Genomic DNA, 56817 nt, shown 5'->3' with positions numbered 1-56817 from the left:
CGAGCAGCAGCGCGCCCTCGTGGCGCTCCGGAGCACGATCGAGCCATCGCACGATGATGTCGGTCAGCGCCGCATGGTCCATGCCGCGCAGGCTGCGACCGGCGTCATGTTCCTTGTGGCAGGCCACGCAGTTGTTCGTCTCGGCGATGTCGGCATGGAACGCCGTCGGCTGCCGCTGCAGGAGGGCGGTTTCGTTGGCATGGCAGGCAACGCAGGTCGCATCCTGCACCCCCTTGACCGGCGTGTGGCACGCCGCGCAATCCTCCTGCAGGAACGCATGCGCGCTGGACAGTGGGCCAGGCGAGGCCATGCTCTGCCACGTCGCGACGTGCAGCGTCTGCGGCACCGCCTTCCACAGCGCGAGTGCTGCCACCGACGCCAGCACCGCGAGCAGCGCGACGATGATCGTTCCCTTTCGACTCATCTGAACCAGCGCAGCCCGAAGTAGATGCCGGCCCAAATGTGCAGCGCCAGCAGGAGATAGAAGACGATCGAGAACGCGATGTGCGCCGACAGCCAGCCGGTGAACAGCTTGCGCACCCGCTCCTGAAACTGGATTGAGTACTGCAGGTCGCCGGCGCCGGACGCCAGCGGCAGCAGTTCGGCGCCGGCCTTGGCCGTGCCGGCGCCGCCTGCCGGCGCCTGCGCGTAGGCCCAGTACGCCCCATCCAGGAGGCGCCACAGGCCGTCGAGCTGTGTCTTCTTCTCGCGGATGTTCTCGGCGACGTAGCGCAGGTAATGCTGGCCGATGAACCCGGTGAGCACGCTCAGCAGCATCGACGCCGTCAGCGCGATCCCGAGCACGCTCTGGAACTTGTGCCCGCTATGGATGATGGCCAGCAGCGCGCCGATCAGGCCGAAATACACGTGCGCCTGCAGCAATGCGGCGAAGCTGTGCTCGCGGGTGAATGCGCGGCGTAGCGTGGCGCTGCGCTTGACCACGGTGTAGACGAGCGGCACCAGCAAGAACGCGGCGCCCACGACGCCGAACACGCCACCCCACAGGCTACCGGCGAAGAACGGAGCGCGGTGTACCAGGAAGCCCAGCCACAGCACCGCCAGCATCGACACGATGATCGTCGCGGCGATGCGATCGTGCCTGCCCATCTAGGCATCCACCGAGATGTCGGCCGACGCTTTCGCCTGGCAGGCCAGGATCATCCCCGACGAGCGGTCGAGCGGGGTCAGGCTGTCGTCCACCGCCATGGTGACCTCGCCCGAGAGCAGTTTCACCTTGCAGATGCCGCAGTAGCCCTGCCGGCACGCGTACTCGATCGGGACGCCGACTTCTTCGGCGGCCTCGAGGACGGTCTGGCCGGCGATCAGCGGCGCCTTTTTCCCGGATCGCTCGAAGCGGCATGTCACGGCCGCAGCGGTGTCGCCGGCTTGGCCCGGTTCGGGCGTCGCCGGCTTGGGCGGGCTCAGGAACAGCTCGGAGTGTATCGACGCCGGATCGATGCCCAGCTTGCCCAGCTCGTTGCGCACCGCATCCATCATCACCGGCGGACCGCACAGGTGGATGCGGCGCGAGCGGATCTCGGGGATCTGCCCCAGCAGTTCGGCGGTGATGAACCCGCGTGCGCCGGTCCACTCCTCTGATGACTCCTCACTCAACACGATGGACACATGCAGGTTCGGATGCCGACGGGCAAGCTGGTTCAGCTCGTCATGGAAGATCACGTTCTCCAGGTCCTTGCAGGCGTAGACCAGGTCGATCCGGCCGTTCCAGCACTGGTCGGTCAGGTAGCGGATCGAGCTCATCAACGGCGTGATGCCGACACCGCCCCCCAAGAGCACGACGCTGTCGGACTCGACGCCGCGGAAGGTGAAGCGGCCGTACGGGCCGGACGCATCGAGCAGATCGCCTTCCTGGACGTGTTCGTGGAGGTATCCGGACACGATGCCGCCGCTTTCGTGCTTGACGGTCAAGTCGCACCAGCCATGGCAGCATGGCGATGAGGCGATCGAATAAGAGCGCTTGACCTGTTTCCCTTCCGAGGGCACGGAGAGCGTGAGGAACTGGCCGGGCTCAAACTCGAAAGGCAGGGCACCTGTCCCCTCGACGGGTGCCAGGCGGAACGTCTTGACCCGGGATGTCTCCGGGAAGATGCGCGCGACCCGCAGCTTGCCGACCCAACTGCCCGTGGTGGACGCAGGCGTGCGCGCCTGCGGGGCGCCTTCGGGCGAAGCAACGGCAGGTGCCTGTACCGCGGGGCCTGGCGATGCGCCGGCACGCGGTGCCGGGGAGGACGCCGGAGACGCCGGTGCTCCCGTGCGCAACGTGGCCAGCACCGCGTTCGTACGCCGGTTGCGGGCGACGTACATCCACGCACCCAGCAAGGCAAAAGCCGACAGCAGCGCCATCGTGAAGTAGTGAAAGCCCGACAGGCCGAAGACCCCGTGCGCCGGGACCGTGGTCAGGGGATCGGTCAGATTCATTTCGCGACGGAACCAGTCCAACGCGATGCCGCGCGGCGCCTGTCCTTCGGCCAGCGCGCGGTAGGCCGACAGGCCGCTGTCAAACTCGCCCCAGGCCACGCGCATCCGATCAGACGCCTCCTGCAAGCCGGCGTAGTCGTTGCGTTGAACCGCATGCGACGCCTCCGACGACAGGGTCGCCAACTGCTGGATGCCTTCGTGCATCCGATGGTGGGCGAGCTGCTCGACGCTGGCACGCCGCTCCGGCGGAAGGTCCGGCAGAGCCATCAGTTGGGGATACAGCAGCTTGTTGAGGCGCCGATCGCGACCGCACTCGTCTCCGCGGCAGCCGCGCATCATGTCGTCCATCATGTCGTCCATCATGCCGCCCATGGAGCCGCCCATCGACGCACCTGCCGCAGCCGGCATGCCGCCAGCCGCGTCAGGGTGATGCGCGGCATGGTCGTCATCGCCCATGCCTGCGTCAGCCGGGGGTGGGGTGCCCATCGGCATGCCCTGCATCGGGCTGCTGCCTTGCATCGATGCGCCCCCGACAGCCGGTTGCGGCGCCGCCATGTTTGCGGCTTGGTCAGCGTGATCGTCGTCGCCCATCGGCGCGTCAGCCGACGGCGCGGGTTCCATCGGCATGCCACCCATCGAACTGCTGTCTTGCGCGGCTGTCGTTCCAGCGGCCGCCGTGCTGTTGGTCTTGTTCGGTGGATGAACAGCGTGCGGATCGGCGGTTGTCTGAGCGCCGGCCGCAGCATACGCCAGCGACATCGCCAGCACGGCCAGGGCAACGATTCGCCTCCACCCCATGAAGCTCTCCGTCGACACAGCGGCCGCCTCCTACATATGGCCCATCTTCTTCTTGGCCATGCCGCCGCCCATGCTCGAATCCATCTTCTGCATGGTCGAATCGACTTGCTGCATCTGCCGCTCGCAGTTCTCCATATCCTTCTTCATCTGTTCCATGTGCTGCATCGCGGCGGACATGTCCATGTCATTGTGCGTGGACGTGTCTCCTGCCTTCATCGACATGGCCTGCTGATGCATCTGCGTGCTGCCTTCCTGCATCTGGCGGCCCATCGCTTCCATGGCCTTTCCCCGTTCACGCATCATCGTTGCCATTTCCTCCATATGCGAAGCCATGACGTCGGGCGTGGCAGGCGAATTCGGGGAAGCAGGCGACTGCGGACCCGGAGCATGTGCCGCCGGGGGATGGGGCGCCGCTGGGGCGCTCATGCTGGCGGGCGACTGCCCCATGGCGCCTGACTGACCATGCTTGTGCTTGTCGTCATCGGCCAGCGCTGAGCCGGCGAGCATCCCACCAAGCAAACAAACGATCACCAGTGACGGCCGACGATAATGCCTCATGACAACCTCCGATAAGTTGGCGGCGATTCCCATCGGGAACCGGCGGATGCGGCGCACCCACAAAAGAAACCGGTCCGCGTCTGTGGCCGGCTTGTTCGCTTCCACCCTACGTACGGCAAGCTGTCGACGGGATGACCCCGCCATTACGATGCTGCAATCGTCTCGTCATTCAACCAAGACCTTTGGATCAATGATGCGCGTATTGAATTCGCTCCTCTCGTGGACGCACTCAGCCGCCTCCGAAGTGACCAGCGCATTGCAGAAATGTAATGAATGGGTCATTCAGATGAAAGAAGAGCTTTCCTAGGCTGGCACCGGGCATACCTCCCCAGCCCATCAGGAGATTTCAATGAAGTCTGTCAAAGCGTCTTGGGTCATGATGTTGTGTGCGATGTTCGCCGTAGCCATTCCGGTCTATGCGCAGCAGCCCACCGAAGAACCGGTCATAACGCTCCTGAACGATATCGCGGACAAGCCGGAGAACCATCTGGCCATCGCCGCGTATTACCGCACGCTGGCCCGCGAAGCCCTGGCAGAAGCCGAAACGCACAAGACGATGCGCAACACGTATCGCCATAATCATCAAGCCTTCAAGAGTGGGACGGCCACGGACCAAACTCTGGCCAGACACTGCGATAAGCTGGTCAAGTTGAAGGAAGAAGCCGCTACGGAATACGAGGAGCTTGCAAAGCTCCACGAAGCCGAGGCGGCAGCGAGGTAAATGGCAGACTGCAAGCTTCCTTTACCCCGCTCTCCTCTGAGTTGATTGGAGCGGGGAATTTTCAAAGTGCAAGGCGACTATTCAGGACGAATGGTGTTAGATCCGGAGCCAGGCAGGCCGCGGAGGCCATTCGGATACCGCTATTTGTGCAGCTTGCCTTATGTTGGAACCTTGCTGCGGCTTGATCTTGATCAATGCCAGTCGGCCCCAAGAGAGCTAGTCTGGCCATCATGAGAGCTCGCACGTCCCCTACCCTGATCCGCCCAGTGTCCGCAGGCGCGGCTTCGGGCGTGCGGGAGTTGTCATGGTGAAGCTGCTCAGGCGATGGCGGCGTTCCCGTCCTCGTGCCCGACTGGCATGGCTGGGACTGTGGGCGCTGCTGTTGCAGCAGCTGGCGCTGGTGGCCTACGCCTGTCCGCTGGAATCGGTGGAAGCTGGACAAGCGACCCTGATGGTCGGTTGCGAAGAGATGTCCGCGCCGGATCCCGATGCTCCGGCGTTGTGCGACCAGCATTGCCAGCGCGATCACATCGCCACGGCCGATGCGAAGGCCCCTCAAGTGCCTTACCAGCCGGCACTGGTTGCCTTCGCGCTGGTGCAGGCTCTGTTGCCACCGGTACACGCGCAGTTCTATCGGGATGTTCCGGTGTGCGTGTCCGATCCGCCTCCCCTGCAGCGCTTCTGTAGCCTGCTGATTTAAGCCCCCTCCTGGATTGACCCGTGCTCGTGCTGCATGCGTTGCAGCGCGCTCGTTGTCCTTTGTCCGGAGGTCTTATGGAGATGTCTTTCTTCTTGCGTGCAAGGCGCAGGATGGCGTGTGGATTCGCGCTTGCCCTGGCGCTCAGTGGTCCTGTGGTGGCAGCACCGCCCGCTATCCCGATCAGCTACACAGAAGCCCTACAGCGGGCGCTTGCTAATGCCCCTACCCTGCAGGCGCGCCGATCCCAGATCGATGCCAGTACCGAAGAAGCCGCGCGTGCTGGCGCGCTGCCCGACCCACGTTTGATCGTGGGGCTGGCGAACTGGCCCGTCAGTGGACCCGATGCCTTCAGCCTGCGGGCCGATGAGATGACCACCCAGCAAGTCGGTCTGATGCAGGAGTTTCCTGCGCGTGCGAAACGACGTGCCGAGCACGCGCTGGCGCAAGCGACGCTGGCGCAAGCGCGCTCACTGTCGATGGCCGAACAGCAGATGGTGGCCCAAGCGGCCGCGCTGGCCTGGATCGAGCTGTGGAGTACGCAGCAAGCCGTAGATGCGTTGGAAGGATTGCGCGAGCCGGCACGCATAGCCGAGCGTGCGGCGCGTGCTCGCTTGGCAGGTGGCACGGCCGGGGCCAGTGACGTGCTTGCCGCCCAGGCCGCCCTACTGCAGTTGGACAATCGCCTGGAGCAGGTACATGCGGAGCACGCCGCCGCGCAGGCCGGCCTGGCGCGTTGGTTGGGTATTGCACCAGAGGCGATCTTGGCCAGTGGTGTGGCACCGGATTTTTCGCAGTTGCCATTGGAGCCCACCCAACTGCTGGCCAAACTGGACCAGCACACGCCACTACTGGGCTGGGAGGCACGCCAGAGCTTAGCCCAGGCCCAGGTGGATGCGGCCGTGGCCGAAACCCGCCCGGATTGGAGTGTGGAGCTCACCTACGGACGTCGCGAGCGCGCACCCGACGGCATGGCGCGCAGCGACATGCTTATGGTGGAAGTGGGTGTGGGCCTGCCGCTGTTCCAGAAGAACCGCCAAGCACGAGGCATCGCGGCACGGCGGGCCGAGCTGGAGGCGGTGTCCGCAGAGCGCGATGAGGCCCGACGCATCCAAGCCGAGTCGGTGCAACGCGCGATAGCGCGATGGCGCGGGTTAACCGGCCAGTTGGAGCGTCAGAACACGCAGAGCCTGCCTTTGGCGCGCGATCGCGCACGCACGGCGTTGGCCGCCTACGGCGCCGGTGCCGACCTGCAGCCGTGGCTGGAAGCGCGGCGCGATGAGATCGAATTGCAACTGGAGAACGCCCGTCTGCTGGGCGAACAGGGCCGTGCCTGGGCGGCACTGGCCTATCTGCTGCCCCATGAGGAGAACACGCCATGAGCCCGACCAAAACGCGTCTCACACAGCTCGCCGTGGCCCTCGGGTTGCTGGCGCTCGGCTTTGCCGGCGGCTACGCCTGGATGACTCGAACCTCTGATACCACCCCGCCCACCGGCACGAGCGGCGCAGATCAAGCACGCAAGGTGCTGTACTGGTACGACCCCATGGCGCCGGAGCAGCGATTCGACAAGCCGGGCAAATCTCCGTTCATGGATATGGAGTTGCTGCCCAAATACGCAGATGAGGCCATAGGGGGCGGAACGCAGATCGATCCGCGCCTGCAGCAGAACGTGGGCATACGCACTCAGGAAGTGACGGTAGAGTCACTAGGTACCGCCGTACGCGTGCCGGGTACACTGACGTGGGATCTGACCCAGGAAACCGTGGTCAGTGCGCGCATGGAAGGCTTGATCACCCACGTGCAGGTAAAGGCGCCGTTTACCGAGGTTCGTCGTGGTCAAGCGCTGGCCACCGTGCAGGCCCCGGCATGGAACGCGGCCATCGCCGAAGCACATGCCCTGAGCCAAGCTCAGTCCGCGGGCGCGCGTGAGCTGCAGGGTGCGGCGCAACAACGGTTGCGTTCGTTGGGTGTTCCTTCTGGCGCCTCGGCCAGAAGTGGCGTCGTGCTTGGCGCAGACCACAGTGGTGTCGTGACCGAGATCCTGGCACGCGAGGGACAGACGGTGATGCCCGGTACGCCACTGTTCAAGATCAATGGGCTGGACACGTTGTGGCTGGAGGCCTCGGTACCCCAGGCAGCGCTGGGCACCTTGCGGCCGGGGACCTCAGTGCAGGCCACGGTCAGTGCCTGGCCGGCAGAGCGCTTTGCCGGACAGATCCAGGCGTTGCTTCCCCAGGTCGACATGGCTAGTCGCACGCAGCGGGCGCGAATTGTGCTGCGCAACCCGCAGCGTCGGCTGGTGCCGGGCATGTTCGCCGAGGTTCTGGTGCAGCCCGACGCCGAGCAGGCCCTGCCAGTCGTTCCCACGGAGGCGCTGATCGCCACCGGGCGGGACAGCCGGGTCATCGTGCAGGATCCGGACGGGAGCTTCCGGCCAGTGCGGGTGAGTGTGGGACGTAGCGTGCAAGGGCGCACGCAGATCGTGGCAGGCTTGGTCGGTGGTGAACGCGTGGTCGTCTCGGGTCAGTTCTTGCTCGACTCCGAAGCCAGTCTCTCCGGTGCGTTGGAGCGCCTGGGTGCTGCACAACCGACACGCCCTGCCAGCGCATCAGGTGTGCACGAGCGCCATGACGCCGGGCACGAACCACGCACTGTCGTGCCGTCACCGTCCAGACAGCCGGCGCCTGTCGCGCCAGACACCTCCACCTCTACGCCGCCGCGCTGCCCGGTGCAGTACTGGTATGACCCGATGGTGCCGGAGAAGCATTTCGACAAGCCGGGCAAGTCACCGTTCATGGATATGCAGTTGGTACCCAAGTTCGGCCCCGCCGCAGCCGCTGATTGCCAGGCAAGCGAGGTCATGTCCGAAGCGATGGAGGGCACACCATGATCGCGCGCCTGATCCATGCTTGCATCGCCAATCGCGTGCTGGTGCTGGTTGCCGCCGCGCTGCTGGCGGTGGTCGGTATCTGGTCGGTAAAGAACACGCCGCTGGATGCGCTGCCGGACCTGTCCGATACCCAGGTCATCATCCGCACGCAATGGGCGGGGCAAACCCCGCGCATCATCGAAGACCAGGTCACCTACCCGTTGGCCACCACGATGTTGTCCGTGCCGGGCGTGAAGGCGGTACGCGGCTTCTCCTTCTTCGGTGATTCATTCGTCTACATCCTGTTTGACGATGCCACTGATCTTTACTGGGCGCGCTCTCGAGTGCTCGAGTACTTGAGCCAGGTACGCGATCGACTTCCGCCGAATGTGAATCCGGCGCTGGGTCCTGATGCGACAGGACTGGGCTGGATCTACCAGTACGCCTTGGTGGATCGGACAGGTCAACGTGATGTGGGGCAGCTGCGTGCGTTGCAGGACTGGTTTCTTCGTTATGAGCTAAAAACCGTGCCGGACGTGGCTGAAGTAGCCAGTGTGGGCGGTGCGGTGCGCGCCTGGCAGATCCAGCCCGATCCGCAGGCGTTGGCGGCCCGTGGACTGACGGTGGCCGAGCTCATCGAGGCGGTGGATGCGGCCAACGGCGCTACCGGGGGCTCGGTGATCGAACAAGGCGAAGCCGAACTGATGGTGCGCAGCGAAGGCTACCTGCGCACACAGGAGGCGTTCGAACAGGTGCCGGTAACCGGCAACGACGGCATCCCCGTCCTGCTCGGCGAGGTGGCCACGATCAGTCGCGGGCCGGTCTTCCGTCGTGGTATCGCAGAGTTGGATGGTCAAGGTGAGGTGGCCGGCGGCGTGATCGTCCTGCGGACCGGCAAGGATGCCTTGGGGGCCATTCGGAACGTCAAAGCGCGACTGCAGGCGTTGCAATCCAGCTTGCCCGAGGGCGTGGAAGTGGTGCCGGTGTACGACCGCTCCGAGCTGATCCAGGATGCGGTACGCAACCTCACCCACAAGCTTGGCGAAGAGTTTCTGGTCGTAGCGCTGGTATGCCTGCTGTTCCTGTGGCACCTACGCTCGGCGTTGGTGGCCGTCATCACCCTGCCTTTGGGTATCCTGGCGGCCTTCATCGTGATGCACGCCCAGGGGATCTCCGCCAACTTGCTGTCATTAGGCGGCATCGCCATCGCCATTGGTGCGATGGTCGATGCAGCGGTGGTGATGATCGAAAATGCACACAAGCATCTGGAGCACTGGCGGGAGGCGCACGGCCGGGAACCTCAGGGTGAGGAGCGCTGGCAGCTGATGGCCCGCTCGGCGGCCGAGGTCGGACCGGCCCTGTTCGCCAGCTTGCTGGTCATCACCCTGTCTTTCGTGCCGGTTTTTGCCCTGCAGGCGCAGGAAGGGCGATTGTTCTCGCCTCTGGCCTACACCAAGACCTACGCGATGGCCGCCGCAGCAGGGTTGTCGGTGACCTTGATCCCCGTCTTGATGGGCTACCTGATCCGCGGCCGCATCCGCCCGGAACAGCAGAACCCCATCAATCGCATCCTGATCGCTGGCTATCGGCCCATCCTGCTGTGGGTCCTCAAACATCCCGGTGTCACCTTGCTGCTCAGCGGCCTGCTGCTAGTGCTCACCTTGATCCCCTTTAGCCGGTTGGGCAGTGAGTTCATGCCGCCCTTGGAAGAAGGCAGCCTGTTGTACATGCCCACGGCCCTGCCCGGCCTGTCCGCCGACAAGGCCCGTCAGTTGCTCCAGCTCTCGGGCCGGATGATCAAGACCGTACCGGAGGTTGAGCACGTGTTCGGCAAGGCGGGCCGTGCCGAAAGTGCGACCGATCCGGCACCGATCGAAATGTTTGAGACCACCGTGACCTTCAAGCCGCGGGATCAATGGCGCCCGGGCATGACCCCCCAGAAGCTACGCCAGGAGTTGGACGCAGCGGTCAAGATTCCCGGTCTGACCAACCTATGGGTCCCGCCCATTCGCAATCGCATCGATATGTTGGCCACCGGCATCAAGAGCCCGATTGGGATCAAGGTCTCCGGACCCGATGTGGAGCAGATCGAGCGCCTGAGCCAGCAGATCGAGCAGGTGGCCAAGACTGTGCCCGGCGTGAGTTCGGCACTGGCCGAACGCGTCACGGGTGGGCGCTATGTCGATGTACAGGTGCGCCCGGAAATCGCTGCACGTTACGGATTCACTCAAGGCCAACTCCAGCAACTGATTGCCACGGTCGTTGGCGGTGATCCAATCGGGGAAACGATCGAGGGGCGCGAACGCTATCCCATCGTCTTGCGCTACCCCCGTGGCCAGCGTGACTCGTTGCAGGCCTTGCAGGATCTGCCGCTGATCGCGCCAGGCGGTGTGCAACTGACCTTGAGCCAGGTGGCGGAGCTGTCAATCAGCCCAGGCCCGCCGATGCTCAAGAGCGATAACGGCCGGTTGGTGGGCTACATCTACGTGGATGTGGCCGATCGCGACTTGGGATCGGTGGTCCAGGACCTGCAAGCCGCGGTGCAGACCCAGGTGAGTTTGCCTGCCGGCTATGGTCTGGCGTGGTCGGGGCAGTACGAGTATCTGCAACGGGCTTTGGCACGCCTGCAATGGGTGGTGCCCGCGGCGTTGGCGATCATCTTCCTGGTCATCTGGATGGTGTTTCGCCGGCTTAGCGATGTATCCATCATCCTGCTCAGCTTGCCCTTGGCGTTGGTGGGCGGTTTCTGGTTGATCTGGGGGCTGGGCCATGCGATTTCGGTGGCCAGCATGATCGGATTCATCGCCCTGGGCGGCGTTGCGGCTGAGTTCGGCGTCATCATGCTGCTGTACCTGCGTCATGCCTGGGAGCAGCGCTTGGCCAGCGGTGCGCCGGAAGATGTGTCTACCCTGCAAGAGGCTATCTACGAAGGCGCCGTGCAACGGGTGCGCCCGAAGGCGATGACGGTAGCCGTCATCCTGGCCGGGTTGTTTCCGCTTTTCGTCGGTGCCGGTGCCGGCTCGGAGGTCATGCAACGTATCGCCGCGCCGATGCTGGGTGGCATGCTCACCGCACCGGTGCTCTCTATGGTGGTGATTCCCGCAGCGTTCTATCTAGTGCGGCGACGTGGATTGCGCGCGGCGCGGGGCGACCAATGAGAGACAGACTGAGCACTTGAGGTAAGTCCCCACAAAAAGACGCCAGTCATGGAAGAAGTCATGACTGGCGTCAAAGGGGAGAGTACCGCCTACATGCTTACTTATCAGTGCCCGGCGTGCGGGGAAATCTCAAAGCTCAGCGACGCCCGATCCGACACAAAATCCAAACCCTTTTGTGTAGAGGGCACCATGTGATTGGTGTGGATGTACCAGGTCTTGGCGGTGGTCACCTGGAAACTGGCTTGGCCTTGGGCATCGGTGCGCAGGAGCGTAGCGCTACCGTGCCCACCCTTGACCGGTGCGTCAGCACGATGACCGACGTACACGCGTAGGTTGGGCACTGGCGTGCCCTGCTGCAGCACCTGGAACGACAGCTGTTCGCCGACCTTCACGCTTCCAGGATTGCGGGCCAAGCGGATCTCCAGCGGATAGCCCAGCGAGGCAGCGAAATCGTCGGTCAGTTTTGTGCCCACCTGTCCAATAGCACGAGCATGCTTGGTATAGCTATAGGTGACCCCTTTGGGAAACTTGCTCGCATCATAGGTGGCCAGGGTATCGGGCAAGTCTTCCAACTCCAGGTACTTGCCGAACTCGCTGGCCGTACGCGTGCTGGTGGAGGCCATCGTCGAGACCCCCAGCAGATAGGTGCCCTCGCCCGCCGGATGCACGGTGAGCTGGCTCTGCTTGCCGACCTCTTTCCAACTGGCCAAGTCCGGTGCAGCCTTAGCGCCGCCCTGACTCAGCGAAACGTCCTGTAGACGCGCTCGGGTGACTGCACCTGCACTTTCATCGAAGGTGCCATTGTTCACCAACACTGTGTTCGCCTCGCCCGCTGCGGTGCCGGGCTTGGAAAACGCGACAAACAGGTCGTGCGCGCCGGCGCTGCCGGCCACCGCGAACAGCAGTAGTGCGGCGGATAGTTGCGTGTTTCTCATGATGTGTAGCTCCTTGGGATCGTGGCTTACCAGTGGTAACCAAAGCGGACATTCCAGCGACGACCCAGCAAGTCGTACGTCATGGTGTCGGTGTTGGCGTTGGGGTTGTTCTGCACGAACGGCGCCTTCTTATCGAGCACGTTTTCAACGCCGGCGGAGATGTCCCATTTCTTCTTGATGCCGTAGCTCAGTTGCAGGTTGTGGTACACCACGCTGGACACATGCGAGCCGATCGTTCCGGGCACGGCGATGATGTCGTCCGCACTGCCGATGTACTGCGCCGAATAGACGCCAGTCCAACGGTTCTTGCCCATGCGCAGTGAGCCCAAGCCACGCCACTGGGTGTAGCTACCCAAGCCGCTGGTGATCTTGCCGGCGTACTCAATGGTGGTGGCACCGGCGAAGGGAGTGACGTCGTAACGCTCCAGATACGAGGCGTCCAGACTCGCGCTGGCCTGCCAGCCGGCCACATCGAACTGATACAGCACGCCGATATCAACACCTTCGGATTCCTCGCTGGCCGCATTGACCTGCTGGGACGAGAGGTAGTTGACCTCACCGGTGACCGAATCACGGGTGAAGTTGGCCGGTGAGCAGAACGGATGGGCCAAGTTCGGTGTGGTGTAGCACGCACGCAGCTTGACCGAGCCTTCAATGCTACGGATCGCATTCTCGATGCGGATACGGTAGTAATCGGCCGTGAGCGTCAGCCCCGGCGCAAACCCTGGGGTCCACACAAAGCCTGCCGTGAAGGTCCGCGCATCTTCAGGCTTGAGGTCGGGATTGCCGCCGGTCGTGGTGAGGATGGTGTTGCCCAACTGACGAAAGTTGGTCGGCACGCCCGCGGCTTGGCAGTTGGCCCGAATGACCGAGTCGGCCGGTAACGTGCTCCAGTTGCTGCACGGATCCAGCGTAGTCAAGCTGCCTTGGCCGATGCCACCGAACAACTCCGGAATGCTGGGGATGCGAAAAGCCGTGGCGTAGTTGAGACGGATCTTGAGAGGTTCGGCCACCTGCCAATCCAACCCCACCTTGTAGTTGGTGTCGCTGCCGAACAGGTCGTAGTCCGAATAGCGGCCGGCCAGGTTCAAGGTGGCGTAGTCCACCAGCGGAATGTCCTGCAACAGCGGGACGGCGAACTCGACAAACGCTTCCTTGGCCGAGTACTCGCCTTCGATCGGATCTTGACGCACGATGTTGGCGCTGCCGTTGACCACCAGCGGGTCCGGATACAGCCAACCGCGTTCCTTGCGAAACTCCACGCCCGAGGCGAAGGCGACGCTGCCGGCGGGCAGATCGAACAGGGCGCCGGAAATGGTGCCGCTAAAGCCCTGCTGGCTGTTGCCACCCGAGCCACGCTGGGTAAACAGAATGTAGTCCAGCACTTCAGGCGTCAGATTGCCGTAGCCCAGATAGTTGCCGCAAGGAATGGCCGCGCCCGGGGTGTTGCTGCACAGGCTGGTATTGAGAGTGTTTTCCACCCGGTCCAGGTTGGCAATGTTGGTCGAGCTGTCGGTGGCCGAATTGCGCCCCCAGTTCAACGCCACATTCCATGCCCAGTTATCGCCCCACTGCCCTTCCAGCCCTAGCACGGTGCGGAACGTATCGACCTCCTGCTCGGTGATGCGCGCCCCGGCTTCTTCGAGACGCCGACGTTCCAGGGTCAGGTTCTGGCCGGTGGGATTGGTGGGATTGGTGGCGGCGATCCGGATGGTGCGATACACCCCCAAGGTGTTGGGCGAAGCGCGCTGATTGGACTGGCGATTGGTCGCCATCAGTTCCGTGAACAGACGGGTGTTCTCGGTCAGGTCGAATTGACCAAAGCCACTCAAGCCCACTCGCTTGATCGGGCTGACCGCATTGAGCAACAAGTTGTAGTTGTAATTGTGCTTGGCCGGATCATAGAGCTCGTAGGAGCGTGGATCCCCGTTGGGGTCCTGGTTGAAGTTGACCACGCGACCATCGGCCAGCCGGGCTCGCCCACCGATGGTGGACGAGTTGCCCACGCACTGCAGGGTGCCGGCCACCACACCCAACGGACACGGTGCCCGCGAAGCCATGGTGATCGTGCCGCTTTCGGCATAGGTCAGGGCACCCGACATTGAGCTGCGCTCGCCGATGGTACCGAAGGCCAGGTTGAAGGAGCCGATCTCGCCATCGCCCTGGAAAGTCTGACCATAGCGGGTGGATAGCTCCACGCCATCCATTTCTTTGCGCGTGATGATGTTCACCACACCGGCCACGGCATCGGCGCCGTAGATCGCCGATGCGCCGTCCTTCAGGATCTCGATGCGATCAACCAGGGCCAAGGGCACCACGTTCAGATCCACCGAATTGTTGGCGCCGGTACCACCGTTGACCACGCGTCGGCCGTTGAGCAGTACCAAGGTGCGGTTGACGCCCAAGCCACGCAGGTTGATCTGGGTGGTGCCGTTACCGTTACCCGTCCAGAAGTTGTTGGATTGCGAGCCGGCTGCACCGGCCGATGCAGGCAAGCGCTGCAGCAGCGTCTCGACCGAGACGGCACCGGAGCTCTGGATGGTCTCGGCATCAATGACCGTGGTGGGGCCCACTCCAGACATCTGGGCGCGTTTGATGTGACTGCCGGTCACCTGGACCGCATCAAAGGTGGTGGGTGAAGCGGCCGACGGCGTTGAGGCGTCGGCGCCGCCGGAGAGGGAGGCGCTATAGGAGGCATCGGGACCGGCTTGCCCTACACCGGAGGTCGGTGCGTTGCGCGTAGGCGTCGGCGTGTTGGCACCTTCTCGCACGATCGCCAGCGCGCCGCTTTGATCGCGCTTGACCGTCAGTCCGGTTCCGGCGAGCAGGCGGTTCAGCGCTGCATCCTGGGACATGTCCCCACGCGCGCCTGCGGTGCGTCGATCACGAACATCTTCGCTCAAGTAGACCAGACGAACACCCGATTGCCGGGCATAGGCTTCCAGCGCGACTTTCAGATCCCCTTCTGGAATATCAAAACTGCTCGTTTGTGCAGCGGCGGAGGCCGCGATGACCAGACCACACATGACAGCCAACGCTGTCCTCGCCACTTTCGTACGTGCCATGCATTTTCCCCAGGTCGGCGCGAATCGGCCTGATATCTGTGACGAGAGGACGGCACGCTTCCGGTATGAAATATTTCAGATTGATGTCTGCTGGCGTCTCAGTGCGGTTGGGACACGCGAATCTGATCACCCTGCGTCTCCACGCGCAGGTTGAAGCCGGTGGCCAGCAGACGTGCGAAGGCATCCACACCTGTGGCATCGAAACTGCCGCCCACACGCATGTGGGCCGTTTCCGGATCCATCAGTACCAACTGCTTATCGTTGTAGCGATTGAACTGGGCCGCCACATCCGCCAACGTGGTTTGATCGAACTCCAGGGTGCCATGGCGCCAGCTCAAGGACCGGCGCACCTTGTCCTGGGCGTTGACCGCCACCAGCGTGCCCGCCGGCTTGCTATACAGCAGCCCCCCGCCCTGCACGATCACCGGCGGCCGTCCCGGTTTGGCCACCAGCGGCTCAACGCGCACCTTGCCTTCCAGCACGGCCACTTCCAGGCGTTCGCGTTCCTGCCTGACCGAGAACTTTGTTCCCAATACCACGACACGATGCTCGCCGGCGTGGATGACGAACGGGTGCGCGGGATCGGGCTTCACATCAAAAAATGCCTCGCCCTTGTCCAGCCACACGTGGCGCAGCGAGGGGTCCACCTGCGCGCGCAGCTGCGTGTGCGTGTTGAGCTCCAGGCGGGAACCGTCCGACAGGGCGATCACCTCCCGGCCGCCAACCTCGGTGCTGTAGCGCGTGCCAGGGCCCCACCCCGTGAGGGTGAACAGCACCGCCAGCATGGCAACACTGGCGGCAATGGCCCAGCGCATCGGCTCTCGCCAACGGTGTATGCGTGGCGGCTGCACGGCGCGTACCGCCGCCAACCGGTCTGCGCGCGTCCACACCGACTTCAAACGAAGCCAGGCCACACGATGGGCGGTGTCCTGTTCCAGCCAGGCTTGCAGCTGCATCTGGTCCTGTGCAGTCCATTGCGGGGACTCGGCACGGTTGATCCATTGCGCCGCGACCTGTTCGATGTCCTTGTGTGGGCTCATGGCTGCGAACGTTCCTTGTTGAAGCGCCGTGACGGACGCTGAATCTTGCCGGTACCGCCGAGCATGAAGTCGGCCAAGGCCCGCATGCCCAACAGGGTCTGACGCTCCACCGTATCTTCGGCGATCCCTAACCGTCCGGCCACTTCGCGCTGGGATAGGCCGTAGATCTTGCGAAGTTCCACGATCTGTCGACATTTGTGGGGCAGTTTCTGCAAGCCTTGCTGCAAGCGGCGCAGTTCATCACGAGCGCCTAAGTGTCGCTCCGGCGTGACCTCATCGCTTTGCATGACCGCCTGCTCCACATCGGCCATCGCTTCAATAGATACGATGCGAGAGCGGCGAATACGATCGATGAGCAGGTTACGTACGGTGGTCATGACAAAGGGCTTGGTCTGCGCGGGCAAGCCCCGTCGCGCGGCTTCATAGATGCGTGCGTAAGCCTCCTGCCTAAGATCAGGAATCTCGCTGTCCTCATGTCCATGCCGGCGCAGGAAGGCATGGATCAAGCCTTCCAGGGGCAGGACATGGGATATGAACCACTCATCCAGCGCCGTGGTCACCGGGGTACTCGCTGATTCATCAGGCAGGCTCAAGCACGTCCAATCACTGGGACGAGTGCATGGGAAAAATCCGGTACGCCTCACCCCGCCGGCACGTTCGGCCGGCGGGACTGCCTCAGATCTTGAAGTCGTCGAAGGCCACCTGGCTGTCGGGTACACCCAGCCGAGTCAGCAGCTCGCGTGTGGCCTTAAGCATGGCTGGCGGTCCGCACAGGTAGAACTCGCAATCGGCCAAAGCCTGATGAGCCTTGAGCAGGCGGTCATGCGCTACCTCATGCACCAGGCCCCGCAATAGCGCATCGTCGTTCTGCGCTTCATCCGACAGCACCAAGTGCCAGCTGAAGTTGTCGTGCTGTTGGGCCAGGCGCTCCATCTCCTCGATGTAGGGCGCTTCCTTGAGACTGCGCGCCCCATACCAGAAGTGGATCCGCTCAACGCCCTGCCCCGCCAACAGCGTCCGAATCATCGCGCGCAGCGGGGCCATGCCAGCGCCGCCGCCGATGAACACTTTCTCCCGTCCGTGAGGCTTGAGCGCAAAGTCGCCGAAGGGGCCGCTGAAGCAGACCCGATCCCCGGGCGAGAGCGTATACAGGTAGGTCGAGCCCCTGCCAGGAGGATGGCGTTTCTTGTCCGATCGTCCAGGACTGAAGCGGGCCAGCAAGGTCAGTCGCCCCTGTGCCTGATCGACAGGCAAAGCAAGCGAATACGCCCGACGGACCGGTTCGCGGTTGACCAACTTCTCGGGCAGGTCCACGCCCGCCCACTCCTGATGGTGGTGCTCGGGCCGCACGAGCTTGTTCACCGGTACCTCGTAGTTGGGCACATGCACCTGCAAATAAGCGCCAGGTTGATATTCAGGACCGGGGGCCTCGTCGGGCTTGAGCACGATCTCGCGCAGGAAAGGCGTCACCGCCGTGACCTGTTCCACGGTGGCGCCATACTCGGTCCACAGGCTGGCCCCGCCAGCCACCTCGACATCGGTATCTTCCGTCACGGCCAAGTTGCAGGCCAGGCGATAGCCCATCTTGACCTTGCTGGCACCCAAGTGGGCGCGATCGGCCGCGGTAGCTTTGGGCGCCACGCCGCGGAAGCGCACCTCGCACAGACCACAGCTCTGCCCTCCTCCACAGTTGGAAGGCAGTTGCACGCCCTCGCGTGCCAGCGAGACGTAGACGTTGTCGCCTGCCGACGCTCGTACGGTGCGCAGCCGTGTCCCATCCGGACCGAATACCGACAACTCGCGGGCCGGACGCCAGCGGCGCGGCACGAACTCGCTCCAATGGAAGCTGGCAAACAGCAGCCAGATGCCGGTCAGGGCCAACCACAGACCGCCGATTGCGGCCGTGACCACCAGCGGGTTGTTGAAGTTCTTGCGCCCGGTGTAGTCCATGATGTGCAACATCCAGAACACATCGAACAGACGCCAGGTCTTGTTGCGGTGGTAGAGCACTTCGCCCGTCTGGGCAGACAGGTACACCGTGGTGTCCTGACCATCGTCGGTATCCACGCGCCACAGCCGCCCTTCGTGATCGCGCACCTCACCACTCCACTCCAACAGGCGCGGCGCTTTCAGGGTCCCAGGTCCGGTGTAGGAAGCTTGGGCCAGGCGCGTGGCCCAGGCCGAATCCAAGGAGATCGGCTGGCCCGTAACGGCGTTGGCCAAGGTGATACCTTGCGCATCGGCCAATTGGTACACCGGCGTGTCCAACAGCCAGCCCGAACTCACGCGGCTGATTTTCTTGTTGCCACCCAGAAAGCTGGCCGGCGAGCGGGCATTGGCAGGCCACTCATGGGCCGCATGCTCGTGGGCCTGGAACTCATGGCCCTGTACCTGCTCGTGGTCCAGCCAGCTCATCATCACGCCACTGGCCATCCAAAGCAGCAACTGCAGGCCGATGATCAAGCCGACCCATTTGTGCAGCGTTCTCATCCAGGGCGTCATGCTGCGGCCCTCCTGCGAAAGCTGTAGAACAGCAACCAAGCACCACTGAGCACGAACACCAAGCCAACCGCCGAGGCCACGCGCAACAAGGTGTTGTTGACGTCCGAACGGGCCTCGTAGTCCATGATGTGGAACATCCACAGGAAATCGAACCAGCGCCACAGGCTGTGCCGCCGCGCCAGTAACTCGCCGCTGTAGGGCGAGAAATACAGGGTGGTTTCACCGGCATCGGCGTAGTGCACCGCCCACATGGGAACCGGGCGGGTGGCCACTTCTTGCGGCGCCTGGGTAACCCACTCGACCCGAGCTACGGGTGCCTGGCCTTGATAGACATCTTTTGCCAAGGCGATCGCCATCTGCTGATCACCTGGGGAGAGCACCTCCCCCGTCGTGGCGTCCAGCAAGTACACCTGATCGCGGGCATGGATCTCATAGACATCCCGCTCTAGCAGGCGCTTGAGCTTGACCTGGGTCATGCCCGGGTAGCGGCGTTGCAGTTCCTCACCTGACAAGTGTGTGGGTGCTACCAGCGGTTGCTGATGCGCATGGGCCAGGTGATCGCCATGGATGATGTCCAGGGAAATGACCGTCATGTAAACGCCGCTGATCATCCACAGCAGCGCTTGCACGCCGATGATCAGGCCAATCCATTTGTGGGCCTTACGCGCCCAGAAAGCCGATTTCATAGTGATCTCGTTCGACAGGAAGACGACACCTGCCCCCGTCACACGGACGGGGACAGGTGAAGCGGGCCTTACCAGTGGTAACCCACGCGTGCATACCAACGACGACCCAGCAGGTCATACGTCATCGTGTCGGTATTGGCGTCGGTGTAGCTCTGGATGAACGGGGCTTTCTTGTCGTACAGGTTGTCGATGCCGAAGGACACATCGAAGGTCTTGTTCGGTGCGTACTTGAGCTGGACATTGTGGTAGGTCACGCTGGGGGCATGATCGCCAATGTCGCCGGGGCTGGCGTTGATGTCATCCGCCTTGCCGATGTACTGCAAGCTGTATGAGCCGGACCAGGCTTCGCGCTCCATCGTCAGCGAGGTCAAGGCGCGCCAGTGAGTGAAGCTGCCACGGCCACCGGTGATCTTGCCGGCGTACTCGATCACCTCCGCGCCCGGGAACGGCCGCACGTCGTACTGGTCCAGGTAGGACACATCCACACTCAGAGTCGAATCGAACCCAGCGACCGCGAACTCGTACAGACCGCCCAGGTCGATGCCCCGTACCCGCTCATTGGCGGCATTGACCGGCTGGGACGACAGGAAGTCCACTTCACCGGTGATCGGGTTGCGGGTGAAGTTGTCATTGCCGCAGAACGGATGCGCCAAGCCCGGGGTGTTGTAGCAGATCGACAGCTTGGTTGAGCCATCGATGCGCTGGATGGCGTTGTCGATCTTGATGTTGAAGTAGTCCACCGTCAGCGTCAGTCCCGGCAGGAAGCTCGGGGTCCAGACCGCACCCACGGTCAGGGACTTGGCATCTTCCGGCTCCAGGTTAGGATTGCCGCCAGAGGTGGTGAGGATCGTGTTGCCCGGCTGCACGTAACCTGCCGGCACACCGTACGACTGGCAGTTTTGACGCACTACCGAATCAGCCGGCAAGCTACTCCAGCCGCTACAGGGATCGGTCGTGGTCAGGTTGCCTTCGGCCACGCCGCCAAACAACTCGGGGATGTTGGGGATGCGGAAAGCCGTGGCGTAGTTGGCGCGCACTTTCAAGGACGGCACGATCTGCCAATCCAGGCCTACCTTGTAGTTCACGTCTTCCCCGAACAGGTCGTAGTCGGAGTAGCGCACGGCGGCATTGAGCGTCAGGCTCTCGGCGATCACGCTGTCCTGCAGCAGCGGCACGGCAAACTCGGCGAAGGCTTCCTTGGCCGTGTACTCACCGGCGATCGGATCCTGTTGATTCGTGTTGGCAATGCCCAGCACCGTCAGCGGATCGGGATCACGCCAACCACGCTCCTTGCGGACCTCGATGCCCGAGGCAAAGCCCACCCAGCCGGCCGGCATCTCGAAGAGCTGGCCGCTGATGTTGGCCGTGAAGCTCTTCTGGTCGTTGCCGCCGTTGTCGCGCGTCCTGAAAAGGATGTAGTTGAGGACCTCGGGGGTCAGATCGCCGTAGCCGAGGTAGTCACCGCACGGAATCGCGGCACCGGGGGTGTTGCTGCACAGCGCGGTGTTGAGCGTGTCATCCACCCGGTCCAGATTGGCCACATTGGTCGAGCCATCCACACCGGTGTTGCGGCCCCAGTTCAGCGCGGCCGACCAGTCCCAGTTCATGCCGAGTTGGCCTTCGATGCCCGCGACCACGCGGAAGGTATTGGTCTCCTGGAAGAACTCGCGCGGACCGGCCTCTTCCAGACGGCGGCGCTGCAGCAGCAGGTCCTGTCCGGTCGGATTGGTCGGGTGACTGGCCGCAATGTTGATCGGGCGATAGACACCCAAGCTGCCGGGCGTGGCCAACTGGTCGGACTGGCGGTTGGTGAACATCAACTCGGTGAACACGCGCGTGGTTTCATTCACCGTGCTGTCGCCGAATAGGCTGAAGCTCAAACGCTTGATCGGATTGACGGCATTGAGATAGGGATTGCCGTTGTAGTTATGTTTGGCTGCCGAATACGGTTCATAGAAATCCCCGTCACCATTGGGATCCTGATTGAAGTTCACGCGCGAGCCGTCGGCTAGCAATGCGCGACCACCGATGGTGGCCGAGCTGCCCACACATTCGAGTTGCCCGTCGACCTCACCCAAGCCGCACGGTGCGCGTGAGGCCATGTTGACCGTGCCGGTCTCCGAGTAGTTGATGCCGGCCATCAACGAGCCGCGGTCTGACGTAATGCCCCAGGCGAAATCGAACGACTTTTCTTCGCCATCACTTTCGAAGGTCTGTCCGTACCGCACCGCCGCCTCGGCACCGTCGTAGTTCTTCTTGGTGATGATGTTCACCACGCCCGCCACGGCATCGGCACCGTAGATGGCTGAGGCGCCGTCCTTGAGGACCTCGATCCGCTCGATCAGCGCTACCGGGATGATGTTCAGGTCAACCGAGCTGTTGGCACCGGTGCCACCATTGACCACACGACGACCATTGAGCAGAACCAACGTGCGGTTGATGCCCAGGCCGCGCAGATTGACCTGAGTAGTGCCGTAGCCGTTCTCGGCCCAGTAGGCATTGGACTGGCTGCCGGCAAAACCGGCCGAGGCCGGCAGGCGCTGCAGCAGCGTCTCCACCGAAGTGGCGCCGGAGCGCCCGATGGCTTCGGCATCAACCACGCTGACCGGACCAACACCGGAGAGCTGCAGTCGTTTGATATGGCTGCCGGTGACCTGGACGGTGTCCAGCGTCTTGGCCGACTCGCTCGTGGCTCCCTGTTCAGCCTGCTGAGCCAGAGCCACCGTGGAAAAACCGGCGCACAAAAGGGCACCGACGGATACCGCCAAAGGATTGCGCTTGAAGTACATGGGTTCTCTCTCCCCCGAAGGGCAATGCATGCGTATGACCCTGGTGCCCCAGACGTGGGGGCCTATGCGACATCAGGGCGTGCGTAGACGTCGCCAATCAATGGCGACCAAGCAGCATTAGCCGATGGGAGGTCGGAACAGCCGGGATACCTGTCGTCGCAGCGGCGGCAACTCGGGCGTAGGTAGGTAGGTGCTCGTCAGGGCGTGCCGGGCGGCAAAGATGACCGGCACACGCCCGGCGAAAAAGGTGAGCACACAGCTGCAGTCGCAGGAGGTGGTGCTGCAGTCGCACTGATGATCGTTCTGATCACCCTGCCCGGCTTGCTTGCCGCCGGGAAGAATTTTGTTGCAATCGTTACTAATCTTGGCGCGTTCATTGACACGCGCGCCGCCATGCACCGAGTGGGTGCCATTCACCGCGCCTGGGGGAGGAATGTGTCGCACGGCCATCCGCGTAGTGGCCTGCGCGCTAAGGATCCCATCCGCGCAGAGCACGAGGATCAGGAACATACGCAGTAGCACGCGAAGCGACGGCATGAGCGTGTGGCGAACCCGCAGGTTGTCTATACCACAGCAATAACACGAGGAAATTCTTAGTGTCAACTGCTTGTGCAGCACAGCATCGAAAGTGGTTGGACTGGTTGTATAGACATGTAATGCTTGGGCCATGGACGAACCCAAGCCGCACTACCAGAAGCTCAAGCACTTCATCCTGCGTCACATCACCAACGGCGACTGGCCCGCGCGCAGTCGCGTCCCCAGCGAGAACGAACTGACGGCCAAGTTTGGCTTGTCTCGCATGACAGTGAATCGAGCGCTGCGCGAGTTGACCGATGCCGGCGTACTGACCCGGGTGCAAGGCGTCGGCACGTTCGTCGCCGGCCCCAAGGCCGAATCGGCGATGTTCGAGGTGCGCAGTATTCGCGAAGAGATTCAGTCACGCGGCCAGACACACTCGGTCCAAGTGCTGATCTGCGAGACGGTCGAGGCGCGCTCCAGTGTGACGACCAACTTCGGCCTGACACCCGGTACGGAGCTGTTCCACAGTCGCCTGCTCCACCACAGCGATGACAAGCCGGTGCAGTTGGAGGATCGCTTCGTGCAACCCAGCGTGGCGCCGGATTACCTGGACATCGATTTCCACACCGAGATTCCGCACCAGTACCTGATGCGTGTTGCGCCGCTGGAGCGCGCCGAACATGTGATCGAAGCCGAGACGGCAAGCAAGCGTCTGGCCGCGCAACTGAAGATCAACGAAGGCGATCCGTTGCTGGTGCTGACCCGACGTACGTGGTCGCGCGGACAGGTGGCCAGCTTTGTGCGGTTGATTCACCCGGCATCTCGTTACCGCTTTGTGGGCACCTTCCAGGTTGGCGCCCCCCTGACCCCTTGAGGATTTGATGGATACCTTGGAACGCTCCGCTTCCCCTACGCGCACCGTTCGCGCTCCGATCGGCACCCAGTTGCACTGCAAGAGCTGGCTGACTGAAGCGGCCTACCGCATGATCCAGAACAACCTGGATCCCGACGTGGCCGAGCACCCGGAAGATCTGGTGGTCTACGGTGGAATCGGTCGTGCCGCGCGTGACTGGAAAAGTTTTGATCGCATCCTGGCCACGTTGCAGGCGCTAGAGGACGATGAATCCTTGTTGGTGCAATCGGGAAAACCGGTAGGCGTGTTCCGCACGCATCCGGATGCACCGCGCGTACTGATCGCCAACTCCAACCTGGTGCCTCATTGGGCGACCTGGGAGCATTTCAACGAGCTCGATAAGAAGGGCTTGATGATGTACGGGCAGATGACCGCCGGCAGTTGGATCTACATCGGTAGCCAGGGCATCGTGCAGGGGACCTACGAGACGTTCGTTGAGCTGGGTCGCCAGCACTATGGTGGTAACTGGCAGAACAAGTGGATCCTCACCGCCGGCTTGGGCGGTATGGGGGGCGCGCAGGCGTTGGCGGCGACCTTAGCCGGGGCCAGCAGCATCGTGATCGAGTGCCAGGAGTCTCGGATCGATTTTCGTATCCGCACCCGCTATGTCGATCACAAGGCCTACTCCATCGATGAAGCCTTGCAGATCATCGAACACAGCCCGACGCCGGTATCGGTGGGCTTGCTGGGTAATGCGGCCGAACTGTTGCCGCAGTTCGTCGCGCGCGCGCGCAATGGAGGTTCCCGCCCTCACGCCGTGACCGATCAGACCTCAGCGCATGACCTGATCAATGGCTATCTGCCCGCCGGATGGACCCTCTCACAGTGGGAACAGGCGCGCGGCGGTGACGATGGTCAGCGACGCGAGCTGGCGCAGGCTGCTGCGGCCTCGTGTGCCACGCATGTGCGCGCGATGCTCGATTTCCACGCCATGGGCGTGCCGACGATCGATTACGGCAACAACATCCGCCAGGTGGCGCTGGATCAGGGCGTGGACAACGCCTTTGCCTTCCCCGGCTTCGTGCCCGCCTGTATCCGTCCGCTGTTCTGCCGCGGCATGGGCCCGTTCCGATGGGTGGCCCTGAGCGGGGATCCAGAAGACATCTACAAGACCGATGCCAAGGTCAAAGAACTGTTTCCTGACAACACGCATCTTCACCACTGGCTGGACCAGGCCCGCGAGCGCATTGCCTTCCAAGGTCTGCCCGCACGGATCTGCTGGTTGGGCTTGGGCGAGCGCCACAAGGCCGCGCTGGCCTTCAACGAAATGGTGCGCAATGGCGAGCTCAAAGCACCGATTGTTATCGGACGCGATCACCTGGACTGCGGCTCAGTAGCCAGCCCCAACCGTGAAACCGAAGGCATGCGCGATGGCTCCGATGCGGTCTCGGACTGGCCGCTGCTCAACGCGCTGCTGGCCACCAGTGGCGGTGCGACCTGGGTGAGCCTGCATCATGGCGGCGGCGTCGGGATGGGCTTCTCGCAACACTCGGGCGTGGTCATCGTGTGCGATGGCACCGAGCAAGCCGATCGCCGGCTGGCGCGTGTGCTGTGGAACGACCCAGCCACGGGCGTGATGCGCCACGCCGATGCGGGTTACGAGCAGGCACTGGCCTGTGCCCGTGAGCATGGCCTGACCCTGCCGGCCATTCTGGAGTGAATCGCATGCTTACCCTGACACCGGGCCAGCTGACGTTGGCCCAGCTGCGGCAGATCGCGCAAGGGACTGATCCCATCGCCCTGGACGCAGATTGCTGGGACAACGTCCGCGCCTCTTCGCAGGCCGTGCAGGCCATCGTGGCCGCCGGCGAGCCGGCCTATGGCATCAACACCGGCTTCGGCAAACTGGCCAAAGTCCACATCCCACGCGAGCAACTGGAACAGTTGCAAACCAACCTGGTACGTTCGCACGCCGTGGGCATGGGGCCATTGCTCGACGATGCCTGCGTGCGCCTGATCTTCGCCACCAAGATCGCTTCCCTGGCGCGGGGCTACTCGGGTGTGCGCGAGCAGACGCTGACCACCCTGATCGCGGTCTACAACGCCGGGATCTGGCCCTGTATCCCCGCCCAGGGTTCGGTCGGTGCATCCGGTGATCTGGCCCCCTTGGCGCATCTGACCTTGGCGGCCATGGGCGAAGGCCAGGTACGCGTCGACGGGCAGATCATGTCGGCCAGCCAAGCGCTGCAAGACGCCGGGATCGCTCCCATCCGACTGGCCGCCAAGGAAGGGCTGGCGCTGCTCAACGGTACCCAAGTGTCCACGGGTATTGCGCTGATGGCGCTGTTTGCTGCCGAACAAGTCTATGCAGCCGCCGTGCTAACCGGCGCGATGAGCGTGGATGCGGCATGCGGCTCCGATGCTCCGTTCGATCCGCGCATCCACGCCGTGCGTGGCCAGCCGGGCCAGATAGCAGTGGCTGCGCACTACCAGCGGCTGCTGGCCGGCAGTGCCATTCGCCAATCGCACCTTCACAACGACACCCGCGTGCAAGACCCTTACAGCCTTCGGTGTCAGCCTCAGGTCATGGGCGCGGTGCGCGATGTCATGCAGCACGCCGCCCACGTGCTGCTGACCGAAGCCAATGCAGTCTCCGACAATCCGCTGGTATTCACCGACACCGGCGAGGTGATCTCCGGCGGCAACTTCCACGCCGAGCCGGTGGCCTTTGCCGCGGACCAGCTGACGATGGCGGTGTCCGAGATTGGCGCACTGTCGGAACGGCGCATCGCCCTACTCATCGATGCCACGATCTCCGGCTTGCCCGCCTTCCTGGTCGCCAATCCGGGCGTGAACTCCGGCTTCATGATCGCGCACGTGACCGCGGCCGCCCTGGCCAGCGAGAACAAGACCCTCTCCCACCCGGCCAGCGTGGACTCCCTGCCCACCTCGGCCAATCAGGAGGATCACGTCAGCATGGCCACCTTCGCCGCGCGCAAGTCGCGCGAGGTAGCCGACAACGTGCGCCGGATCGTGGCCATCGAGCTGCTCGCCGCCTGCCAAGGCATTGAGTTCAGGCGGCCGCTGGCGTCTTCGCAGGCATTGGAGGCAGTGCATGCACAGGTGCGTAGCGAGGTCCCCCGCTACGATGAGGATCGCTATCTGGCCCCGGAAATGCAGGCGATGGAAGCCTTGATCGAGCGGGGCGGTTTGCGCGCGTTCCTGGACTGGCCGCTGCAGGATCTGCGCGCGTGAATCTGGCGTGGCACGGACGCGTGGACCTGCCGGCCACCGCCGATACGCAACGCTGGCACCAAAGGGTGGTCTTGGACCCGCAGCCTGAGGCGCCCGGCATTGCTCTGCTGGGATTTGCCAGCGATGAAGGGATTCGTCGTAACAGCGGCCGACTGGGCGCCGCACAAGGACCCGGTGCACTTCGCAACGCCTTGGCCAACCTGCCCGTGCTCCACTGTGCTCCGCTCTACGATGCGGGCGACATCACCTGCGCGGATCAGGCATTGGAGTTGGCGCAGGCCCACTACTCCCATCGAGCGCAGCAACTGCTGGATCAGGGACATTGGGTGATTGGTCTGGGCGGCGGGCACGAGATCGGCTATGCCAGCTACGCCGCACTGCGGGGTCACCTGGGCGCATCCAACGCTCGCATCGGCATCTTCAACTTCGATGCACACTTTGATCTGCGTGAGCAAGGCAGTGCGAGCTCGGGCACGCCCTTCCTGCAGGCACTGGAGCATGCCCGCAGCAGTGGCTCCCCGCTGCAGTATCACTGCATTGGTGTAAGTCGATCCGGCAACACACCGCGTCTATTCGCCACGGCCGAGCGCGAAGGCGCCCATTACCTCACCGATGACGTGCTGTGCACCTGGAACTGGCTGGCACAGGCTGAGGTGCTGCGTGCGTGGTGTGAGGCGGTTGACGTGATCTACCTGACGCTGTGCCTGGACGTGCTGCCGCAGGCTGTGGCCCCGGGCGTGAGTGCCCCCAACCCACGCGGAGTGAGTCTGGAGGTCCTGGAAGCCCTGCTGGATCTGGTCATGGCCTCGGGCAAGGTACGTGTGGTCGACGTGGCGGAACTGTGTCCGCCCTTGGATCCGGATCAGGCCACCGCACGTGTGGCCGCGCGTTTGATCCACCGCATGGTCAGTGCGCACGCTCAATGGGGTGATACCGGCTGGCAAAAGGCAGTGAGCTAGCGGGAGCGCTCAGCCAACAGTTGCTTCATCTGCGCGATCTCCTGTGTCTGCGAGGTGATGATGTCTTGGCAGAGCTTCACCAACTCAGGGTCCTTCAGGCGATTCTCCTCGCACATCAGGATGGCGCCAGCGTGGTGGGGAATCATCGAACGGATGAACTGCTTGTCAGTGACCGCTGCTTGCGTGCGAATTCCCCACCAGCAGAACAGCATGAACGCGAGCGTCAGAGCAGCCAGAATCAGATTGCGTCGACGATCGGGGTACATGCTGGACATGAGCCACAGCTCGATCAGCAGCATGGGAGCGGCCATCAGGCCCGCCATGTAGAACTGGTTGACGTTGTTATAGACGTTGGCCCACTGATCGACCATGGCGTACATCAAGGCGTACATGGCCACGAAAGACAGGCCCATCATCAACAACAGGCGGCCATAGTGGCCTTGATGCCCTTGCTGGGCCTGGTGGGCAGGTGGGTGCGAGGCGTGCGGCTTTGCGTGCCGGGACTGCGGGTCGTGCGCGTTTTCGTGCGTACCGTGCGAAGAGGTCATAACAATCTCCGTGGGAATGGCAGAACGGCAGAAGAACCTGGGAGCCGCTGATGCGGCTCCCAGGCCGACAACACTTACATGCCCTTGCCGGCAGCGAATTCCTGCGGGCTCAGCTTGCCGTCCTTGTTGCTATCGAGCATGCCAAAGTGGGGTGCCAGCTTGTGCTTGGCCAGCTCTTCCTTGGACAACGAGCCGTCCTTGTTGGCATCGAGCTTAGTGAAGTCGGCATCGGCCGCGGCCGGCTTGTGCTGACCATGCTCCTGCTTCTTATGATCCATCGGCTTGTGCTGGCCGTGGTCGGTGGTGGGCGTGGTGGTCTGGCCACCGGCGAAGGCCGCGCCGGCCATCAGGAACAGGGCCATCATCGAGAGGGAGGCATAACGCTTCATTGCAGTACTCCTTGTGGGATATGAGCCATCAGTGACAGGAATGGCCGCGCGCAGGCTCATCGGCGCGGTCAGGGTGAGAGGTGGCAACAACGGTGGAGCCGGACAAACGCAAGGCATTGGTGACCACCGAAACCGAGCTCAGGCTCATGGCCAGGGCCGCCATCATCGGACTGAGCAAAAGGCCGAAGCTGGGGTACAGCAGGCCGGCGGCGATGGGCACGCCGATGGCGTTGTAGACGAAGGCGAAGCCCAGGTTCTGCTTCATGTTGGCCACTGTCGAAGACGAGATGGCACGGGCTTGCACGATGCGCCTCAAATCACCCTTGACCAGGGTGAGCTGGGCGCTGGACATGGCCACATCCGTGCCCGTCCCCATCGCGATGCCCACATCGGCTGCCGCCAGGGCCGGCGCATCGTTGATGCCATCGCCGGCCATGGCCACACGACGCCCTTGGGCTTTGAGTTGCTGGACCAGTTCGGCCTTGTCCTGAGGTTTGACGCCGCCACGCACATCGTCGATGCCCAGCGTGCGCCCCACGGCCTCGGCCGTCGCCTGTGCGTCACCGGAGGCCATCACCACGTGCAGGCCATCGGCACGTAGCAGGTTCAAGGCAGGCAAGGTCGTGGTTTTGATGGGATCTGCTACCGCAATGGCACCGGCCAATCGTCCATTGACCGCCAGGAACATCACGCTGGCGCCTTCCTTGCGCAGACGCTCAGCGCTGCTCTGCAAGGGCGCAACATCAGCCCCTATCGATGCCATCAAGCTTTGGTTGCCAAGCACAACATCCTGATCGGACACGCGCCCGCGAACGCCTTGACCGGTGAGCGAATCGAAATCTTGGGCGGCCACCAGGTTCAAGCCACGTCGCTGGGCTTCAGCCACGATGGCCTCGGCCAAGGGATGCTCACTGCCCTGCTCCAAGCTGCCAGCCAAGCTGAGGATCTGATCGGCATCGAAGCCGGCGTAGGAGAGCGTGTCGCGAAAGGCTGGACGCCCCTCGGTCAACGTACCGGTCTTGTCCACGATCAACGTGTCGATCAGACGTAGCTGTTCGATCGCCTGAGCATCGCGGAACAGGACCCCGACCTGTGCAGCGCGGCCGGTGGCGACCATGATCGACATGGGGGTAGCCAAACCTAGGGCGCACGGGCACGCAATGATCAGAACCGATACGGCATTGAGGACGGCAAAGGTCCAGGACGGTTCGGGTCCAAACAGGCCCCATCCGAAGAACGTGAGCACCGCCGTGGCCAGCACGGCCAGGACAAACCAGTACGCCACCTTGTCCGCCATACGCTGCATCGGCGCGCGGGAGCGCTGGGCTTGGGCTACCAACTGCACAATCTGCGCCAGTACCGTCCCGGATCCCACTTTGTCCGCCCGGATGACCAAGGCGCCCGTCCCGTTGAGCGTGGCGCCTATAACGTGATCACCGACAGCCTTCTCCACCGGAATGGGTTCACCGGTCAGCATCGACTCATCAACACTGGTGCGGCCTTCGATGACTTCCCCATCGACCGGCACCTTCTCGCCCGGTCGTACGCGAAGCAGATCACCCACGTGCACGTGATCCAGCGCAACGTCCTCTTCGCCACCATCGGGTTTGACGCGGCGAGCCGTCTTGGGCGCCAATCCCAGCAGGGACTTGATGGCCGCCGAGGTTTTGGAACGCGCCCGCAGTTCCAGCAGTTGTCCGAGCAGGGTGAGCGAGACGATGACCGCTGCCGCCTCGAAGTAGACCCCTACCCGTCCATGCTCGCGGAAAGAGTCCGGAAACAGGCCCGGTGCCACGGTGGCCACCACGCTGTAGCCAAACGCGGCGGCCACGCCGATGCCGATCAGCGTCCACATGTTGGGGCTGCGATTGCCGATGGACTGCAGGCAGCGTTCAAAGAATGGCCACCCCGCCCAGAGCACCACTGGAGCGCTCAGCACGAGCTCAATCCAGGTGCGCGCCTGCGTGGACAAGCCGGGCAGACGGTGTCCCAGCATGGCCAAGACTAGGACGATCAAGGTCAAGGGCAATGTCCACCAGAACCTTCGGGTGAAATCGCGTAACTCCGGATTGTCGTCCCCCTCCAGCGAGGGCATCTCCGGCTCCAGCGCCATGCCGCAGATCGGACAGGTGCCGGGACCTGGCTGACGAATCTGCGGATGCATCGGGCAGGTGTAGACCGTGGCGTGGGTACCGCTGGGTTGGACCACCGCTGCTGGGGCGGTCACTTCAACTTGCTGGGGAGCATCGTCCGTAGAGCGGACGGGATTGGTGATGAACCGCTCTCGGCATTTGGCTGAGCAGAAGTGATACTTCGTTCCGCCATGCAGGGCGTGGTACGGCGTTCTAGCCGCGGAGACCTGCATACCGCATACCGGATCACGCACCGAGTCTGGACCATCGCTGGCACCCTGCGGCATCGCCTTGCCGGCTTCATCGTGGGAATGAGGGGACATGGATCACTCTGGTCTGGAAGAAGGGATCGCGAGCAAACTGTCAGCTGCGTTGACCGTGCAGGACGTAAGGCTGCGTGGTGCCATCGGGCAGTACGAACTCCACCGTATAGGGTTGAACGCGTCCGTCGGGCATCTCCATGCCAGGAGAACCGGCAGGCATCCCCGGTAGCACCAATCCACGGCCTACCGGGCGCTCACGCAGCAGGCGCAGGATGTCCTGCACCGGCACATGACCTTCGACGATGTAGCCATCGATCTCGGCGGTATGGCACGAGCCGCGTCCATAGGGAACGCCCAAGCGCGCCTTGATCGGGTTGAGGTCTTCGCTGTTGTGCACCTCAACCGTAAAACCTGCTTTCTCCAGATGCTCCACCCACAGTTGGCAGCAACCGCAGGTCGCACTCTTATGTACTTTGACCAACGGCAACGGACGCTGCGGTTGAGTGACCTGCTGCGCAGCCGCCGATGTCGGAGATTGGGCGTCCGATGCCGCCTCTGAATTGACAGCCGATTCGGGGCGCGCGCATGCGGTCAGCGACAAGGCCGTGGCCAGCAGAAAGAGACAGCTGCGTGAAGTGTTCATCATGCTTCCTTAAGAGATGCCCGAGCGCCGAGGCGCTCGGGCGTGGAGCCGGGGCAGCTCCATGAAGGGATCAATGCTGGTGATCGTGGCCGTCATCGGCCTTGGGAGCTGGCTCGGCTGGTTTGGCTGGCATGGAGCCGTGCTGATCGTGCTCGCCCTCGGACTTGGCCTGCGCAGGTTGCTTTGCCGGCTCGGCCGCATGCACGTGCGTCTTGCCGTCGGCATGCACATGCGTGGTGCCTTCCTTAGGCTTGCTCATGTCCATGCCCATGCCACCTGCTTCATGCCCCTGGCCATGGCCATGGCCATCACCCATCTCTTCGCTATCACCGCCGCCATGGTGATCTGCACCCGCTTCCTCGCCATGCGAGTGCCCGCCGGTCTCACCGCCACCGTGTGAATGGCCATCACTGCTGGCTACCAACGCCTGGTAGCCGGCCTTGTCCAGCTTGGGCAGCTTCTGCAGGAAGGCCGACATGTTCCAGATGAACTCATCGTCCATGCTGCCGCCCCACGCAGGCATGCCGCTGGCCTTGATGCCGTGCTTGATCACCCAGAACGCCTCAGCTGGACCCACCGGGTGCTTGCTTAGGTTTGGTGGCGCGGGGTACAGACCCTTGCTCATCTCGGTGGCCGCCGCATCTGGCGAAAGATGACAGGTCACACACATAGCGTTGTAGTTGCCCGCACCCTGGCGGATACGCTCAGGATCATCCAGGTTCGTGGGTACCTGAAGCTTGGCGGCGCGCACCTCAATGGAACGCTCACGCGCCGTTTCAAGTAGCGCATACACCGGGCGACTATGCGGATCATCAGCGGCCACGTTGTACACGCCCAGAGAGACCGCGGCGGTTGCGACCACCGCAACCAATGCCACGCCGGCGCCGAGCCATACCCACATCTTCTTGTTGGATTTCATTGTCAGTTCCCCTTAGAACCAGGTACGAAGGCCGATGACCAAGCGCGTGTCTTCAAAAGACTCGCCATGCTCGCGTCGCATGTCTGCGGTATTGCCAAACGCACGCTCGTACACCACGCCGATGTAGGGAGCGAACTTTCGGGTGAACTCATAACGAAGTCGCAGGCCCGCCTCAGCGGTACTCAGACCCGAACCTATTCCGCGCAATGGATCGTTCTTGCCATACGCCGTGACCTCCACCAGCGGCTGCAGGATCAGCCGATTGGTCAGCAGCAGTTCGTACTCGGCCTCGACATTGGCAGCAGTCTGGCCGCCTTCGCCGAGATAGGCTGTGGCGGATACTTCGAACTTCATCGGTGCCAAGCCCTGTACGCCGATAGCGGCGAAGTTCTGCGAAGCCCCCGGCTTGAAGTCATGGCGCACACCGGCCACCACATCCCACCACGTGGAGATACTGCGGCCGTAGAGCACTTCCAGATCAGCCGACTCGGTCTGACCATCTGTGCGTTCGCCTTCACTGCGGAACCAGACGCGATTGAGGTCCGTACCGATCCAACCCTGACCCTCCCAACCCAGCCCGGTGCCCGGATCGGCATCCCAGGCTTCCAGGCGATTGAGCAGTACGTAGCTCTTGATCGAATTGTCATGCACCGGATGCGCGTGTGCGGGCGCGATGGCCGCCTGACGATCAGCCTCGGTCACCGCAGGAATCGGGGTGCGCGGCTGCGTTGGTGCGACAGGCCCATGTCCCATCTGACTGTGGTCCATGCCCTCCATCGATTGCATGCCAGCTTCTGGCGTAGCGGATGCGGGCGAACCGTGGCCCATCTGCGAATGGTCCATCCCCTGCATCGCAGGCGTGGACGTGCTGGAGGCGTCGGACGCAGCGGGCTGTGCCATCTGACTGTGATCCATGCCCTGCATCGGCTGCGTCTGCGCTTTGGGCGCTGCAGGTGTACTCGCGGGCGAGCTGTGCCCCATCTGCGAGTGGTCCATGCCCTGCATGGCAGGCTCGGCTGCTTGAGCCGGCGGCGCGGCATGGCCCATCGCCGCATGATCGATAGTCGCTTCGCTGGTCTTGGCCGGTGTTGTAGGTTTGGGGGCTGGCGCAGGCTTTGATGTCGGCGCCTGATGTGCAGAGTGATCCTGAGCCTGGGTCTGCGCGCCCTGCTCCATCGGCATGGAGCCGTGCTGCATGGATTGGGCGCTGGCCGCATTGGCCAGGGCCAGCGAGATAGCCAGGGTCAGCGCAGTCAGGGTGGTATTGCGTCTATTGATGTTCATTCGTCGACCCTCACCGTGCGCATCATTCCGGCTTCCATGTGATAGAGCAGGTGGCAATGGAACGCCCAGCTGCCCAACGCATCGGCACGCACGCGATACGTACGTCGGCTGCCTGGCGGCATGTCCACCGTGTGCTTGCGCACCATGAAGTTGCCGCTATCGTCTTCCACATCGCTCCACATGCCGTGCAAATGGATCGGGTGGGTCATCATCGTGTCGTTGACCAATACGATGCGCATGCGCTCGCCGTAGTTCAGCCGTAGCGGCTCGACATCGGAAAACTTCTGACCATTGAAACCCCAGGAGAATTTCTCCATGTGTCCGGTCAGATGCAGCTCGATCTCGCGACCGGGGTCGCGTCCGTCAGGGTCTTCAAAGGTGCTCTTGAGCATGGAATACGTCAGTACATGACGGCCGTTATCGCGCAGGCCATTGCCCGGATCGTCCAAGCGCGAAGTCACGCTCATGGCTTGGTTGTCCAACAGCGGATTGTTGGTCTCGCTGGCAGGGTGTGATTGCATGCCCCCATGCTGCATGCCGGCCATGGCACCATCGCCGGCGGCGGGCATCGCGTGACCCGCATGGGCCGAGGCCTCATTGCCGCTGGCAGGTGGGGTCATGCCGGGCATGCCCATGGCTGCACCACAGCCGCCTTCCATGCCCTTGCTGCCGCCAGACATATCCATCGATCCATGATCCATGCCCATGTCTGCCATCGTCAGCAGCGGCCGGGGATCCACAGACGGAAGAGGCGCGCGTAGTCCTTCGCGCACGGCGAGCGTGCCGCTGACGTAGCCGGTGCGACCGGAGTCCTGGGCAAAGATGGTGAATGCGTCCTGCCCGGAGGGCTCCACGATCACATCGAAGGTTTCTGCTACTGCAATGCGGAACTCGTCGACCGAAACCGGATGGACGTACAAGCCATCCGCCGCGACCACGGTCATCTTCAACCCCGGAATACGCACATCGAAGTACGTCATGGCAGAGCCATTGATGAAACGCAGACGCACCTTCTCGCCACTGCGGAACAACCCGGTCCAGTTGCCCAGAGAGGTCGTGCCGTTCATCAGGTAGGTGTAGGTGTTGGCGTTGACGTCGGACAGATCCGTGGGCGTCATTCGCATCAGGCCCCACATCTTGCGATCTTCCAACGTGGCCGACAGACCATTGCGCTTCACATCGCGCGCGAAATCGCCGACCGTGCGCTTGTAGTAGTTGTCATGGCCCGGCATCTTCTTCAAACGATCGAACAGGGCCGTCGGGTCCAGGTCTGTCCAATCGCTCAGCATCACGACGTAGTCGCGATCGAAGCTGAAAGGCTCTGGCTCCAGTGGATCGATCACGATCGGTCCATAAAGCCCAGCTTGTTCCTGGAAACCTGAGTGGCTGTGGTACCAGTAGGTTCCGCCCTGATGCAGGGTGAACCTATAGTGGTAGGTCTCACCACGTCCGATGCCGTCAAAGCTCAGGCCCGGCACGCCGTCCATGTTGGCCGGCAGAATGATGCCGTGCCAATGGATGGAAGTATCCGTGCCATGGAGGGAGTTGGCCGGCAATGCATTGGAGACACGCAGGTTGACCGTGGTGCCTTCCCGCCACCGCAGCAACGGCGCCGGAACGGACCCGTTGACCGTGATCGCGGTGCGGGTCTTGCCGGTGAAGTTCATCGGCGTCTCGCCGATGGTCAGGTCAAACTCGGTGCCCGACAATACGTTGGCTTGTCCGGGGCCCTTGAGCGCCCAACTGGCTTTGGGCCAGAACCCCAATCCTGCGACTGCGCCTCCCAAGGCCAAGCCTTGGACAAATCGCCGCCGCGAAGGCAGCAGCGGTCCACCATGTGGACCACGAAAATCATCATGCGACATGTAAATGCTCCAAGCGTCGTGTTGCCACCGGCAGGCGGTGGTACAGAGCGGGTGGCTGGCCTATACAGGCATGCAAGCCACACCAACGGCGCCATTGCGGCGCCTAGGGACGCTTAGCCGATCGGTGGTCGGATCAGATGAGGCAAGGCAGGCGCCGGATGCCCCAAGGGCAGCGGCATGACATCCAGGCCCAAGGCCAGTTGTACCGAAACATGCAGGCGCGCAGGCAATGCGCTCGCGCACGCGTGCACGCAGGCGCACCGGCACGCAGACGACTTGCAACAGTCGGGGCCGGCATGATCGCCGTGCCCAGTGCCAGCCTTTTCAATCGATGTGGCATCGGGATGATGCTCAGCACTGTGATGGGCGACGCAGTCTTCGTCGACTTGCACCGCGGCAGCGACTTCGCTGGCCTGCTCTTCCATCACCGGATTCATACTGACCGACGCAAACGCCGACCACGCCCCGTTAAGCACGAGCATGGCGATCAGGATCAGTCGCAGTAGAAGTGAGGAGGCTGACACGGGCGACATGGTAAATCACTTTAGACAAGGCGCGCGTGTATCGGTCGTGAACAAAATCTCAGGCAGGCCTGAGATGCCGCGCCCCGTTAGTCGCGCTAGCCGCGCCCACTGGTGTTCCATCCGGGGGCGCTCCAAAGGGCCGGGTTGAAGCGAAGTGCTGCCCATAAAGCGAGCGACCGTACGGCCTACTTCTCGGATGTGCTCTCGATCAGCTTCACCAGCTCGCGCTTCTGCTGCTTGCTGAGCGAGCCCCAGCGTAGGAGCAACTTCGCCAGCAGATCATCATCGGTGTACAGCAACGCGGCGGGGATCCCCAACGCTTGAGCCAACCGCTCAGCGGTCTCCAGCTTCGGCTCGTGCTTGCCACGCTCGTACTGGTTGATTCGGGGGCTGGCCACGTGAGGATCCAGACCGGCCCGGATGCCCAACTCCTTCTGCGACAAGCCCGTGTGCAGGCGGGCTTGTTTGAGGCGTCGAGCGAAGGTCGGTGTTGAGTCGACTGACAAAGTCACGCGCGCACCCCATGGAGACCCCATAAGGATGGCGGATGTACCCTGCCTTGCATACTAAGATATTCTTAGCTTTGAGGCAACCGGCGACCCCGGTAGCGCTGCCATCGCCAGGAGCCACGCCGCTCCCTCACCCTCGGAACCCGCATGCCCGGAACCTCGTCAATGACGCCATCTGGGGTCGCCAGCATCGAGGCGTTGGGGCTTCGTGGCACCCTTTTCCTTGCCGCGCTGCTGGCCGCGCAGCTACGACGCATACCGGTGGCGCCCACACGCCGCTCCACCTTGCTGGTGCTGGACGCCTTGCGAGACTTGGCCCTGATCCAAGTTCCCTGGCCAGCGGATCGATGGCAGATCCGACCCGATGCCGAGGTCACGCCCATCGAAGATCTGCAATGGGCTTTCGCCTGGTCTACCCACGAGCGCAGGCACCTGCTCCCGGTGCTGGAAGACCAACTCGGTGATATGGCACACGATGTAGAACTGGCGGACGCAAAACTAGAGCTGTGGGATGAACTTGCACTCTGGGAGACCGAGCAGTTTCTAGAGCAGCAATTGCTCAAACATCACTTCGACCCAGGCTGGGCACGTGATGTGGGGTTCGCGTTTCAATCCGGACCGCGGGGTCTGCCGATCGCGCAGTGGCGCTATTGTTGCTGGGCGGCGGTACGCCAAGGCGCGTCGGTGGCAATGCGTCTTGGCGTGCACGACAGCGCCCATGTGCGCGAGGCCATCTTTCAAGAGGTCAAGAAGCGCTTGCGCTACCTGATGACCAGTTCGCCCCAGCAAGGCATGTTCAAGCCCTACCATCTGGCACCGGAGTCCTCAGTAGCCAAGCTGTTCGTAGACTGGGTCGTACCTATGGAATGGGCGTACTGGACTGGGGAGCGCTATCCCGGCCGCTAGCAGGCAAACGAGTAGCCTCGTTAGTCCGCTCCCCCACCCTGCGTACTGCTGCGCCGGGTTCTCTTCACCGTATTTTGTGCCGGCGTCAGTTGATTCAGCAGGGGCTCCAGCGCTTCAAGACGCGCGTTGGCACGCAACGCATCGGCTTCAGCGCTCTGGCGGCGCTCACGCTCCTGCGCAAGGGTGTCTTGGACTTGAGCTAGCTCGCTGCGCAGGGCATCCAAGGCCTTGACGTCAGTCTTCCAGCGCTCCTGCAGTGCCATGTGGTCCGTTGCGGTCTGGCGCAACGCCACGATCTCGCTGTGTTGGCCTTCGTGGACCTGCCTCAACTGGACAAGCTCACGCTCAATCCGCCCATGGCGCTCCAGCCATTGGCCATTGTCGCGGTTAAGCACCAACAGCTCCTGATTCTTCGCGCCCAAGGCTTCATTGGCCTGACGTAAGGCTACTTGCAGCTCTTGGATCTGATGCTCGTGACGGCGAAGCTCTTGCTCGCGCTGCTCTTTGGTTGAAGCGCGGTAGTGCTCGAGCGCTTCCCGGGCGTGGGCATGCTTGTCCTCCAGAGAACGCGTATGCGCCTCGTAATCAGCCAGCCGCACCGTCATGCCGGCGATGCGCTCATTCAACTGGGCGATTTCCGCGACCTTGTCGCGCAGATTCTGCTGAAGTAGGGCGTGAGCGGCTTGCTCTTGCGTCAAGCTGGTCTCAGTGCGCTGCAGCTGACTGCCCAGGGCAGCGGCTTCCTGTTGGGCGGTGGAAAGCGCTTGTTGCTGACGCTGGAGTTCGGCCCCATGGCGTTCTCGCTCCCTGGTGAGGATCGCTTCTGCCTCCTCTTGAAGTCGCGCAGCCAGGCGCGCGACCAAGTCTTGCAAGGCCTCACTCACGGCCACCGCACGTGACGGACCGCCGCCCTCCTCCTCTTCCAGTTCACGCAAGTAGCGATGGATCGTGGTCTTGGAGCCCGTGTTGCCCAGAGCCACCCGAACCGCGTCCACGGAAGGCTTCTTGCCTTGGGCCAGCAGCGCGTCACGCGCTTTCTGGACATCCCCTTTGTAGAGTCCTGCGCGCGCCATGATGCTGTTCTCCAATTATTTCGTAATGTATTACATACCATGTAATTACATACTAATAAAGAGTGCAGGCGGCCGTTCGGCGGCGGCTTTGCTCAGGCGGGATAATGTTGAATTATCCCGCGTGATAGCTCCTCAACCCCGAAGATGGCGCTCTGGCGGTACGGAACCCGGCGAGACCCCCTACTTGCGCAACGACAATCACCCTTGAAACTACGATATGACCCTATTACACTAAGTGTAAAAGAGGCATACGAAAGGTTGGGCATCCGCAGACATGGAAGTCAGGTTCGAGAACGAAACCCTTAAGCAACTGGAATCGGATGCCACGTTTACGGCAGGCCTGGATGGCGCTCTGGTCAAAGCCTTCCGCAAACGCATGCAACTGATCCGTGCTGCACCAGATGAACGCGTCTTCTACGCCATGAAGTCCCTGCACTACGAAAAGCTTAAAGGAGATCGTGCGCATCAACGCTCGATGCGCTTGAACGACCAATGGCGACTGATCCTCCGCCTGGAAGAGGACGAGACCGGCAAGCTGGTCGTGATTGTTTCAATTGCCGATTACCACTGATCCCCAAGGACACGCCTATGAACACGTTCGCCGAAGTCTTTCCGCCGGGCGAATTCCTCCGAGAGGAACTGGAGGCACGGGGATGGACGCAGACCGAGTTGGCCGAGATCATCGGTCGCCCCGTGCGGCTGATCAACGAGATCATCGCCGGGAAAAAAGGCATTACCCCCGAGACGGCTATCCAACTGGGCGACTCGCTGGGTACCGGTGCCGAGCTTTGGATGAACCTGGAGAGCCAGTATCAGCTTTCCAAGGTTCGTACGGCCGATGACCTGATCAGCCGGCGGGCGCATCTGTATGAGCGCTTCCCCGTGCGCGAGATGGTTAAGCGGGGCTGGATCTCCGCAAGCAAGAACATCGACGTGCTGGAACAGCAGTTCCTGCAGTTCTTCGGCCTCGGGCAGTTGGATGAGCCGGTTTTCTTTTCGCATGCGGCCAAGAAGAGCGACGCCGAGGCTCCACCCATGATCCTGCAACTGGCTTGGTTGCGCCGAGCCTGCCAGGTGGCTGGACAAATCGTGAGCGCGCCCTATGACGAGGCCGCATTGCGGCAGGCCCTGCCACGCCTTGCGGCGATGCGTAGCGCACCTGAGGAAACCCGCCACGTGGCGCGCCTGCTGGCCGAATGCGGGGTCCGCTTTGTGGTCGTGGAACCGATCGCAGGTACCAAGATCGATGGCGCCTGCTTCTGGCTGGCCGACGACCAGCCGGTGGTGGCTTTGTCGCTGCGCTTGGATCGGATCGACAACTTCTGGTTCGTATTGCGCCACGAACTGGAGCACGTGTTGCATCGGCATGGGCGTGAGCGGGGTTACATCCTGGATCAGGAAATTGAGGCCACCGCCTCCGAACAGATCAATGAGGAAGAAGTGGTCGCCAACACCGCCGCTGGCGCTTTTTGCGTGGACCCGGCCGAAATGAGCGGCTTCATTGCTCGGGTCAACCCGTTCTTCAAGGAAGAGCGTGTGGTGCTGTTTGCGCAGCGCTTGAACGTTCACCCCGGCCTGGTCGTAGGCCAATTGCAGCGTCGCCTGGGTCGCTGGGATCTGTTTCGCAAGCACCAGGTCAAGGTTCGCTCGTTTGTCACCGGCTCAGCCCATACCGATGGCTGGGGCGTTGTCCACACCGACTGATGGAGGCTCCCCCATGTCCTACACCACCGCTGTCAAAGAGTACGTCGAGCGTTACAAAGCCGAAACCGGCATCGAGGGTCCGCTGGACACCCACGCCGTGGCCGAATGGGCCTGGCGCAATGGTCTGCACACGCCCAATGCCCGGACGGTCATCGACGCCATCGCTGCTGACATTGCCCAGGTGTTCCGTGAGGAGTATCGCGTGGACCGCCACGGTCGTCGGTACCGAGCCAAGCATGCGGCGACCTATAAGCGAGGCAACAAGACACTCTCCTTGTGGGCAGATCTGGACGATCCGCAGGCCCCGCACAACCACTTCGTAAGGTCCTTCGCCCAGCGCCGCCAGCAGATCGTGGGTGACTGCCTTCAGCTCAAGACTGATGTCGATGTGTACAACGACAAGCGCGAACCCACCGAGCCGATCCAGATCCCGCTGGATTTCACCCTGGACGTGATGGAGCTGCAGCAGCCCTATCGCAAAGCGGCCTGATTCCTTCAATGCGCCCCCTCCGTGGCAGGACGCATTGGATCTTTCCTACGCCACGAATACAGGAGATATCCGATGTCCAAGCGTGAACAGTCCGGCCCGAAGGTCACCCGCACCGCCTCCTCGGCGTTGCGCGATCCCGGCGCCAGCAAGACGGCCAAGTCCTTGGCAGGTAGTGCGCTGGCCCAGGCCGGTACGTCCAAGCAGTCCTCTGGATCCACGGCCAGCACTGCGGCAAAGGCCCTCAACGATGGCCGCACCAGTGCCTCTACGCGCACTCTGGCCGGCAGTGTGTTGACCCAGAAGTCCAAGAAGTGACCGCAACACAAGGGTGCCGGCCGTAACCCGGCTGGCACCCTTGGACATGACGTTTCATTGCAGGTAACAGAGCGCCGAATCAGCCCGCTAGCGCTTGGGTGATAGCTGAGCGAGCGAACTGCTTTCGTCCTGCTTGGGTCGATCTTGTGTTGGCGCTGCGCCACTCACCAGATACACCACGTTCTCCGCGATGTTGGTAGCGTGATCGCCGATACGCTCGATGTTCTTGATGACGAACAACAGGTGAGCCAGGTCCAATGCCGGCACTTGATCGTCGGTCATCGCCTCGACAATGTCTTGGAACAACAGCGTGTGCAACGCATCGATAGTCGCATCATGTTCCCAGACACCTTGAGCCTGTTGCGCATCTCGCTTCGCAAAGGCTTCTCCGGCGTCATGAAGCTGCAGCAGGGCTAAGTCGACCATGCGCTGGAGAGGTTCAGCAAATGCATTTGGCAGCTTATGTGGAGCCATGGCGATGACGCGCTTAGCAATGTTGCTGGCCAGATCGCCTGCACGTTCCAGGTTGGCGGCGATACGTATAGCGGCCATGACGTGGCGTAGATCCACCGCAAGCGGTTGTCGACGCGCTATCAGACTGATGGCCTCCTCTTCAATCCGGGCCGCCAGTCGGTCCATCTGGGTGTCTTGCGCCTTTACGCTCTCTGCAAGTTCCTTGCTGGCATGGCGCAGCGCCCACACCGCATCGGTGAGTTGCCGCTCGGCCAGTTGCCCCAACTCGCTTATTTGCTGGGTGATGGCCTCAAGTTCAGTGTCAAACGCCTGCACGATGTGGTCTGTCATGATCAGCTCTCCTCACCCGAAGCGGCCAGTAATGTATTCGTGAGTCTTCTCGTGCTGGGGGTTGGTGAAGAACTCAGAGGTCTCCCCGTATTCAATCATGTTCCCAAGATGCATGAAGGCCGTGTAGTTCGAGATGCGCGCGGCCTGCTGCATGTTGTGAGTAACGATCACGATGGTGTACTCGTTGCGCAACTCGTCGATCAGCTCCTCGATGCGAGCGGTTGCAATGGGATCAAGCGCTGAGGTCGGCTCATCGAACAGGATCATCTCCGGATTCGGCGCCAGCGCCCGGGCGATGCATAACCGTTGCTGCTGACCACCCGAAAGACCGTACGCAGATTGCGTAAGTCGGTCCTTAACTTCTTCCCAGAGAGCGGCCTGCCGCAGGGCAAGCTCCACACGTTCGGCTACGATCGCGCGATCACGCACACCTCGGATCAGCAGTCCGGACGCAACGTTGTCAAAGATCGATTTTGGGAACGGATTAGGCTTCTGAAACACCATGCCGATCCGCAGCCGCACCTGCATCGGATCAACGTCGCTGCTGACGATGTTCATGTCTTCCGGAAATAGCTGGATCTTGCCTTCGTAGCGGTTTCCTGGATACAGGTCGTGCATGCGGTTGAAGCATCGCAGCAAGGTGCTCTTGCCGCAGCCTGAAGGACCGATCAGCGCCGTCACCTGACGGTCGGCAATGGCCAGGTTCACGCTCTTCAACGCTTGGAACGAGCCGTAGTAGAAGTTCAGGTTCTCAACCTGCGCGCGGTAGGCAATCTCCCCAGCGGCGATCGCATGGGAGGGCGTAACGCTGGGCGGCGGCGGGGCTACAGCGCGATTCATGGGATCTCCGGACATAGGTTCAACGCAGGTTGCGTCGTAGGCGGTAGCGCAGCCAAATGGCGAAACCGTTCATCAGCAGCGTCATCGCCAGCAGGATGAGACCGGTCGCGGCCGCGTTGATATGGAAACCGGCTTGCGGCCGTGAAACCCAGTTGAACATCTGGATCGGCATTACCGTAAAAGGTGAATTGAGCCAGTCAAAGTTGACGAAGGGGAACGAATCCTGGAACGGTGATGGCGGCAAGAAGGCGATGAACGTCAGTGCGCCGATGGTGATGATCGGTGCGGTCTCACCGATCGCACGTGACATACCCACGATAGCCCCGGTCAGAATTCCTGGACGGGCTGCGGGCAGCAAGTAGCCGCTGACTGTCTGCCATTGATCCGCCCCTAAGCCGAATGATGCTTCGCGGATATCTTGTGGAATCGCGCGCAGTGACTCGCGTGTGGCCACGATCAGGATAGGAAGGATCAGAAGGGCTAGCGTGATGCCGGCAACCAGAATGGTTTGCCCCATGGCCAAGGTCTGCACGAACAAGCCTAGCGCCAGCAGACCGTAGATGATCGAAGGGACGCCCGCCAAGTTGGTGACGTTGATCTCGATGAAGTCGGTCACCCAGTTCTTGGGTGCGTACTCTTCCAGGTACACGCCGGCGGCCACGCCGAGCGGAACCGCCAATGCCGCGGTGACGATCATCACCAGGGTCGTGCCTACCCAAGCCGAAAGAATGCCGGCACTGCCCGGGCGTCGGGACGGATAGCTGGTGAGGAAGTCACCGTCGATACGGCCTGCGCCATCGGAGACGAAATCAGCGATCAATGCTCCGAGAACAACCAAAGTGGCCACCAGCACCAGCAATCCCAGTATGGCGAACAGCCCATCGGACCATTTGGCCCGTTTCAGCAGGCGAGCTTCGCTGTAGCCATCCAAGCGGTTGGACGTTAGTCCAGGCTTATTCATTAGTAGGCCTCCCGATAACGACGGCGCAGCCAGAAGGCCAGCAGATTGAAGATAAACGTCAGCAGGAAAAGGGTTAGGCCTGCCGCAAAGATCGTCAGATAGGCGATCGAATCATACGGGAGATCGCCCATGCTCAATTGCACGATGTAGGAGGTGATAGTGGCGGCACCCTCCAGCGGATTGCCGGCAATCTTGGCTTGTTGTCCTGCGGCCACGGCAACCACCATCGTCTCGCCGACCGCCCGAGACATACCCAACAGAAAGGCCGCGGTAATGCCGGAGAATGCGCCAGGCACTACCACCCGCAGCCCCGTTTGCAAGCGGGTGAAGCCCAGTGCAAATGCGCCCTCACGCAGACTGTCGGGCACTGCGCGCATGGCGTCTTCACTTACCGACACGATGTACGGCAGGATCATGATGCCAATAACGATGCCAGGCACGAGCAGATTGAACGTGGCCAGGCCAGGAATGAACTGCTGAAATATCGGGGTCAGAAACAACAGGGCGAAATAGCCAAACGCCACGGTTGGGACGCCCGCGATCAGTTCCAGAAAAGGCTTGATGACCTCGCGAACACGGGGCCGGGCGAACTCACTGAGATACACCGCCAGAATCGTACCTGCGGGTGCGGCGATGACCAGTGCAATCAGCGTGCTCATCAGCGTGCCCGAGAGCAGCGTAATGATGCCGAAGTGCTTATCCTCAAATACCGGCGTCCACTGCGTGTCGGTCAAGAAGTCCCAGATCGACACCTGGGCAAAGAACTTGATGCTCTCACTGAGCAGTACATAGATGATGCCGGCCGTCACCAACACCGATACCGTGGCGGCCAGGAACAGGACCAACCGCATGGAGCGATCCACCGCGCGGCGCCGCCGCAGGAACGCGGGGGTCGGCACCAGCCGTTCGATCGTCTTGGTGGGACTCATCAGCGTGGAATCAATGGCCATGGCGAGCTCGGAAGGACGCGGCGGCGACAGGCCGCCACCGCGTCATGACGGTCAATAGACCAGTTTCTCTTTCAGCAAATCATCGATCGACACGCCGATCTTTGATCCGGTGAAGCCGGTACCAATCTCGCGCTTGGCAAAGCGCTCGCGAAAGGCGGCCTGCGCGTTGTCCGGCAGCGGCACGTAGCCCACTTCTTTCACCAGCTCGGTGGCATTCTGCGAATCGAGGTAAAACTCGACGAACTTGGCCACTTCAGGCTTGGTTTCGGCGGCCTTCTTGTTGACGTAGATGAAGATCGGACGCGACAGCGGTTGATAGGTACCTGCGCGCGCGTTCTCCACACTGGGCTCAACCGCCGGGGCGTCGGCCGTGGCCTTGATCTTCACCGCCTTCAACTTGCCGGGATTTTCTTCGTAGTAAGCCAGACCGAAGAAGCCGAGCGCATTGACATCGCCGGACACGCCCTGCACCAGCACGTTGTCGTCTTCCGAGGCGGTAAAGTCGCCGCGGCTGGAATGTTCCTTGCCGACGATGGCGGCGGTGAAGTAATCGTAGGTGCCCGAATCCACACCCGCGCCGTACAGCACCAGCGGCTTGTTCGGGAAGCTACTGCGCACCTGGTTCCAGTTGCTGATCTTGCCCTGGGCCTCCGGCTCCCACATCTTCTTGAGCTCATCCACCGTCATCTCGGCGGCCCACGTGTTCTGCGGATGGACCACGACGGTCAGGGCATCCAGGGCAACCGGCAGCTCGATGTACTCAACGCCAGCGGCCTTGCATGCCTCCTTCTCTTCGCCCTTGATCGGACGGGAGGCGTTGGAGATATCAGTCTCGCCGCGGCAGAACTTCTTGAAGCCGCCGCCCGTGCCCGACATGCCCACGGTCACCTTGATGCCAGGGTTGGCCTTCTGGAACTCCTCGGCCATAGCCTCGGTAACCGGGAACACGGTTGAGGAGCCATCGGCCGTAACCAGGCCCTGAGCAGCCGGAGCCGCTTCGGATGCCGCTGCCGGCGCCTGGGGAGCGGCACCGTCGGCCGCAGGGGTGGCATTTTTGTTGCAGCCGGTGATCGCCAGGATCGCCACTGCCAACAGGCTGTAGGATTTCAGTTTCATTGCAGTCTCCGAGAAAGTTGGATGGGGCTATTAGCAACAACGCCTCCGAACCCGGCGTCCCCAAGCCGGGTCCGCTGAACTCAGTTGGATCGCTTTCGTGGCGAAGCGGGTACTTCGGCGATGCACTCGCACATCGCCTGACTATCCTGGGCCGTCTGGAGTTGGACACACTCTTCCGGGTGCCCTTGGCAGCAATCCTTCAGCAGGAATCCGAGCAGGGCCTGCATGCCTTCCAGGCAGGCGCGATAGCGGATGAAGCGCCCCTCTCGCGTGCCGCAGATCAAGCCGGCGCGGCTGAGCACCGCCAAATGGTTGGACAGGGTCGTGTGACGCATGGCCATCTGCTCGCCCAGATCCCCGGCTACCAAACCCGCAGGCTCGTAGCGCATCAGGGTTCGGAAGATGCGCAAGCGTGAGCCGTTGGCCAGCGCCTGCAGTGCATCAAGCGCCCAGTCGGTCGACATGGAGGCCTGCAGGGTGCGCTTTTCGAGGTACTCGAAGATTTCTTCAGCGGTCGGGGCGTTGCTGCTCACAGGCGATCTCACAAGGCCAATGGAAATGTCGAAATGTCATGACATTTCGACACGACGGCACTGTGCGCTCGGTCTGTGACAGGAAGATGACCGCCATCCGCCTCGGCACCGAGGCTCAGAATCCGCTGCCCCGTTCCGCCCTTACCCCCAAGACTTGACGACCCCTCTGGCCAGGCATATGGTTGCACCTAGCAACTAACGGGTCACTTTATGTCCGCCCAAGCAACAAATCCGGCCTTCGATGCGCTCTTGCTCAGCGATGCAGAAGCGCTCAACGCGGCGGTATCCCACCTGGTACGGATCTATCAGTTCCGGGACCGTGACCGCATCTGTTGTTATGACATCTCGGTGACCCAGTGTTATGCACTGGAGGCCTTGGTTGAGCGCGGCCCCAGCAGGAGCCAAGCCTTGGCAGATGCCCTCATGCTCGACAAGAGCACGACCACCCGCGTTGTCGATGCTCTGGTGAAGAAGGGCTATGCGGTTCGCCAAGCGGACGCAGAGGACGCCCGCGCGCTCTCGTTGAGCGTGACGCCAGCAGGACGAGCACTCTATGAGCGGATCAATGACGAATTGGTCGGCCAGCAGGCCTCCCTGATCCAGGGGCTGGATCCGGCGGTCCGGCGCGCCTCGATTGAGGTGATTCGTCGTCTGGCACGCGCGGCTCAGGATCGGTTTGTGTCCGGCGTGAGTGTAGGCGGCTGTGAGCCCTCTTGCGGTGCCGAAGGGGCATGGAAATGCGACTGATTTTTTGCACAAATGGTTGTTACTACCAACAGGAGAGAATAGATGTCGTCTAGTCGCACCCGCCAACCGTGGCATGTACCGCACCTAGCGCTGCTCGTGTTGCTGCCCGTGGCGTGGTCTGCCGCACTGGCATGGAGCTTTGCCGCTGAAACCGTCCTGGGTACATGGCTGGCGCTGAATCTGGCCGTGCTCATGCCGGCCGAAAAGTGGCGTCCCCATCGGCGCGACTGGCATGCGGATAGGCGCCATCTACGCCGCGATGGCGTGGTGGGTGGCATCAATGTCATGGCAGATGCAGCCACAGGGGCCGGGCTTGCCGCACTCGCCGTGACGTTGTTGCCCGGTAGCAACCCGTGGTCACTCGGGGTGCAGATCCTGGTAGGCCTGCTGGCGGCAGAACTGGGCAGCTACTGGGTACACCGTTGGAGCCATGCCGAAGGTTGGCTCTGGCGCGTGCACGTGACGCATCACTTGCCTGATCGCCTCACCGCCTCCAACGCCCTGTTCGCGCACCCGATCAACGCCGTGTACGACAAGGCAGCAAAGTTGGGGCCGCTACTGGCCTTGGGCTTGTCGCCCGAAGCCGTACTCGCTGTCGCGCTGTTCGGAATCACCCAGGCGTTGGTCACACATGCCAACGTGGCCGGAACCATCGGGCCGCTCAACTGGATGCTGGGGAGCGCGGAACTGCATCGCCTTCACCACAGCACCGAGGAGGCCGAAGCCGGGAATTTCGGTACCACGCTCCCGATTTGGGATCAGGTATTCGGCACGTATCGACGGGGTGAGTCGCCAATCCACGTGGGTGTGTTTGAAGCCAAGCGTTACCCCTCTGAGTTCGCGCTCCAGCGGCTACTGCATATTCCCTTCAAGAAGGTCGGTCTTCGATTCGCCGATGCGATCCGCCGGTGCTGTCCGCTAGGTGCGCATTGATCACTTCTTGCTGTCTAGATTGTTGCCACTAGCAACCTCTCATGCCGCTTGCCTGCGGCCACAACCCAAACCAAGGACCTACCATGAGCACTGATCTTCCCGTCATCGTCATCGGCGCAGGCCCTGTTGGCCTAGCCGCAGCTGCACATCTGTTGGCACGCGATCTCCCCGTCATTGTGTTTGAAGCAGGCGACAGCATCGGTGCCGGCATGCAGCGCTGGGCGCATGTACGAATGTTCTCGCCGTGGGAGTTCGCCATCGATCGCGCGGCCAATGAGATCTTGGTGCGACACGGGTGGTCCACGCCCAATTTGAAGCACTTTCCCACCGGCGGGGACGTCGTAGCGCAATACCTACGGCCGCTGGCCGCAACGCCTGAAATGGCGCGCATCGTCCATACCGGCACTCGGGTCACGGCAGTTACTCGACTGCGCAAAGACCGCATGAAGGACGCCCTGCGCGAGCAGAGCCCTTTCCTGGTGCGTTACACCGACGCTGCGGGTGAGCATGAACTGCTGGCCAAGGCGGTAGTCGATGCGTCGGGCACGATGGATACGCCGAACCCGGCCGGTGCCTCGGGTATCCCTGCACGGGGCGAACTTGCACTGCAGGCGCACATCTTCTACGGCATGCCCGATGTCTTGGGCCGCGATCGCTCTCGATATGAAGGCAAGCGTGTGCTCGTCATAGGCAGCGGGCACTCCGCTTTCAATGTGTTGGCAGATCTGGCCAAGCTGGCCGATCAGACCTCGGACATGCAGATTCACTGGGCCCTGCGGCGCCCTAGCGTGGCGCGGGTCTTGGGTGGCGGAGAGAACGATCAGTTGAAGGAACGCGGCAGGCTCGGCTTGACGATTGCGGACTTGGTCAAGCGTGGGATTTTGAGGGTCGCGACCGGGTTCCACCTGGACAACCTGGAACGCATGCCAGAGGGGATCGTCGCCTCCAGTGAGGCCACATCGCTCGACGCGGTGGACGAGATCGTGGTCGCCACAGGCTTCCGGCCCGATGTGACGCTGCTTTCGGAGCTTCGCATCGCACTGGATCATGGAACTCAGGCGCCTACCGCGCTGGCACCGTTGATTGATCCCAACTTGCACAGTTGCGGAAGCGTCAGACCGCACGGCGCAGAAGAGCTCAAGCATCCCGATGCCGATATCTACATCGTCGGCATGAAGAGCTATGGGCGTGCTCCGACCTTCCTGCTGTTGACCGGATACGAGCAGGTACGATCAGTGGCGGCTGCCATTGCGGGAGACTGGGAAGCGGCTCGAAGAGTGGAACTGATCCTTCCCGAGACAGGGGTATGCATCACCCAGTTCTCCGGTGAGGAAAGCGAACAGCCGTCCTCAAGCAGCTGCTGCGAATCTGTCCCCGTGACGGCCACGGTAGCAAGCCAGTCGTGCTGCGGTGGGCCGGCGCCCGCCGGTGCGGATGCCTGCTGTCTTGAGGACGCGCAGGCCAAGCAAGCGGGGGCATCAGGTTGTGGGTGCAAGACGACACTTGCGATCGCACCGCGCTCAAGCTGCTGCACCTGACATGCATTCCGAACAGAAACGTGCCGTCTGGCTGCTGGGGCTTTGCCAATGCATTTTGTGGGGCGTGCTCTACTACAGCTTCTCCGTGTTTCTGGTGCCACTGGAGCACGCGCTGGCCACGACGCGTACCGTCGTTGCCGGCGCCTTCTCGGTCGGCTTGATCGCCATGGCATCGGTTGCGCCTCTGGTCGGGCGCTGGTTGGATGAAGGGCATGCCGGGATCGTGACGCGCTGGGGCCTGTGCTTGGCCATTGCGGGGCTTCTGCTACTAGGCCTGTCGGACAGCGTCATGATGCTGTACGCAGCTTGGCTGCTCATCGGCATTGCCATGGCACTGCTGCTTTATGAGCCGGCCTTCATCCTGGTCATGCGGGCAATTCTTGAGCCCGGGCACCGCCTGCGGGCGCTCGCTGCGGTGACCATCATGGGCGGACTGGCAAGCACGGTCTTCCTGCCTCTGACGTCCTATGTCATAGGAACATGGGGGTGGCGGATAGCCGCGCTATCTGGGGTGGGTGCGCTCTTGTTGGTGGCCTGCCTCATGGAGGGATGGGTTGTTCCGGCCCTGCCGGCCATCGAGACCCGCACCGCCCTCACATGGAAGCACAAGGCGTGGCCGCGCCACATGCCCTCACTGGCGATGATCTTTAGCATAGGCAGTCTTGCCAGCATCACCTTGACGACACTGCTGATCCCCTTTTTGATGGAGCGTGGCGTATCGGCGGAGACTGCGGCCATCGTGCTAGCGGCCTTCGGGGCGGCACAGCTGCCTGGCCGCATTTGGCTCTTGCGAAAGACGCGAGCACTGTCGCAGACCACACTCACCACCGTGCCCATCGTGCTCATGGTGATGGGTATGTTGGGCGTAACCTTGGCCCACGGACCTGGGCTCAGTCTGTTGGCCGTTTCAGTGTTTGGTCTAGGCGCAGGCCTGCAGACATTAGCCAAACCGTGGCTGGTTCAAGCCATCTATGGAAACTCCGCGGCCGGGCAATGGAACGGGGAGATCGCACGTGTCCAGGGCTTCGCGCGGGCGTTGACGCCCGTAGCCGTGGCTAGTGTGTCTCTCTCGTTGAGCATCGAGGTCGTGCTGGTGGTGATGGTCGTCCTTCTGGCTGCAACCGTCCCCGTCGCCCATCAGCTTCGTGCTGCCCATGACGATAGAACAAAATGACGCGGCTGAAACCGGATCGCACCGACGACTAGAGTCGCCGGCGTCCGGACTCATCAATGACGACTTCTCCATCTTCCTTCGCGAACGGGCGCGTCACCGGCGGAAGCAGATCCAGCACCAACTCGGAGGGACGGCAGAGACGGATCCCTTTTTCCGTCACGACAAACGGCCGATTGATCAAGATCGGGTGGGCCAACATCGCATCCAGCAATGCATCCTCATCCAGCAAGGGGTTATCCAACCCCAAATCCAGATAGGGAGTGCCCTTTTGCCGAAGGGCCTGTCTTACGCTCAGACCAGCGCCGGTGATCAGTTCCAGCAGTCGCTCACGCGAGGGAGGATGATGGAGATATTCGATGACCGCAGGCTCCAGGCCGGCATGACGCATCAATGCCAACGTGTTGCGAGAAGTTCCACAGGCCGGATTGTGGTAGATAACGGCTTCCATCTAAGTAGCGCCTCAATAGTCTGTTTGCGGTGAAGAGCAGAAGCTTGCGGTGTTACAACGAGCGGCTACTGCGCTGCCCCCGAGGCCGCAGCAAGTTCCACAGCAGTCAAGTCGCCCTTGCGCTCGCTGTACCGATTGGTCAGATACGCGCTGCGCCCGCGCACCATGACAGTGAACTTGACCAGTTCCTCCATGACATCGACAACGCGATCGTAGTAGGCGGAGGGTTTCATGCGTCCTTGTTCGTCGAATTCCTGCCAAGCCTTCGGTACCGAGGATTGATTCGGAATGGTCACCATCCGCATCCAGCGACCCAGGACCCGTAGCGCGTTGACCACGTTGAAAGATTGAGAGCCGCCGCAGACCTGCATCACTGCCAGGGTTCGCCCTTGCGTGGGACGTACACCACCTTCCTCCAACGGCAGCCAGTCGATCTGATTCTTGAAAACGGCGGTGATAGTGCCGTGGCGTTCCGGGCTGACCCACACGTGTCCCTCGGACCATTCGGATAGAGCACGCAGCTCTTGCACCTTGGGATGATCGACCCCGACGCTGTCCAGCAGCGGCAGTTCATGCGGATCGAACACCCGCGTTTCGGCACCGAAATGCTGCAAAAGGCGCTCAGCTTCCAACGCGAGCTTTCGACTGAACGACTGCGGGCGTAGCGAGCCATACAGAATCAGGATGCGTGGCGGATGCTCAGGGCCGTCCAGGCTCAGCTTGGAAGGGTGCGGCACATCGAGTGCGCCCGGGACGAGGTTTGGCAGTCGCATGTCTGTCATAGGGTATTGCTATCCTTCGTATCTTCCAATATTCTAGTTTAATGGAAATCAAGAATGCAACCGCGGCATTGGCCGCACTGGGCCAGACCACTCGCTTGTCTGTGTTTCGTTTGCTGGTTGAGGCGGGGCCAGACGGTCGAATGGTGGGCGATATCGCCGAGGCGCTTTCCCTGCCTGGCGCTACCCTTTCATTTCACCTCAAGGAACTGAACAACGCCGGGCTGATCCAGGGCGAGCAGCGTGGCCGCTACATCTGCTACCGCGCCGACTTCGAAAAGATGAACGATCTCATCGAGTTTCTGACCAGCAATTGCTGCGGCGGCAGCCCCGTGCCCTCGTGCATGCCCGCCGCCAAGAAGTCCAGCGCCAAGCCCTCCAAGAAGGTGAGTCGATGAGCGATGCATCCGCTGCAACCCCGAACACGGTTTCCTTGTCTCAGCGGATGGGCGCCTTCGAGCGACATCTGACGCTGTGGGTGGTCCTGTGCATCCTCGTTGGCACCGGCTTGGGCTATTTGTTCCCCGGCGCCTTCGCTGCGCTGGGAGGACTGGAGATCGCCAAGGTAAATCTGCCCGTGGCCGTGCTGATCTGGCTGATGATCATCCCGATGCTGCTGAAGATCGACTTCGCAGCTTTGGGCGATGTCACCCAGCATTGGAAAGGCATTGGTGTCACGGTATTCGTGAACTGGGCGATCAAGCCATTCTCGATGGCGCTGTTGGCCTGGATCTTCATCCGGCATGTCTTTGCCGACTATCTGCCGGCGGCCCAAATCGATTCCTATGTCGCGGGCCTGATCTTGCTGGCGGCCGCGCCGTGCACAGCGATGGTGTTTGTCTGGAGCCAACTTTGTGGGGGCGACGCCCGGTTTACCTTGAGCCAAGTCGCTTTGAACGACGCCATCATGGTCGTGGCATTTGCGCCGATCGTGGGCCTGTTGCTGGGGATTTCCTCAATCACCGTTCCCTGGTCGACCCTGCTGATCTCCGTGGGCATGTACATCATCGTGCCGGTGATCATTGCTGTGCTGGTGCGGCGCTGGCTACTGCGCCGGGGCGGCGAAGCTGCGCTGCAAGCGCTTCTCAAGCGACTTGGTCCTGTCTCACTCAGTGCATTGCTGGTCATGCTGGTGCTTCTGTTCGGGTTCCAGGGTCGGCAGATCGTGGATCAGCCACTCATCATCGGCATTCTGGCCGTACCGATTCTGATCCAGGTGTACCTTAACGCTGGCGTGTCTTACTGGCTTAACCGCAAGCTCGGTGAAGCTCACTGTGTGGCAGGCCCTTCGGCGCTGATCGGTGCCAGCAATTTCTTCGAACTCGCGGTCGCTACCGCCGTGGGTGTTTTCGGCGTTCACTCGGGTGCGGCACTAGCCACGGTGGTTGGTGTGCTGGTGGAAGTGCCTGTCATGTTGTCCGTCGTTCGCATCGTCAATGCCTCCAAGGGCTGGTACGAAACCCGCGCGTGATTCTTCCTCCACAGGATCTCCTATGACTCGCAAGTACAACCTGTTGTTCCTGTGCACGGGCAACTCTGCCCGTAGCATCATGGCTGAGGCCTTGGCCAATCAACTAGGCAAAGATCGCTTCAATGCGTTTAGCGCGGGCAGTCAGCCGCGTGGCCGAGTACACCCGATGGCGTTGCAGGTGCTGCAGGAAGCCGGCCTGCCCACCGCTGCCTTGCGCAGCAAGCCTTGGGATGAATTTGCAGCTCCTGGCGCACCGGAGATGGACTTGGTCATCACCGTCTGCGATCGCGCTGCCGGCGAGGCATGTCCGATCTGGCCAGGGCATCCCGTCACTGCGCATTGGGGGATCGAAGATCCCGCCGCCGTTGCCGGCTCCTCCGAACACATCCACAAGGCGTTCAACAATGCGCTCCATCTGCTCCAGCATCGGATCTCCTTGCTGTTGGCTCTGAGAATCGAAGCCATAGACCGCCTGGTCTTTGAGACTCAAGTGCGCGAAATCGGAAAGTCATCCTGACCTTTCAACTCCTTCTTCCTTCCAGATTCATACCATGACCATTCGAGTTGGCATCAATGGCTTCGGCCGCATGGGACGCCTGACCCTTCGCACTGCTTGGGGCAATCCCGAACTTTCTTTCGTGCACATTAACGACCCAGCAGGTGACCCACAAACACTGGCACATCTGCTGATGTTTGATTCGGTGCATGGCCGCTGGGACCGCGAAGTCACCACCGATGGCGAAGCCATTGTCATCGAGGGCGTTCGCATCCCCGTTACCCGCAATAAGGAGATCGCGGCTACTGACTGGTCAGAATGCGACGTCGTGATTGAATCCTCCGGCAAGTTTCGCAAGCCCGATGTGCTGCAGCCTTACCTGGACCAGGGAGTGAAGCGCGTAGTGGTCACCGCACCGGTCAAGTCTGCCGGCGCCTTGGACATCGTAATGGGCGTGAATCAACAGCGCTTTGATCCTGCCTTGCATCGCATCGTATCGGCCGCCTCCTGCACGACCAACTGCTTTGCGCCGGTGGTGAAAGTTATTCACGAGAAGATTGGCATCCGCCACGGTAGCCTGACTACCATCCACAGCCTGACCAATACGCAGGTAATCGTAGACGCACCGCACAAGGATCTGCGCCGCGCCCGATCCTGCGGGAGCAGTCTGATTCCCACGTCAACGGGCTCGGCCACGGCGATCGCAGAGATCTTCCCTGAACTCAAGGGTCGATTGAATGGCCACGCCGTGCGTGTACCGCTGACCAATGCCTCCCTGACCGACTGCGTGTTTGAAGTCGAGCGCCCAACCTCGGTCGAGGAGGTCAACGATCTGCTGCAGGCGGCGGCCGAGGGTGAGCTCCAGGGCGTCCTGGGGTACGAGACCCGTCCGCTGGTATCGATCGACTACCAGACCGATCCACGATCAAGCATCGTCGATGCGCTATCCACGATGGTCATCAATGGCACGCAGGTGAAGATCTACGCGTGGTACGACAACGAATGGGGCTACGTGAATCGCACCGCCGAGCTGGTGCAACTTGTCGGCAAAGCGGGCTGAACGATGCGATCGCGCCTGTCGCCTGACGTTCGCCAGTATTTGCTGATTACGGGCAACTACTGGGCATTCACCCTGACCGACGGCGCCTTGCGCATGCTCGTGGTGCTGCATTTCCACGCGCTGGGCTACAGTCCATTGCAGGTCGCGCTGCTGTTTCTTTTCTACGAGATCTTCGGCGTCATCACCAACCTGGTGGGCGGATGGCTGGGCGCCAGGATAGGACTGAACCGCACCATGAACATCGGATTGGCGCTGCAGGTTGTCGCCCTATCCATGTTGCTTGTGCCAGCAGTATGGCTGACGGTGCCGTGGGTCATGGCGGCACAGGCTATGTCCGGGATCGCCAAGGATCTTAATAAGATGAGCGCTAAGAGCAGCATCAAGCTGCTGGTGCCCGGCGATCAGCAAGGCACTCTGTTTCGCTGGGTCGCGGCACTTACGGGATCCAAGAATGCGCTCAAGGGCTTGGGCTTCTTTCTGGGGGGCGCGCTTCTCACCGCCGTAGGCTTTGCGCCGGCGGTAGCGATCATGGCCGGGGCCTTGGTGGTGGTGTGGCTACTGAGTCTGGCCCTGCTCAAGCGCGACTTGGGCAAGGCCAAGGCTAAGCCAAAGTTCCGCGACATCTTCTCTAAAAGCCGGGCGATCAATTTGCTCTCCGCAGCGCGCATGTTCCTCTTTGGAGCGCGCGACGTGTGGTTCGTCGTTGCCTTGCCGGTATTCCTGGCCACCACGCTGGGCTGGGACTTCTGGGAAGTAGGCGGCTTCTTGGCGGTCTGGATCATTGGCTACGGCATCGTGCAGTCGATGGCGCCGTACTTCACCGGGCGGCGTAGCGGTAAGGTGCCGGACGGGCGTGCCGCGTTCATTTGGGCGGTATTGCTAACGGTTGTCCCAGCGGCCATGGCTGTGGCCTTGGCAGCAGGTCAAGACGCCCAGACGGTGTTGGTGGCCGGCCTGATGCTGTTCGGCGTACTGTTCGCGATCAATTCTTCCCTGCATAGCTACCTGATCGTCAGCTACGCCACCGATGACGGTGTGTCGTTGGACGTGGGCTTCTACTACATGGCAAATGCTTTGGGTCGACTGCTGGGCACAGTGTTGTCAGGCTGGGTCTTTCAAGTGGCCGGCATTGGCGCCTGTTTGGCAATTTCGGCCGTCCTGGTCGCTAGTGCCGCTGTCGTTTCACTGGCACTTCCGCGCCACCCACGCAATGAGGCCACGCCTGAGATACGCTAGCCAGTATGGCGCCCCTGGACCGCTATCTCGAAGCCGCAACCCGGGAAAACACCCAGCGTAGCTATGCCTCGGCGCTAAGGCACTTTGAGGTCGAGTGGGGCGGCCATCTGCCGGCGACGCCGGACTCAGTGGCCCGCTATTTGGCCGACCAGGCGCCCAAGGCCGCGATCAACACCCTCAAGCAGCGACTGGCGGCTTTGGCCCATTGGCATGGCTGGACCGGCCAGCCTTTCGTAGACATCCGGTTGCCATAATTGATGGCAATGTGGACCGGCCAGAGTTCTGTAGACACTCAGTCGCCGCTCTGCGCGTAGCGCCTTT

General features: G+C 62.2%; 53 protein-coding genes and 1 pseudogene (1 of these 54 only partly in view). 24 read left to right on the top strand and 30 right to left on the bottom strand.

The window, feature by feature from the left end; all coding sequences use genetic code 11:
* The 4 genes from AX730_RS00285 to AX730_RS00270 form a co-directional block, all read right to left on the bottom strand.
* Positions 1-424: the 5' portion of a multiheme c-type cytochrome gene (locus AX730_RS00285; RefSeq protein WP_054665529.1), read on the bottom strand. Its footprint begins 380 nt before the window's first position; only the first 424 of its 804 coding nucleotides appear in the window; the start codon lies at positions 422-424; its stop codon lies off the left edge, out of view.
* Positions 421-1107, bottom strand: a complete 687-nt coding sequence (locus AX730_RS00280; protein WP_054665526.1) for a hypothetical protein — start codon at positions 1105-1107, stop codon at positions 421-423. The genes AX730_RS00285 and AX730_RS00280 overlap by 4 nt, the downstream gene beginning before the upstream one ends.
* Positions 1108-3198, bottom strand: coding sequence for a 2Fe-2S iron-sulfur cluster-binding protein (locus tag AX730_RS00275; RefSeq protein WP_232310131.1), 2091 nt, complete (start codon positions 3196-3198; stop codon positions 1108-1110).
* 69 nt (positions 3199-3267) lie between these two features.
* The gene (locus AX730_RS00270) at positions 3268-3900 is read right to left on the bottom strand and encodes a hypothetical protein (RefSeq protein WP_170298374.1); all 633 of its coding nucleotides are present in this window, start codon (positions 3898-3900) and stop codon (positions 3268-3270) included.
* Positions 3901-4144: 244 nt separating this feature from the next.
* Here AX730_RS00270 and AX730_RS00265 point away from each other — a divergent pair, with 244 nt between their 5' ends.
* The 5 genes from AX730_RS00265 (at position 4145) to AX730_RS00245 (ending at position 11243) form a co-directional block, all read left to right on the top strand.
* Complete coding sequence (locus AX730_RS00265; protein WP_056878756.1) at positions 4145-4516, top strand: hypothetical protein; 372 nt, start codon at positions 4145-4147, stop codon at positions 4514-4516.
* 304 nt (positions 4517-4820) lie between these two features.
* Positions 4821-5216, top strand: coding sequence for a hypothetical protein (locus tag AX730_RS00260; protein WP_056878755.1), 396 nt, complete (start codon positions 4821-4823; stop codon positions 5214-5216).
* A gap of 80 nt (positions 5217-5296) precedes the next feature.
* A complete protein-coding gene (locus tag AX730_RS00255; RefSeq protein ID WP_232310124.1) occupies positions 5297-6595 on the top strand; it encodes a TolC family protein in 1299 nt (432 codons plus the stop codon).
* Positions 6592-8106: an efflux RND transporter periplasmic adaptor subunit gene (locus AX730_RS19450; protein WP_054665516.1), complete on the top strand. Its 1515-nt coding sequence runs from the start codon at positions 6592-6594 to the stop codon at positions 8104-8106. The genes AX730_RS00255 and AX730_RS19450 overlap by 4 nt, the downstream gene beginning before the upstream one ends.
* A complete protein-coding gene (locus AX730_RS00245; protein WP_005413407.1) occupies positions 8103-11243 on the top strand; it encodes an efflux RND transporter permease subunit in 3141 nt (1046 codons plus the stop codon). The genes AX730_RS19450 and AX730_RS00245 overlap by 4 nt, the downstream gene beginning before the upstream one ends.
* Positions 11244-11347: 104 nt before the next feature.
* Here AX730_RS00245 and AX730_RS00240 read toward each other — a convergent pair whose 3' ends face one another.
* The 8 genes from AX730_RS00240 to AX730_RS00205 all read right to left on the bottom strand — a co-directional run bounded on the left by AX730_RS00240 (position 11348) and on the right by AX730_RS00205 (position 22770).
* On the bottom strand, positions 11348-12178 hold the full coding sequence (locus tag AX730_RS00240) for a DUF4198 domain-containing protein (RefSeq protein ID WP_062350291.1): 831 nt from the start codon (positions 12176-12178) through the stop codon (positions 11348-11350).
* Positions 12179-12204: 26 nt separating this feature from the next.
* The gene (locus AX730_RS00235; RefSeq protein ID WP_081420135.1) at positions 12205-15243 is read right to left on the bottom strand and encodes a TonB-dependent receptor; all 3039 of its coding nucleotides are present in this window, start codon (positions 15241-15243) and stop codon (positions 12205-12207) included.
* Between the two features lie 98 nt (positions 15244-15341).
* Positions 15342-16283: a FecR family protein gene (locus AX730_RS00230; RefSeq protein ID WP_054665510.1), complete on the bottom strand. Its 942-nt coding sequence runs from the start codon at positions 16281-16283 to the stop codon at positions 15342-15344.
* The gene (locus AX730_RS00225; RefSeq protein WP_052756062.1) at positions 16280-16843 is read right to left on the bottom strand and encodes an RNA polymerase sigma factor; all 564 of its coding nucleotides are present in this window, start codon (positions 16841-16843) and stop codon (positions 16280-16282) included. The genes AX730_RS00230 and AX730_RS00225 overlap by 4 nt, the downstream gene beginning before the upstream one ends.
* Positions 16844-16958: 115 nt before the next feature.
* A complete protein-coding gene (locus AX730_RS00220; RefSeq protein ID WP_062350288.1) occupies positions 16959-18785 on the bottom strand; it encodes a PepSY domain-containing protein in 1827 nt (608 codons plus the stop codon).
* Positions 18782-19471: a PepSY domain-containing protein gene (locus AX730_RS00215; protein ID WP_054668670.1), complete on the bottom strand. Its 690-nt coding sequence runs from the start codon at positions 19469-19471 to the stop codon at positions 18782-18784. Before AX730_RS00215 ends, AX730_RS00220 begins: the two co-directional genes overlap by 4 nt.
* 68 nt (positions 19472-19539) lie before the next feature.
* The gene (locus AX730_RS00210; RefSeq protein ID WP_062350285.1) at positions 19540-22260 is read right to left on the bottom strand and encodes a TonB-dependent receptor; all 2721 of its coding nucleotides are present in this window, start codon (positions 22258-22260) and stop codon (positions 19540-19542) included.
* Positions 22261-22377: 117 nt separating this feature from the next.
* Complete coding sequence (locus tag AX730_RS00205) at positions 22378-22770, bottom strand: CopL family metal-binding regulatory protein (protein WP_054665503.1); 393 nt, start codon at positions 22768-22770, stop codon at positions 22378-22380.
* Between the two features lie 157 nt (positions 22771-22927).
* Here AX730_RS00205 and hutC point away from each other — a divergent pair, with 157 nt between their 5' ends.
* From hutC to hutG, 4 genes are read left to right on the top strand one after another with little or no spacing between them, the layout of a single operon-like run.
* Positions 22928-23653 (top strand): histidine utilization repressor, encoded by a 726-nt coding sequence (hutC, locus tag AX730_RS00200; RefSeq protein ID WP_062350282.1) that lies wholly within the window; start codon positions 22928-22930, stop codon positions 23651-23653.
* A gap of 7 nt (positions 23654-23660) precedes the next feature.
* A complete protein-coding gene (hutU, locus tag AX730_RS00195) occupies positions 23661-25352 on the top strand; it encodes a urocanate hydratase (RefSeq protein ID WP_062350279.1) in 1692 nt (563 codons plus the stop codon).
* Positions 25349-26887, top strand: coding sequence for a histidine ammonia-lyase (hutH, locus tag AX730_RS00190; protein ID WP_198146936.1), 1539 nt, complete (start codon positions 25349-25351; stop codon positions 26885-26887). Before hutU ends, hutH begins: the two co-directional genes overlap by 4 nt.
* On the top strand, positions 26884-27846 hold the full coding sequence (gene hutG, locus AX730_RS19250; RefSeq protein WP_232310123.1) for a formimidoylglutamase: 963 nt from the start codon (positions 26884-26886) through the stop codon (positions 27844-27846). The genes hutH and hutG overlap by 4 nt, the downstream gene beginning before the upstream one ends.
* Here hutG and AX730_RS00180 read toward each other — a convergent pair.
* The 9 genes from AX730_RS00180 to AX730_RS00140 all read right to left on the bottom strand — a co-directional run bounded on the left by AX730_RS00180 (position 27843) and on the right by AX730_RS00140 (position 36949).
* Positions 27843-28394, bottom strand: coding sequence for a DUF305 domain-containing protein (locus AX730_RS00180; RefSeq protein WP_056878747.1), 552 nt, complete (start codon positions 28392-28394; stop codon positions 27843-27845). The genes hutG and AX730_RS00180 overlap by 4 nt on opposite strands.
* Positions 28395-28468: 74 nt before the next feature.
* Entirely contained in the window at positions 28469-28783 is a 315-nt protein-coding gene (locus tag AX730_RS00175) for a hypothetical protein (RefSeq protein ID WP_046934794.1), read from the bottom strand.
* Positions 28784-28811: 28 nt separating this feature from the next.
* On the bottom strand, positions 28812-31238 hold the full coding sequence (locus tag AX730_RS00170) for a heavy metal translocating P-type ATPase (protein WP_425504918.1): 2427 nt from the start codon (positions 31236-31238) through the stop codon (positions 28812-28814).
* Between the two features lie 40 nt (positions 31239-31278).
* Positions 31279-31821, bottom strand: coding sequence for a DUF411 domain-containing protein (locus tag AX730_RS00165; RefSeq protein WP_080955570.1), 543 nt, complete (start codon positions 31819-31821; stop codon positions 31279-31281).
* A gap of 70 nt (positions 31822-31891) precedes the next feature.
* Entirely contained in the window at positions 31892-32740 is an 849-nt protein-coding gene (locus AX730_RS19245) for a c-type cytochrome (protein ID WP_228903386.1), read from the bottom strand.
* Positions 32741-32752: 12 nt separating this feature from the next.
* Positions 32753-34024, bottom strand: a complete 1272-nt coding sequence (locus AX730_RS00155) for a copper resistance protein B (RefSeq protein WP_046934796.1) — start codon at positions 34022-34024, stop codon at positions 32753-32755.
* On the bottom strand, positions 34021-35889 hold the full coding sequence (locus AX730_RS00150; RefSeq protein WP_062350273.1) for a copper resistance system multicopper oxidase: 1869 nt from the start codon (positions 35887-35889) through the stop codon (positions 34021-34023). The genes AX730_RS00155 and AX730_RS00150 overlap by 4 nt, the downstream gene beginning before the upstream one ends.
* Before the next feature lie 113 nt (positions 35890-36002).
* Complete coding sequence (gene copL, locus AX730_RS18220; RefSeq protein ID WP_046934798.1) at positions 36003-36422, bottom strand: transcriptional regulator CopL; 420 nt, start codon at positions 36420-36422, stop codon at positions 36003-36005.
* A gap of 176 nt (positions 36423-36598) precedes the next feature.
* Complete coding sequence (locus AX730_RS00140) at positions 36599-36949, bottom strand: helix-turn-helix domain-containing protein (protein WP_046934799.1); 351 nt, start codon at positions 36947-36949, stop codon at positions 36599-36601.
* Positions 36950-37069: 120 nt separating this feature from the next.
* On the opposite strand from AX730_RS00140, the gene AX730_RS00135 reads away from it, so the two are divergent.
* Positions 37070-37828, top strand: a complete 759-nt coding sequence (locus tag AX730_RS00135) for a hypothetical protein (protein WP_232310122.1) — start codon at positions 37070-37072, stop codon at positions 37826-37828.
* 20 nt (positions 37829-37848) lie between these two features.
* Here AX730_RS00135 and AX730_RS00130 read toward each other — a convergent pair whose 3' ends face one another.
* Positions 37849-38901: a DNA-binding protein gene (locus AX730_RS00130; protein WP_054668669.1), complete on the bottom strand. Its 1053-nt coding sequence runs from the start codon at positions 38899-38901 to the stop codon at positions 37849-37851.
* Positions 38902-39175: 274 nt separating this feature from the next.
* Between AX730_RS00130 and AX730_RS00125 the strand changes: the two genes are divergently transcribed.
* The 4 genes from AX730_RS00125 (at position 39176) to AX730_RS00110 (ending at position 41410) form a co-directional block, all read left to right on the top strand.
* Positions 39176-39472 carry a type II toxin-antitoxin system RelE/ParE family toxin gene (locus AX730_RS00125; RefSeq protein ID WP_062350270.1) on the top strand — a complete coding sequence of 99 codons (297 nt, stop codon included), beginning with the start codon at positions 39176-39178 and terminating at the stop codon, positions 39470-39472.
* A 17-nt stretch (positions 39473-39489) separates the two neighbouring features.
* Entirely contained in the window at positions 39490-40605 is a 1116-nt protein-coding gene (locus AX730_RS00120; RefSeq protein WP_062350267.1) for a HigA family addiction module antitoxin, read from the top strand.
* A 13-nt stretch (positions 40606-40618) separates the two neighbouring features.
* Positions 40619-41095 (top strand): hypothetical protein, encoded by a 477-nt coding sequence (locus AX730_RS00115; RefSeq protein WP_062350265.1) that lies wholly within the window; start codon positions 40619-40621, stop codon positions 41093-41095.
* Positions 41096-41167: 72 nt separating this feature from the next.
* On the top strand, positions 41168-41410 hold the full coding sequence (locus AX730_RS00110; protein ID WP_062350262.1) for a hypothetical protein: 243 nt from the start codon (positions 41168-41170) through the stop codon (positions 41408-41410).
* Positions 41411-41497: 87 nt separating this feature from the next.
* On the opposite strand, the gene phoU is transcribed toward AX730_RS00110, so the two are convergent.
* The 6 genes from phoU to AX730_RS00080 all read right to left on the bottom strand — a co-directional run bounded on the left by phoU (position 41498) and on the right by AX730_RS00080 (position 46614).
* Positions 41498-42214 carry a phosphate signaling complex protein PhoU gene (phoU, locus tag AX730_RS00105; RefSeq protein ID WP_062350258.1) on the bottom strand — a complete coding sequence of 239 codons (717 nt, stop codon included), beginning with the start codon at positions 42212-42214 and terminating at the stop codon, positions 41498-41500.
* A 12-nt stretch (positions 42215-42226) separates the two neighbouring features.
* The gene (gene pstB, locus AX730_RS00100; protein WP_407071462.1) at positions 42227-43069 is read right to left on the bottom strand and encodes a phosphate ABC transporter ATP-binding protein PstB; all 843 of its coding nucleotides are present in this window, start codon (positions 43067-43069) and stop codon (positions 42227-42229) included.
* Between the two features lie 4 nt (positions 43070-43073).
* Complete coding sequence (gene pstA / locus AX730_RS00095) at positions 43074-44015, bottom strand: phosphate ABC transporter permease PstA (RefSeq protein WP_062350254.1); 942 nt, start codon at positions 44013-44015, stop codon at positions 43074-43076.
* A complete protein-coding gene (pstC, locus tag AX730_RS00090) occupies positions 44015-44965 on the bottom strand; it encodes a phosphate ABC transporter permease subunit PstC (RefSeq protein ID WP_232310121.1) in 951 nt (316 codons plus the stop codon). The genes pstA and pstC overlap by 1 nt, the downstream gene beginning before the upstream one ends.
* A gap of 51 nt (positions 44966-45016) precedes the next feature.
* Positions 45017-46081, bottom strand: coding sequence for a PstS family phosphate ABC transporter substrate-binding protein (locus AX730_RS00085; protein ID WP_062350251.1), 1065 nt, complete (start codon positions 46079-46081; stop codon positions 45017-45019).
* A gap of 80 nt (positions 46082-46161) precedes the next feature.
* Positions 46162-46614, bottom strand: a complete 453-nt coding sequence (locus AX730_RS00080; protein ID WP_232310120.1) for an ArsR/SmtB family transcription factor — start codon at positions 46612-46614, stop codon at positions 46162-46164.
* Between the two features lie 210 nt (positions 46615-46824).
* On the opposite strand from AX730_RS00080, the gene AX730_RS00075 reads away from it, so the two are divergent.
* The 4 genes from AX730_RS00075 to AX730_RS00060 all read left to right on the top strand — a co-directional run bounded on the left by AX730_RS00075 (position 46825) and on the right by AX730_RS00060 (position 51006).
* A complete protein-coding gene (locus tag AX730_RS00075; RefSeq protein ID WP_062350248.1) occupies positions 46825-47361 on the top strand; it encodes a MarR family winged helix-turn-helix transcriptional regulator in 537 nt (178 codons plus the stop codon).
* A gap of 42 nt (positions 47362-47403) precedes the next feature.
* Positions 47404-48294, top strand: coding sequence for a sterol desaturase family protein (locus tag AX730_RS00070; protein WP_083537603.1), 891 nt, complete (start codon positions 47404-47406; stop codon positions 48292-48294).
* 83 nt (positions 48295-48377) lie between these two features.
* Positions 48378-49832 carry an NAD(P)-binding domain-containing protein gene (locus AX730_RS00065; RefSeq protein ID WP_062350242.1) on the top strand — a complete coding sequence of 485 codons (1455 nt, stop codon included), beginning with the start codon at positions 48378-48380 and terminating at the stop codon, positions 49830-49832.
* Position 49833: 1 nt separating this feature from the next.
* Positions 49834-51006 carry an MFS transporter gene (locus tag AX730_RS00060; protein WP_062350240.1) on the top strand — a complete coding sequence of 391 codons (1173 nt, stop codon included), beginning with the start codon at positions 49834-49836 and terminating at the stop codon, positions 51004-51006.
* Positions 51007-51034: 28 nt separating this feature from the next.
* Here AX730_RS00060 and arsC read toward each other — a convergent pair whose 3' ends face one another.
* Both arsC and arsH read right to left on the bottom strand, forming a co-directional pair.
* The gene (gene arsC / locus AX730_RS00055) at positions 51035-51454 is read right to left on the bottom strand and encodes an arsenate reductase (glutaredoxin) (protein WP_062350237.1); all 420 of its coding nucleotides are present in this window, start codon (positions 51452-51454) and stop codon (positions 51035-51037) included.
* A 65-nt stretch (positions 51455-51519) separates the two neighbouring features.
* Positions 51520-52227 carry an arsenical resistance protein ArsH gene (arsH, locus tag AX730_RS00050; protein ID WP_062350234.1) on the bottom strand — a complete coding sequence of 236 codons (708 nt, stop codon included), beginning with the start codon at positions 52225-52227 and terminating at the stop codon, positions 51520-51522.
* A gap of 50 nt (positions 52228-52277) precedes the next feature.
* Between arsH and AX730_RS00045 the strand changes: the two genes are divergently transcribed.
* The 6 genes and pseudogenes from AX730_RS00045 to AX730_RS00020 form a co-directional block, all read left to right on the top strand.
* Positions 52278-52631 carry an ArsR/SmtB family transcription factor gene (locus tag AX730_RS00045; RefSeq protein ID WP_062350231.1) on the top strand — a complete coding sequence of 118 codons (354 nt, stop codon included), beginning with the start codon at positions 52278-52280 and terminating at the stop codon, positions 52629-52631.
* A gap of 47 nt (positions 52632-52678) precedes the next feature.
* Complete coding sequence (gene arsB / locus AX730_RS00040) at positions 52679-53704, top strand: ACR3 family arsenite efflux transporter (RefSeq protein ID WP_062350228.1); 1026 nt, start codon at positions 52679-52681, stop codon at positions 53702-53704.
* A gap of 22 nt (positions 53705-53726) precedes the next feature.
* A complete protein-coding gene (locus AX730_RS00035) occupies positions 53727-54221 on the top strand; it encodes an arsenate reductase ArsC (protein ID WP_062350225.1) in 495 nt (164 codons plus the stop codon).
* A 34-nt stretch (positions 54222-54255) separates the two neighbouring features.
* Positions 54256-55260 carry an ArsJ-associated glyceraldehyde-3-phosphate dehydrogenase gene (locus AX730_RS00030; RefSeq protein ID WP_062350222.1) on the top strand — a complete coding sequence of 335 codons (1005 nt, stop codon included), beginning with the start codon at positions 54256-54258 and terminating at the stop codon, positions 55258-55260.
* Between the two features lie 3 nt (positions 55261-55263).
* A complete protein-coding gene (gene arsJ / locus AX730_RS00025; protein WP_062350219.1) occupies positions 55264-56496 on the top strand; it encodes an organoarsenical effux MFS transporter ArsJ in 1233 nt (410 codons plus the stop codon).
* 5 nt (positions 56497-56501) lie between these two features.
* Positions 56502-56735 (top strand): annotated as a pseudogene (locus AX730_RS00020) (Tn3 family resolvase); the annotation flags it as partial.
* Between the last annotated feature and the right edge of the window lie 82 nt (positions 56736-56817).

This window comes from Pseudoxanthomonas mexicana, assembly GCF_001556105.1.
Lineage (GTDB): Bacteria > Pseudomonadota > Gammaproteobacteria > Xanthomonadales > Xanthomonadaceae > Pseudoxanthomonas_A > Pseudoxanthomonas_A mexicana_A.
This window is presented reverse-complemented; position numbering and strand designations above follow the sequence as displayed.

Bases quoted from the DNA above. Each gene is read 5' to 3' on its own strand.
- AX730_RS00150 (WP_062350273.1), bottom strand. From the start codon at position 35,889: ATGTCGCATGATGATTTTCGTGGTCCACATGGTGGACCGCTGCTGCCT.
- AX730_RS00030 (WP_062350222.1), top strand. From the start codon at position 54,256: ATGACCATTCGAGTTGGCATCAATGGCTTCGGCCGCATGGGACGCCTG.
- AX730_RS00265 (WP_056878756.1), top strand. From the start codon at position 4,145: ATGAAGTCTGTCAAAGCGTCTTGGGTCATGATGTTGTGTGCGATGTTC.
- copL (WP_046934798.1), bottom strand. From the start codon at position 36,422: ATGTCGCCCGTGTCAGCCTCCTCACTTCTACTGCGACTGATCCTGATC.
- AX730_RS19245 (WP_228903386.1), bottom strand. From the start codon at position 32,740: ATGAAATCCAACAAGAAGATGTGGGTATGGCTCGGCGCCGGCGTGGCA.
- AX730_RS00140 (WP_046934799.1), bottom strand. From the start codon at position 36,949: ATGGGGTCTCCATGGGGTGCGCGCGTGACTTTGTCAGTCGACTCAACA.
- AX730_RS00240 (WP_062350291.1), bottom strand. From the start codon at position 12,178: ATGAGAAACACGCAACTATCCGCCGCACTACTGCTGTTCGCGGTGGCC.
- AX730_RS00210 (WP_062350285.1), bottom strand. From the start codon at position 22,260: ATGTACTTCAAGCGCAATCCTTTGGCGGTATCCGTCGGTGCCCTTTTG.
- pstA (WP_062350254.1), bottom strand. From the start codon at position 44,015: ATGAATAAGCCTGGACTAACGTCCAACCGCTTGGATGGCTACAGCGAA.
- arsC (WP_062350237.1), bottom strand. From the start codon at position 51,454: ATGGAAGCCGTTATCTACCACAATCCGGCCTGTGGAACTTCTCGCAAC.
- arsJ (WP_062350219.1), top strand. From the start codon at position 55,264: ATGCGATCGCGCCTGTCGCCTGACGTTCGCCAGTATTTGCTGATTACG.
- AX730_RS00260 (WP_056878755.1), top strand. From the start codon at position 4,821: ATGGTGAAGCTGCTCAGGCGATGGCGGCGTTCCCGTCCTCGTGCCCGA.
- AX730_RS00130 (WP_054668669.1), bottom strand. From the start codon at position 38,901: ATGGCGCGCGCAGGACTCTACAAAGGGGATGTCCAGAAAGCGCGTGAC.
- AX730_RS00170 (WP_425504918.1), bottom strand. From the start codon at position 31,238: ATGTCCCCTCATTCCCACGATGAAGCCGGCAAGGCGATGCCGCAGGGT.
- AX730_RS00120 (WP_062350267.1), top strand. From the start codon at position 39,490: ATGAACACGTTCGCCGAAGTCTTTCCGCCGGGCGAATTCCTCCGAGAG.
- AX730_RS00135 (WP_232310122.1), top strand. From the start codon at position 37,070: ATGCCCGGAACCTCGTCAATGACGCCATCTGGGGTCGCCAGCATCGAG.
- AX730_RS00255 (WP_232310124.1), top strand. From the start codon at position 5,297: ATGTCTTTCTTCTTGCGTGCAAGGCGCAGGATGGCGTGTGGATTCGCG.
- AX730_RS00035 (WP_062350225.1), top strand. From the start codon at position 53,727: ATGACTCGCAAGTACAACCTGTTGTTCCTGTGCACGGGCAACTCTGCC.
- hutU (WP_062350279.1), top strand. From the start codon at position 23,661: ATGGATACCTTGGAACGCTCCGCTTCCCCTACGCGCACCGTTCGCGCT.
- AX730_RS00235 (WP_081420135.1), bottom strand. From the start codon at position 15,243: ATGGCACGTACGAAAGTGGCGAGGACAGCGTTGGCTGTCATGTGTGGT.
- AX730_RS00075 (WP_062350248.1), top strand. From the start codon at position 46,825: ATGTCCGCCCAAGCAACAAATCCGGCCTTCGATGCGCTCTTGCTCAGC.
- AX730_RS00175 (WP_046934794.1), bottom strand. From the start codon at position 28,783: ATGAAGCGTTATGCCTCCCTCTCGATGATGGCCCTGTTCCTGATGGCC.
- AX730_RS00125 (WP_062350270.1), top strand. From the start codon at position 39,176: ATGGAAGTCAGGTTCGAGAACGAAACCCTTAAGCAACTGGAATCGGAT.
- AX730_RS00155 (WP_046934796.1), bottom strand. From the start codon at position 34,024: ATGAACATCAATAGACGCAATACCACCCTGACTGCGCTGACCCTGGCT.
- AX730_RS00110 (WP_062350262.1), top strand. From the start codon at position 41,168: ATGTCCAAGCGTGAACAGTCCGGCCCGAAGGTCACCCGCACCGCCTCC.
- AX730_RS00180 (WP_056878747.1), bottom strand. From the start codon at position 28,394: ATGACCTCTTCGCACGGTACGCACGAAAACGCGCACGACCCGCAGTCC.
- hutC (WP_062350282.1), top strand. From the start codon at position 22,928: ATGGACGAACCCAAGCCGCACTACCAGAAGCTCAAGCACTTCATCCTG.
- AX730_RS00205 (WP_054665503.1), bottom strand. From the start codon at position 22,770: ATGTTCCTGATCCTCGTGCTCTGCGCGGATGGGATCCTTAGCGCGCAG.
- arsH (WP_062350234.1), bottom strand. From the start codon at position 52,227: ATGCGACTGCCAAACCTCGTCCCGGGCGCACTCGATGTGCCGCACCCT.
- AX730_RS00070 (WP_083537603.1), top strand. From the start codon at position 47,404: ATGTCGTCTAGTCGCACCCGCCAACCGTGGCATGTACCGCACCTAGCG.
- AX730_RS00115 (WP_062350265.1), top strand. From the start codon at position 40,619: ATGTCCTACACCACCGCTGTCAAAGAGTACGTCGAGCGTTACAAAGCC.
- AX730_RS00045 (WP_062350231.1), top strand. From the start codon at position 52,278: ATGGAAATCAAGAATGCAACCGCGGCATTGGCCGCACTGGGCCAGACC.
- AX730_RS00060 (WP_062350240.1), top strand. From the start codon at position 49,834: ATGCATTCCGAACAGAAACGTGCCGTCTGGCTGCTGGGGCTTTGCCAA.
- AX730_RS00215 (WP_054668670.1), bottom strand. From the start codon at position 19,471: ATGAAATCGGCTTTCTGGGCGCGTAAGGCCCACAAATGGATTGGCCTG.
- AX730_RS00280 (WP_054665526.1), bottom strand. From the start codon at position 1,107: ATGGGCAGGCACGATCGCATCGCCGCGACGATCATCGTGTCGATGCTG.
- AX730_RS00245 (WP_005413407.1), top strand. From the start codon at position 8,103: ATGATCGCGCGCCTGATCCATGCTTGCATCGCCAATCGCGTGCTGGTG.
- arsB (WP_062350228.1), top strand. From the start codon at position 52,679: ATGGGCGCCTTCGAGCGACATCTGACGCTGTGGGTGGTCCTGTGCATC.
- phoU (WP_062350258.1), bottom strand. From the start codon at position 42,214: ATGACAGACCACATCGTGCAGGCGTTTGACACTGAACTTGAGGCCATC.
- AX730_RS19450 (WP_054665516.1), top strand. From the start codon at position 6,592: ATGAGCCCGACCAAAACGCGTCTCACACAGCTCGCCGTGGCCCTCGGG.
- AX730_RS00085 (WP_062350251.1), bottom strand. From the start codon at position 46,081: ATGAAACTGAAATCCTACAGCCTGTTGGCAGTGGCGATCCTGGCGATC.
- AX730_RS00165 (WP_080955570.1), bottom strand. From the start codon at position 31,821: ATGAACACTTCACGCAGCTGTCTCTTTCTGCTGGCCACGGCCTTGTCG.
- pstC (WP_232310121.1), bottom strand. From the start codon at position 44,965: ATGGCCATTGATTCCACGCTGATGAGTCCCACCAAGACGATCGAACGG.
- AX730_RS00065 (WP_062350242.1), top strand. From the start codon at position 48,378: ATGAGCACTGATCTTCCCGTCATCGTCATCGGCGCAGGCCCTGTTGGC.
- AX730_RS00220 (WP_062350288.1), bottom strand. From the start codon at position 18,785: ATGACGCCCTGGATGAGAACGCTGCACAAATGGGTCGGCTTGATCATC.
- AX730_RS00230 (WP_054665510.1), bottom strand. From the start codon at position 16,283: ATGAGCCCACACAAGGACATCGAACAGGTCGCGGCGCAATGGATCAAC.
- AX730_RS00275 (WP_232310131.1), bottom strand. From the start codon at position 3,198: ATGTCGCTGGCGTATGCTGCGGCCGGCGCTCAGACAACCGCCGATCCG.
- pstB (WP_407071462.1), bottom strand. From the start codon at position 43,069: ATGTCCGGAGATCCCATGAATCGCGCTGTAGCCCCGCCGCCGCCCAGC.